We start from the raw sequence: 54,213 nt of genomic DNA on the forward strand, positions 1-54,213 counted from the left end.
GGGATACAAGTTCGAGCCGTAGGCCATGAGCCGTAGACCTGTACGACCAAGGGCGGCACCCCCTGCGAGGGGTGCCGCCCTTGGCGTGTCGCGTGGGTGGGGCCGGTCAGTGGCCGGCCGCCGACTGCGACGCGGAGTCGCTCGGGGTCGCGCCGGCGCCCGGGCCCGTGGCGGTCTCGGAGGCGGTCGCCGACGGGCTGGCCTTGCCGCCCTTGCCCGGCTTGCCGTTGCCGGCGCCGGGGGCGCCGGTGGACGGCGACGCGGAGGCGGACGGGACGTCGCTCGGGCCCCAGCCGCTGAAGTAGCTGGTCGCCGGGACGACGAAGGCGCGCAGGCTCACCGGGCCGGCGTCGCTGAAGGTGAAGGTGACCTGCTGGGCGTTGCCGTCCTTGATGGCCTCACGGCTGCTGGGCAGCACGGCGGCGGCGTTGTTCTTGCCGCCGATAATCAGCGAGCCGTGGGCCGGGACGGTCAGGCTCTGCCCCTTGGCGGGGTGCAGCTGGGCGGTCTTGCCGGCGCCCGGGACGGTCACGGACTGCAGGGTCTGCGGCGTGTTGCCCCCGTTGAACAGGGTCGCGGTGACAACGGCCGGACCGGTCGACTTCAGGTCGGGCTGGGTGATGATCAGCGCGTTCTGGATCTTGATGTTCCCGACGCTGGTCGCCGCGTTGTCCGGCTTGACCTGGAGGGTCTGCGCGTCGTTTCCGGCGCCGCAGGCGGCGAGCGAGGCGATCGAGAAGGCGATGGCGGAGGCGGCGAGGGCGCCGCGTCGAAGGCTGCTGCTCACGGCGGCGGCAACTCCTTGAACGCAAGGGGCGGCTCCCTTATAAAGCCACCCTAAGTGTCTGTCAGCGGCCTTAGGCTACCGAGCCGTTCCCGGGCGTCCGCACCCGACCCTCCCCCCAGCCTCCGGCTTCCGTCCGGCTGGGGGTACCCCGGAGGCCACAAGTGACCCCCCGGTCACATTGACGGGCCGCTCGTCCGCCATTCACATAACGCGACGGCGAACCCCTCCCCGCGCCGTGCGTGGCATTTCGGTGAAGGAATACGCGGTCCTCCGGATATTGATCACCAGGCGCCCCGCCCGACCCCGTTGATCAATTCCGGAATCACGCCGGACCGGGCCCCGGCCACCGAACGGAGTAGCGGAAGTCGCACGTCTGGAACCAGACAAATCGGGACGTTCATCCGCTTGGCAGTGCCTTCCGGGCCCTGTGGCGTACGTGTTTCCCTCCGCCCGGAGAGCCCCTCCCACCTGCGAATACCTGGTTCCGCAGGCCTCTCGAAGCACGTTCGTGTCGCTGTTGTCAAGCCCCGAGATATGCCCTGACCTGCGAAAACGCCATTCAGAACACGCCGTATCCGTGTTACCCTGGATAGCCACGGAAGGGGTACCTGTCACATGACGTTCAAGGTTGGCGACACCGTGGTCTATCCCCATCACGGGGCCGCGCTGATCGAGGCTATCGAAACTCGCCAGATCAAAGGCGTGGACAAGACCTACTTGGTGCTGAAGGTCGCCCAGGGTGACCTCACGGTGCGTGTGCCAGCGGACAATGCGGAGTTCGTCGGCGTGCGGGATGTGGTCGGTCAGGACGGGCTCGACCGGGTCTTCGAGGTGCTGCGCGCTCCCTATGCCGAGGAGCCCACGAACTGGTCCCGTCGTTACAAGGCAAACCTGGAGAAGCTCGCCTCCGGCGATGTCATCAAGGTCGCGGAAGTGGTGCGTGACCTGTGGCGTCGCGAGCGCGAGCGTGGACTGTCCGCCGGTGAGAAGCGCATGCTCGCCAAGGCCCGCCAGATCCTGGTGAGCGAGCTCGCCCTCGCGGAGAACACGAACGAGGACAAGGCCGAGGCCCTGCTCGACGAGGTGCTCGCGTCCTGACACGCGGCCGGCGGCACCCGCCGCCCTCAGCGTACTGATCGATGCCGCGGTGCCCGATGACACTGATCCTGTCGCCGGGCGCTGCGGCATGTTCGTCCCCGTGGCGCCCGCCGCGCTCCGGCGCCTGCCGTTCACCTCGGGAGAAACCCCCCGATACTTGGTGTGCCGGGCCCGGGCGGATGGCTCGACCAGGGTCACGGAAAGGGTCCGGTCAAGGCGTCGCGCCCGGCACTCCTCCAGGCCATACCCACGTAGGTCGAGCACACAAACCTGACAGGAACCGATGTCTGACGATTCGCGCCCCACGCCTGCGCAGATCCCCGTCGCCGCCGTGATTCCCGCCGCCGGCCGGGGCGTGCGCCTCGGTCCGGGCGCCCCCAAGGCGCTCCGCGCGCTCAGCGGTACCCCGATGCTGATCCACGCGGTCCATGCCCTCGCCGCCTCCCGCCACGTCTCCCTGGTCGTCGTCGTGGCCCCGCCCGAGGGCGCCGCCGAGGCCAAGACCCTGCTCGACGCGCACGCCCTGCCCGAGCGCACCGACTTCCTCGTCGTACCAGGCGGGGACACCCGCCAGGAGTCCGTCCGGCTCGGCCTCGACGCCCTGCCGCCCGAGTACGAGATCGTCCTCGTCCACGACGCCGCCCGCCCCCTCGTCCCCGTCGACACCGTCGACGCGGTCATCGAGGCCGTGCGCGACGGCGCACCGGCCGTCGTCCCCGCCCTGCCGCTCGCCGACACGGTCAAGGAGGTCGAGCCCGCCGCCACCCCCGGCGACCCCGAGCCCGTCCTCTCCACCCCCGACCGGTCCCGGCTGCGCGCCGTGCAGACCCCCCAGGGCTTCGACCGGGCGACCCTGGTCCGCGCCCACGAGACCGTGACCGGCGACGTCACCGACGACGCGAGCATGATCGAGCGGCTCGGCCTCACCGTCGTCGCCGTACCCGGCCACGAGGAGGCCTTCAAGGTCACCCGCCCCCTCGACCTGGTCCTCGCCGAGGCGGTCCTCGCCCGCAGGAGGCTCAACGATGGCTTCTGAGCCGCCCGTGCTGCCCCAGGTCGGCATCGGCACCGACATCCACGCCTTCGAGGACGGCCGCGACCTCTGGTGCGCCGGCCTGAAGTGGGAGGGCGAGGGACCTGGCCTGGCCGGGCACTCCGACGCCGACGTCGTCGCCCACGCCGCCTGCAACGCCCTGTTCTCCGCCGCCGGCCTCGGCGACCTCGGGCAGCACTTCGGCACCGGACGCCCCGAGTGGTCCGGCGCCTCCGGGGTGACCCTGCTCACCGAGGCCGCCCGGATCGTCCGCGAGGCCGGCTTCACCATCGGCAACGTCGCCGTCCAGGTCGTCGGCCCCCGCCCGAAGATCGGCAAGCGCCGCGACGAGGCGCAGAAGATCCTCTCCGAGGCGGCCGGCGCCCCCGTCTCCGTCTCCGGCGCGACGACCGACGGGCTCGGCTTCCCCGGCCGGGACGAGGGACTCATGGCCGTGGCCACGGCGCTCGTGGTGCGGGTGAGCTGAGGGCGTGCGAGGGTACCCGCATCCAGTCGACGCCGACCGAGGAGGTACCCCCATGCCCGCCACCCTGTCCGACCGGCTCAAGTCCCTCATCGACGGCAAGGTGTTCATCGTCCTCGGCACCCTCCAGCCCGACGGCGGCGCACAGCTGTCCCCGGTCTGGGTGAAACGCGACGGCGACGACGTCCTCGTCTCCACCACCGTCGACCGCCGCAAGACGAAGAACCTGCGGCGCGACCCCCGCGTCACCGTCGTCGTCCAGGACCCTGACTCGCCCTACGAGTACGCCGAGATCCGCGGCACCGCCGAGCTGACCACCGAGGGCGGCGCCGCGCTCATCGACGAACTGAGCGTGAAGTACACCGGCAAGAAGTACGCGGAGTTCAACCCCGCCTCCGCGCAGGACGCCGAGCGGGTCGTCGTACGGATCACCCCGCGGAAGGTCGTCGGCAACCTCTGAGCCCCGCTCCCGCGCCCACCCGCGGCCTCCCGGCCCGCTTCCGCGCGGGAAGGGCCCCGGGCACTGCCCCGCGCCCACTACTCTGGACACGTGACTATTCGCCTGTACGACACCAGCGCCCGGCAGATCCGTGACTTCACCCCGCTCACGCCGGGCTGCGTCTCGATCTACCTGTGTGGCGCCACCGTGCAGGCGGCCCCGCACATCGGGCACATCCGCTCGGGCCTGAACTTCGACATCATGCGCCGCTGGTTCGCCCACCGCGGCTACGAGGTCACGTTCGTCCGTAACGTCACCGACATCGACGACAAGATCATCGGCAAGGCCCGCGAGCAGGGCCGGCCCTGGTGGTCGATCGGCTACGACAACGAGCGGGCCTTCGACGACGGTTACACGGCGCTCGGCTGCCTGCCGCCGACGTACGAACCCCGGGCCACCGGCCACGTGCCCGAGATGATCGAGATGATGCGCACGCTCATCGAGCGCGGGCACGCCTACGAGGCCGAGGGCAGCGTGTACTTCGACGTCCGCTCCTGGCCCTCCTACCTGGAGCTGTCCGGGCAGGACCTCGACGAGATGCGCCAGCCCGCCGAGGAGGGCATCACGGGCAAGCGCGACCCGCGCGACTTCGCCATGTGGAAGGCGTCCAAGCCGGGCGAGCCCGACTGGGAGACCCCGTGGGGCCGCGGCCGCCCCGGCTGGCACCTGGAGTGCTCGGCCATGGCGCACAAGTACCTCGGCTCCGCCTTCGACATCCACGGCGGCGGCATCGACCTGATCTTCCCGCACCACGAGAACGAGATCGCCCAGGCCAAGGCCTTCGGCGACGACTTCGCCCGGTACTGGCTGCACAACGCCTGGGTCACCATCGCCGGCGACAAGATGTCCAAGTCCCTCGGCAACTCCGTCCTGGTCTCCGAGATGGTCAAGCACTGGCGGCCCATCGTCCTGCGCTACTACCTCGGCACCCCGCACTACCGGTCGATGATCGAGTACAGCGAGGAGGCCCTGCGCGAGGCCGAGTCCGCGTTCGCGCGGATCGAGGGCTTCGTGCAGCGCGTGGTGGAGAAGGCGGGCGTCGTCGAGCCGGCCGACCAGGTGCCGCCCGCGTTCGCCGAGGCCATGGACGACGACTTCGGCGTCCCGCAGGCCCTCGCCGTCGTGCACACCACCGTCCGGCAGGGCAACAGCGCGCTGGCCGCCGACGACAAGGAAGCCGCCGTCGCCCGCCTCGCCGAGGTCCGGGCCATGCTCGGCGTCCTCGGGCTCGACCCGCTCGACCCGCACTGGGCCGGCGAGAACGACCGCGGCGAGGACCTGCACGGCGTGGTCGACAGCCTGGTCCGCCTGGTCCTGGACCAGCGCGAGTCCGCCCGGGCCCGCAAGGACTGGGCCACCGCCGACGCCATCCGCGACCAGCTCGGCCAGGCCGGCCTCGTCATCGAGGACAGCCCCCAGGGCCCCCGCTGGACGCTCGGGCCGCGGTAGCCACCGGTCCTTGATCGATTGTGCCGCCCGGGCCTCCGGGCGGCACACTGCATAGACGTACGCACACTTTTTCGCACAAGACGCAGAGAACAGGTAGGTCATGGCCGCGAACAACCGCCGCATGTCCGGCAAGAAGGGCGCGCAGGTCGGCAGCGGCGGCAAGCGGCGCCGGGGCCTGGAGGGCAAGGGTCCCACCCCGCCCGCCGAGATGCGCAAGGGTCACGCCAAGCAGCGCGCCGCCGCGGCCAAGACGCGCCGCGCGCAGGGCCGCACGCCGCAGCGCCGGGGCGCCGGCAAGTCGCCCTCGGAGATGGTCGTCGGCCGCAACCCGGTCGTCGAGGCGCTGCGCGGGGGGGTGCCCGCCTCCACGCTCTACGTCCAGCAGTTCATCGACAACGACGAGCGCGTCCGCGAGGCCCTCCAGCTCGCCGCCGAACGCGGCGGCATCAACCTCATGGAGGCCCCGCGCCCCGAGCTGGACCGCATGACCAACGGGCTGAACCACCAGGGCCTGGTCCTGCAGGTGCCGCCGTACGAGTACGCGCACCCCGAGGACCTCACCGCGGCCGCCCACGACGAGGGCGAGGACCCGCTGATCGTCGCCCTCGACGGTGTCACCGACCCGCGCAACCTCGGCGCCGTCGTCCGCTCCGTCTCCGCCTTCGGCGGCCACGGCGTCGTCGTCCCCGAGCGCCGCTCGGCCGGCATGACCGCCGGCGCCTGGAAGACCTCCGCCGGCACCGCCGCCCGCACCCCGGTCGCCCGCGCCACCAACCTCACCCGCGTCCTCGAGGCGTACAAGAAGGCCGGCATCACGGTCGTCGGCCTCGCGGCGGACGGCGAGGCCGAAGTCGGTGACCTCGAGGCCCTCGGCGGCCCCCTCGTCATCGTCGTCGGCAGCGAGGGCAAGGGCCTGTCCCGCCTGGTCGGCGAGACCTGCGACGTGCGCGTCCGGATCCCGATGCCGGGCGGCGCCGAGTCCCTCAACGCCGGTGTGGCGGCCGGCATCGTGCTGTACGAGGCGGCGCGCAGGCGGAGCTGAACACCCGTCCGCAACTTCACCCGTGCGGGGTAATTCCGTCGCCCATGTGCCGTTCGGGGCCGCTTTGACGGGGTCCGGACACATCCGCCCCGTCAAGGCAGTGTCCTAACACCACGTCACTCGGTTACATGGGCGTGGACACCAGAACACCCCGCACACCCACGGGGGACCGCTCGTCGGGATACGACGACGCTCCCGCGCTGAGCATGGTGAAGGTGCCGAGCGATCCGGCGCAGGTCATCGTCAATCACGCCAGCTTCCGCGTGCAGCTGGGCGCGTCGGCGAAACGCACCCGGTCACCGCGGATCGCCCGGCACCTGAGCGCCACCCAGGACACCGCCCGCGTCTCCGCCACGGCCACGGCGGCCCGGGCCGGCGCCACCGGCCGCCGCCGTCCCGTCGTGTGGAGCGGCAGGTCCGCCCCCGACGACACCGGCGCCCACCGCCTCCTCCAGGCCGTGCGGGGCAACAGCGTCCGCCACGCCGAGGAACCCGCACCCGAGGCCGGCGCCACCCAGGTCATCCCGCGCGTCGGCACCGGATACGCCGACGGCTACGACTCTCTCGACCAGACCGTCGAGACCCCCCTGGTCGGCCACCAGCGCACGTCCCCCGACGACGGCACCCGACTCCTGCCGCCCGTCGGCGCCTACGGCGAACCACCCCGCACCGGCGAGGAGTTCACCGGCCACGACGGCTACGACGACGGATACGGCGACGACTACCGGGACGCCTACGGGGACGACTACGAAGGCGACTACGAGGACGGCTACGAGGAGGCCGACCCGGCGGGCGAGCGGACCGGCCGGCGCCACGGCGACGACCCCGCCCGGCACGCCTACTACCCCGGCCGGCGCATGAACCTCGGCGTCGTCCTGCTGCCCCTGCGCATCTTCCTCGGCTTCATCTCCATCTACGCCGGCATGGGCAAGCTCTGCGACCCCGTCTACTTCGACGGCGGCAAGCGCGGCTCCATGGTCAAGTGGCTCAACTCCCTGCACCCCTGGGACGTCGCCGAGCCCCTGCGCCAGTTCGCGCTGCACCACCCCGTCGGGTCCGGCCTGGTCATCGCCTTCCTCCAGGTCGTCGTCGGCGTCCTGACCATCCTCGGCTGCTGGCAGCGCGTCGCCGCCGTCATCGGCGCCCTGCTCTCCGCCGCGCTCATCGTCACGGTCAGCTGGAAGACCGTCCCCGCCTACGACGCGCCCGACATCATCTACCTCGCCGCCTGGTCCCCGCTGATCATCGCCGGCGCCCCCGTCTACTCCATCGACGGCCGCCTCGCCGGCAGCGCCTGGCGCCGCCTCGGCCCCCGCTCCGACATCTGGGAACTGCGCCGCTACGTCCTGCGCCGCGGAGCCCTCGTCACGGCCGTCACCGTCGGCCTCACCCTGCTGGCCGGCTCCCTCCTCGGCGGCGCCGTGCGCGACTCCAGCCGCGTGGTCGTCCCCGGCCCCGGTGAGGCACCCCGCAACAACCTCCCCGGCTCCCCGCTCCCCGAGGAGCCCGGCACGCGGCAGCACCGGACGCCGTCGGCCTCCACCTCGCCCAGCGGCGGTGCCACGACCGGCCCGTCCGGCGCGGCGACCCCGAGCGCGAGCCACAGCACCGGCTCCACCACCACGACCCCGACCCAGACCCAGGGCACCACGGGCCAGGTCCCGCCCCGCCGCTCCTCCCCGACCGGCGGTGCCCCCAGCACCAGCGCCGGCCCGACCAGCGCGGGCGGCACTTCCACCGGCGGCACGTCGACGGGCGGCAGCGGCAGTGGCGGCAGCGGCGGCACCGGCGGCGGCACCTCGTCCACGGGCCAGCCGGGCCTGGTGGGCGGCCTGCTGGGCTGACCCCGCCACCCCCATGGGGAAGGGCCCCGTACCGCGGAGGTACGGGGCCCTTCCCCTGCCGTGAGTCGCGGGGCTACCGCCCCAGACCCGCCAGTTCCTTGGCGGCCTCGGTCAGGTCCTTCGCCGTGTCGATGGCCCGCCAGTAGGAGCCCTGCGGGATCGTGAAGCCGGCCAGCTTCCGCTCCCGGGCCAGCCGGGGGAAGGTGGTCCGCTCGTGGTCGCCCCGCTCGGGCAGCATCCCGGCGAACTCCGGGGAGAACACGTACACACCGGCGTTGATCTCGAACGTCGACGGCGGAGCCTCGATGAAGTCGGTGATGTGACCGAACCCGTCGGTCCGCACCGCACCCCAGGGAATCCGGGGCCGGGCCAGCGCCAGCGTGGCGACGGCGTCCCGCTCGGTGTGGAAGTCGGCCATGTCCCGCAGGGAGAAGCGGGTCCAGATGTCGCCGTTCGTGGCGTACCAGGGCCGGTCGGGGTGGGGGAGGTGTGCGGCGGCGTACTTCAGGCCGCCGCCGCGGCCGAGGGGCTCCGTCTCGACGACGGTACGGACGGACAGGGGCAGATCGGCCGAGTCCAGCCACTTCTGCAGGACCTCGGCGAGGTGGCCGCAGGAGACCACCACGTCCGTCACGCCCTCCTCGGCGAGCCAGGCAAGCTGATGGCCGATGATCGGAGTCCCCGTGCCGGGGATCTCGACCATCGGCTTGGGCCGGTCGTCGGTGTAGGGACGCAGCCGTGAGCCCTGGCCACCGGCCAGGACGACGGCTTGAGTGGGGCGCGACGCCGCGTTCGGATGGGTCATGCCCCGAACTGTACGTGGCGCCCCGGCCGGGATTCCGGCTGCGACCTGCTCCTTGAAGAGCCGTTACCCGCTTCCGAACCCGCTCTCAGCTGTGCGCGGCCAGCACGCCGGAGGCGAAGGCCGTGTCGCAGACCGGGCGGGCGTACGACTGCGCGCGCGGCGCGCCGTAGATGCGCACCGCGGCGCGGCCCAGGGCGCGGGCGATGGAGGTGCAGTGCCGGGCCAGCGAGGGGTGCCCGTCGACCGCCTGCTGGAGGTGGGTGAGGACCACCCCCGGGTTCTTCTCCTGCAGCTCGGTCAGCAGCTGGTCGCGCAGCACGTCCTGCGGGGCGAGGGAGACGGCCTTGGAGGAGACGGCGGCGGAGGTGACGTCCGAGGCCGTGAGCACCGAGGAGGGGCTCCCCGTCCAGTTGACCCGGGTGACCGCGAGGGTGCCGGAGAGCACCAGGACGACGGGCAGGACGAGGGCGAGTGTGCGGCCGATCCGGCGGGCAGGGCCGCCCCGGTGGCCGCGTCGCGTCTGAGGGGTGGTGGAGTGCTTCACGCGTGTGAGGGTAGCGCCCGGTAGTGATTTGGCGACATTCGGTCACCCTTATGGGGGATGAGAGGGCGCAGATTCCTGGGTAGGGGGTTGACGGACGGTGCCCGAATTGATCGCTGTGCCGGGGTATATCGCGGTATCCGGGCACGCGAAAGGGGCCCCGCGGCGGTCCGCGGAGCCCCTTTTCGTCAACCTGGGTGGAAACCCGCAGGTCAGTCGGAGAGACGCTCACCCGTGGAGGTCGAGAACACGTGGGTCTCGCCCGGCCGCGGCACCACGTGCAGCGTGGAGCCCTTCTCCGGCACCTGGCGGCCGTTCACCCGGACGACCAGGTCCTTGACCTCGCCGCCGACCTCGGCCGTGCCGTAGACGTAACCGTCGGCGCCCAGCTCCTCGACGACGTTCACCGAGACGGCGAGACCGGCCGGGGCGTCCGCGGCGTCCTTGGACAGCGAGGCGGCGACGGAGCCGCCCAGCTCCACCACGTCGAAGTGCTCGGGGCGGACGCCGACGGTGACCGTGCGGTCGCCCCTGTCGGCGGCGGCCTTCAGCGCGTCGCGGTTCACCGGCACCACGCTGTTGCCGAACTTCACGCCGCCGTCGGCGATCGGGACCTCGACCAGGTTCATGGCCGGGGAGCCGATGAAGCCGGCGACGAAGAGGTTGGCCGGGCGGTCGTACATGTTGCGCGGCGAGTCGACCTGCTGGAGCAGACCGTCCTTCAGCACGGCCACCCGGTCGCCCATCGTCATGGCCTCGACCTGGTCGTGGGTGACGTAGACGGTGGTGATGCCGAGGCGGCGCTGCAGCGAGGCGATCTGCGTACGGGTGGACACGCGGAGCTTGGCGTCCAGGTTGGACAGCGGCTCGTCCATGAGGAACACCTGCGGCTCGCGCACGATGGCGCGGCCCATGGCCACACGCTGGCGCTGACCACCGGAGAGGGCCTTCGGCTTGCGGTCCAGGTAGTCGGTGAGGTCGAGGATCTTGGCGGCCTCCTCGACCTTCTGCCGGATCTCCGCCTTGTTGACGCCGGCGATCTTGAGCGCGAAGCCCATGTTGTCGGCGACCGTCATGTGCGGGTAGAGCGCGTAGTTCTGGAACACCATGGCGATGTCCCGGTCCTTCGGCGGCAGGTGGGTGACGTCGCGGTCACCGATGCGGATGGCTCCGCCGTTGACGTCCTCCAGGCCGGCGAGCATGCGCAGGGAGGTGGACTTCCCGCAACCCGACGGGCCGACCAGGACGAGGAACTCGCCGTCCTCGATCGCGATGTCGAGACCGTCGACGGCGGGCTTGGTGGAACCCGGGTAGATCCGGGTCGCCTTGTCGAACGTCACAGTGGCCATGGTGAATGGGCCCCCTTCTACCGGCAGGAACGTGCCGGACGATCCGTTGTAGGAAGGTGGTTGGCGTAGTCCACGAGGGTGAACTGGCACAGGACGGTACCTGGCGTTCACCTGGTCTGTCAGTAGCTGGAGGCCTGTGAACTTCGCGGAAATTCTCGACGGGCCCGCACCGGGACCTGGGTACACTGCTCAGACACGTGCGCGACGCGCGCGTGCGGGCCTCCTTAGCTCAGCTGGTCAGAGCGCCGCTCTTGTAAAGCGAAGGTCGTCGGTTCGAATCCGACAGGGGGCTTTCGAAGGGGACAGGCCACCCGCGCCCACAGCGCAGGTGGCCTTCCTGTTTGCGCAGGTCAGGATGTCTGCAGCAGCGTGCGCAGGATCTCCCGCAGGACTCCCTCCGGGTCCGGTACCGCAGCCGTCGCGCGCCAGGCCACGAAGCCGTCCGGGCGGATCAGGACCGTGCCGTCGGCCGTGACGCCGTGGGCGCGGGCCCAGTCGGTGGCGTCGTCCTCGTAGGTCAGGTCGGCGTCGGCGCCGGGGCCGACGCGGTAGGCGTCGAGGGGAATGCCGTCGGTCTCGGCCAGGCGGCGGGCGGCCGCGTGCCAGCCCGCGTCGTCGGGGGAGTCGGCCAGCAGGACGAGCGAGCGCTCGTACAGGTCGAGGGTCGAGACGCGCTCGCCCGCGCGGCGCAGCCACAGGTGGGGCGCCCGGGTGCCCGGCCGGCCGGAGAGGGCGAGGGCGTCGGGGACGACCGGCTGCTCGGGGTCGGTGCCGAGGACGGCGCCGTGGGGGTAGTGGTAGCCGAGGACCACGTTGAGGATGCCGCCGCGTTTGCCGCCGCCGACGCCCGGGGCCGGTGCGAAGCCGGGGTGGCTGTGCTCGACGGAGCGGGCGGAGGCGCGGGCGCTGGTGGCGAGGGCGACCGGGCGGCGTTCGGTGTCGTAGCTGGCGAGGAGGGCGGGGCCGGCCCAGCCCTGGAGGACGGCGGCGAGTTTCCAGGCGAGGTTGTGGGCGTCCTGGATGCCGGTGTTGGAGCCGAAGGCGCCGGTGGGGGACATCTCGTGGGCGGAGTCGCCGGCGAGGAAGACGCGGCCGTGGGAGTAGCGGTCGGCGACCCGTTCGGCGGCGCGCCAGGACGCCTTTCCGGTGATTTCGACGTCGAGGTCGGGGACGCCGACGGCCTGGCGGATGTGGCGCCGCAGGCGTTCGTGGGTGAAGGAGTCGAGGGTTTCGCCGCGCTCGGGGTGCCAGGGGGCGTGGAAGACCCAGTGCTCCTTGTTGTCGACGGGCAGGAGGGCGCCGTCGGCGTCCGGATGGGTGAGGTAGCAGCAGATGAAGCGGCGGTCGCCGACGACCTCGGCGAGGGCGGTGGAGCGGAAGGTGGCGCTGACGTTGGCGAAGAGGTCGCCGGGGCCGGTCTGGCCGATGCCGAGGGCGCCGCGGACGGGGCTGCGGGGGCCGTCGGCGGCGACGAGGTAGTCCGCCCGGACGGTGTAGGTCCGCTCGGTGTCGCGGTCGAGGACGACGGCCGTCACTCCGTCGGCGTCCTGTTCGAAGGCCTCCATCCGGTGGAAGTAGCGCAGGTCTCCGCCGAGTTCGCGGGCGCTGTCGAGGAGGACGGGTTCGAGGTCGTTCTGGCTGCACAGGCACCAGCCGGTGGGGCTGAAGCGGGCGAGTCCGCCGCCGGGGTCGATCTCCTTGAACAGCCATTCGCCGGCGTCCCCGACGAGGGTGGGGGTCTGCAGGATGCCGTGGTTGTCGGCGAGGAGTGAGGCCGCGGCCTTGATGTCCGGCTCGATGCCGGCCACCCGGAAGAGTTCCATCGTGCGGACGTTGTTGCCCCGTCCGCGGGGGTGGATGGAGGTCCCGGAGTGCCGTTCGACGAGCAGGTGCCGGACACCGAGGCGGCCCAGGAACACGGACATGGACAGGCCCACCAGGGAGCCGCCCACGATGAGGACGGGGACCCGGTGGTCGGCTTTTTGATGCATCGAAGCCTCCAGAGGCAGGGGTGGGCGTGAGGGGGCGCCTGTGAGTTCTCTGCCCGGTGGCGCGGGCTCCGCGTGGGCAATCACCCGCGTGGTTCATACGAGTCGCGAGCGTGGTGGGACCGGCACAGGATCAAGGAACGCTGCCGTCGCGTCAGTCGCGGCCGGCTCGGCCTCTGCCCCCGCGAAGGAGATGTGTGCAGGTGACCACGACGTCTGATCGTCCCTCAGAAGCGCTGGCCCAGGTGTCCAAGCGTGTGTCCCAGTCCGTGTTCGACGGTTCCCGGCTCCGGGTCGTCCTGCTGGTCGACGTCTACGACGGCGCGCAGCAGCAGTTCCTGGAGGCGTACGAGCAGCTGTGCAACCAGGTGGCGTCGGTGCCCGGTCACGTGAGCGACCAGCTGTGCCAGTCGATCGAAAATCCCTCGCAGTGGCTGATCACGAGCGAGTGGGAGAGCGCCCCGCCGTTCCTCACCTGGGTGAACAGCGAGGAGCACGTGCGGATGGTGGAGCCCCTGCACTCCTGTGTCCGGGACACCCGGTCGCTGCGGTTCCACATCGTCCGGGAGACGGGTGGCGCGGCGGGCCGGCAGGAGCCGGGGCAGCGCCGGCTGCAGGCCCACCCGCGCATCGGTGACGGGGTGATCCGGCACGCGCTGACCTTCACGGTGCGGCCGGGCACGGAGGAGAAGGTCGCGAAGATCCTTGCGGAGTACGCCTCGCCCGAGGCCCGGGTGGACGACACGACGCGGCTGTGCCGTACGTCGCTGTTCATGCACGGCAACCGGGTGGTGCGGGCGATCGAGGTGCGCGGGGACCTGCTGGCCGCGCTGCGCCACGTGTCGCGGCAGCCGGAGGTGCGGGCGGTGGAGGCGGCGATCAACCCGTATCTGGAGCAGCACCGGGACCTGGACGACCAGGAGTCGGCGCGGATGTTCTTCACCCGGGCGGCGCTGCCGGCGGTGCACCACGTGAGTGCGGAGGGGTCGCCGGAGGGGAAGCGGCTGGCGCTGTTCTACCCGGCGCGGCCGGACCGCGGGATGCGGCTGGCGGAGCTGCTGGCGCAGGCGGACTCGGCGGCGGCCGAGGACCCGGCGAGCCCGGTGCTGCGCAGCACGGTGTTCCAACGGGACGACGTGGTGGTGCGGCTGGTGGACGTGCGCGACGAGCAGGGTGCCGCGCCGGAGGTGCCGGCCGGGCTGCGGGAGCTGCTCGACGGTGAGGCCGCCCGTATGGATCTGATCACCGACCGCCGTTCGCCGGAAGTGTGAGCCGGCCGGTCCCCCCACTCGTCGCCGACGGCGCAATCACATCGGAGGAAAACGTGTCCATCAAACCCCGTCCGAAAATCGTGGACCTCAGCGAGGTCGAGCCCAACGTCAAGCGAGGTGGCGATCTGCGCGCCATGCTCACCCCCGCCACGGTCGGTTCGACCAGCGGCTTCATGGGGGTGGCGATCGTGCAGCCCGGTGACCGGATCGGTGAGCACTACCACCCGTACTCCGAGGAGTTCGTGTACGTCGTGTGCGGTCAGCTGGAGGTGGACCTGGACGGTGAGCCGCACGCGCTGCGCCCGGAGCAGGGTCTGATGATCCCGGCCCACATGAAGCACCGGTTCCGCAACGTCGGGAACGTGGAGGCGCGGATCGTCTTCCACCTGGGGCCGCTGGCTCCGCGGCCGCAGCTCGGGCATGTGGACACCGAGGAGACGGAGGTCATCGGGGCCGCCGCGGTGGTCACGGAGCCGGCGTCCGCGGGGGCCGCGCACGACCGGGGTCAGGTTCTGTCATGACCCGGCGCGTGGCGGTCACAGGCATAGGCATCGTTGCTCCGGGCGGCATCGGCGTTCCGGCATTCTGGGATCTGCTGGCCAACGGCCGGACCGCGACGCGGGGCATCACCTTCTTCGATCCGTCCGGGCTGCGGTCGCGGATCGCGGCCGAGTGCGACTTCGATCCGGTGGCGCACGGTCTGGACGCGGAGCAGGTCGAGCGGGCGGACCGGTACATCCAGTTCGCGCTGGTGGCGGGCGAGGAGGCGGTGCGCGACTCGGGTCTGGAGCTGGCCCGGGAGGATCCCTGGCGGATAGGCGTCTCGGTGGGCACCGCGGTGGGCGGCACCACGCGGCTGGAGCACGACTACGTGCTGGTCAGCCATCGCGGGCAGCGCTGGGACGTGGATCACCGGGAGGCGGAGCCGCAGCTGCACCGGGCGTTCTCGCCGAGCACGGTGGCGTCCGCGGTGGCGGAGCGGTTCGGCGCGCAGGGTCCGGTGCAGACCGTCTCCACGGGCTGCACCTCGGGCCTGGACGCCGTCGGGTACGCCTTCCACACGGTCCAGGAGGGGCGGGCCGACATCTGCATAGCCGGCGCGTCGGACTCGCCGATCTCCCCGATCACCATGGCCTGTTTCGACGCGATCAAGGCCACCTCACCGAACAACGACGACCCCGCGCACGCCTCCCGGCCCTTCGACAACAACCGTGACGGGTTCGTCATGGGCGAGGGCGGTGCGGTGCTCGTCCTGGAGGAGCTGGAACACGCCCGGGCCCGCGGCGCGCACGTCTACTGCGAGCTGGGCGGTTACGGCACCTTCGGCAACGCCTACCACATGACCGGACTGACCAGTGAGGGCCTGGAGATGGCCCGGGCGATCGACCTGGCACTGGAACACGCCCGGCTGGACCCGACGGCGATCGGCTACGTGAACGCCCACGGCTCCGGCACCCGGCAGAACGACCGCCACGAGACGGCGGCCGTGAAGCGGGCGCTCGGCGGCCACGCCTACGACACGCCCATGAGCTCCATCAAGTCGATGGTGGGGCACTCCCTGGGGGCGATCGGGGCGATCGAGGTGGTCGCCTGCGTGCTGGCCCTCGCCAAGCAGGTCGTCCCGCCGACCGCCAACTACGAGACCCCCGACCCCGAGTGCGACCTGGACTACGTCCCGCGCGTGGCCCGCGAACGGAAGCTGAGCAGCGTCCTGTCCGTGGGCAGCGGGTTCGGGGGTTTCCAGTCCGCGGTGGTCCTGACCCGGACGAGGGAGAGGACACGATGAGCGAACCGCATGACCGGCGCGCGGCCGTCACCGGCATCGGGGTGGTCGCGCCCAACGGAACCAGCACCGACACCTTCTGGAAGGCCACCCAGGAAGGCGTGAGCGTCCTCGACCGGGTCACCCGCGAGGGCTGCGAGCACCTTCCGCTGAAGGTGGCCGGCGAGATCCGCGCCTTCGACCCGGCGGCGACGATCGAGGAGCGCTTCCTCGTGCAGACCGACCGGTTCACCCACTTCGCGATGGCCGCGGCGGACCTGGCGCTGGAGGACGCCCGGCTGGGGCCGGCCGACACCTCCGAGGACCCGTACGCGATCGGCGTGGTCACCGCTGCCGGCTCCGGCGGCGGCGAGTTCGGCCAGCGCGAGCTGCAGCGCCTGTGGGGCAAGGGCAGCCGCTTCGTCGGGCCGTACCAGTCCATCGCCTGGTTCTACGCGGCGAGCACCGGCCAGATCTCCATCCGCCGGAAGTTCAAGGGACCGTGCTCGGTGGTCGCCTCGGACGAGGCGGGCGGTCTGGACGCCCTGGCGCACGCGGCGCGGGCGGTGCGGCGCGGCACCGACGTGATCGTGGCCGGGTCCACCGAGGCCCCGCTCGCGCCGTACTCGGTGGTGTGCCAGCTCGGGTACGAGGAGCTGAGCCAGGTCGCCGATCCGGCCTGCGCGTACCGCCCGTTCACCGGGGCCGCCTGCGGCTTCGTACCGGCGGAGGGCGGCGCGATGCTCGTGGTGGAGGCGGAGTCGGCGGCCCGTGAGCGCGGCGCGGAGGTCCGGGCGTACGTCGCCGGGCACGCGGCGACCTTCACGGGCGCCTCGCGCTGGGCCGAGTCCCGGCACGGTCTGGCCCATGCCATCGGGCAGGCGCTGGCCGAGGCCGGCTGCGCCCCGGAGGAGGTCGACGTGGTCTTCGCCGACGCCCTCGGGGTGCCGGAGGCGGACCGGGCCGAGGCCCTGGCGATCGCGGACGCGCTCGGTGCGCACGGCACCCGGGTGCCGGTCACCGCGCCGAAGACGGGCATCGGCCGGGGCTACTGCGCCGCGCCGGTGCTGGACACGGCGGCGGCGGTGCTCGCGATGGAGCACGGTCTGGTCCCGCCGACCCCGAACGTCGTCGACGTCTGCCACGACCTCGACCTCGTGACCGGCCGCGCCCGGGTCGCCGAGCTGCGTACGGCACTGGTGCTCAGCCGCGGGCTCATGGGGTCGAACTCGGCGCTCGTGCTGCGGCACGGGGCCGCGGGTTGAGCACGGCACGGACGCGGTGGGCGGCCGGCCCGCCGCGCCCACAGCAGAGCGCAGTGAGCACAGCAAAGGAGGAAAGAACATGCCGCAGATCACCGTGGAAGAACTCGCCGCGCTGATGAAGAAGGCTGCCGGGGTCACCGTCAGCCCGCAGCAGCTCCAGGAGAAGCCGGACACGGGCTTCGACGTCCTCGGGGTCGACTCGCTGGGCCTGCTCGGCATCGTCGGCGAGCTGGAGAACACGCACGGCACCCCGATGCCGGTCGACGCGGAGCGCTGCAGGACGCCTCAGCAGTTCCTCAACCTCGTCAACACCACCTTGATGGCAGGAGCCTGAGATGGCAGGACACACGCAGAACGAGATCACGATCGCCGCTCCGCTGGAGCTGGTCTGGGACATGACCAACGACCTGGAGCGGTGGCCGCAGCTGTTCAGCGAGTACGCGTCCGTGGAGATCCTCTCCCGGGAGGGCCGGAAGACCACGTTCCGGCTGACCATGCACCCGGACGAGAACGGCACGGTGTGGAGCTGGGTCTCCGAGCGCGAGCCCGACCGGGACACCCTGACGGTGAAGGCCCGCCGGGTGGAGACGGGCCCGTTCGCGCACATGGACATCGTCTGGCGGTACGAGGAGGTGCCCGCCGGGACCCGCATGGTCTGGACGCAGGACTTCGCGATGAAGCCGGACGCCCCGGTCGACGACGACTGGATGACCGGCAACATCAACAAGAACTCCAAGGTCCAGATGGCCCTCATCCGGGACAAGATCGAGAAGGCCGCCGCCGGGAAGCGCCCCGCGTCGGCGCTGGCCGACTGAACGGGACGACGGGAGCACAGCCCATGCACCAGGCCCTGATCGTCGCCCGGATGGCCCCGGGCTCCGCCCCGGACATCGCCGAGGTGTTCGCGGAGTCCGACCGGGGCGAGCTGCCCCACCTGGTCGGTGTGACCCGGCGCAGCCTGTTCCAGTTCGGCGACGTGTACCTGCACCTCGTGGAGTCCGAGCGGGAGCCGGGACCGGCCATCGCCAAGGTGACGGACCACCCGGAGTTCCGGGGCATCAGCGAGCGCCTGTCGGCGTACGTCAGCGCGTACGACCCGCAGACCTGGCGGTCCCCCAAGGACGCGATGGCGCAGCGCTTCTACCTCTGGGAGCGCGACTAGAGCCGTACGCCACCGCCGAAGCAGAACACCGGCCGCCGGGCCCGCAGCGTCGCGGGCCCGGCGGCCGGTGTTCGCGGGGGTGCGGGTCAGCCCGGGACGTGGCAGTCGAACGCGTGCAGGTACGGGTTGACCGGCCGGGTGTCGTCCACGTGCAGCCCCGCCGCGGTCAGCCTGCCGACCATGGAGTCGGTGGTGTGCTTGGCGCCGCCGACGTTGAGGAGGAGCAGCAGGTCCATGGCGGTGCTGAAGCGCATGGAGGGGGTGTCGTCCACGAGGTTCTCGATGACGACGACCCGGGTGCCGGGGCCGCCCGCCTCGACGACGTTGCGCAGGGTGCGGGCGGTGGACTCGTCGTCCCACTCGAGGATGTTCTTGATGATGTAGACGTCGGCCGTGACCGGTACGGCCTCGCGGACGTCGCCGGGCACGATCTTGGCGCGGTCGGCGAGGTCGCCGCCGTCGCGCAGCCGGGGCAGGGCGTTGTCCACCACCCGCGGCAGGTCCAGCAGGCTGCCGTGCATCCGCGGGTACTTGTCCAGCAGGCAGGCCACCACGTGCCCCTGGCCGCCGCCGATGTCCGCGACCGACTTGGCGCCGGACAGGTCCAGCAGGGCCGCGACCTCCCGCGCCGACTGCTCGCTGGAGCGGGTCATGGCGCGGTTGAAGACGTCCGCGGAGTCGGGGGCGTCCTCGTTGAGGTAGGTGAAGAACTCCTTGCCGTAGAGGTCCTCCACGACGTTCTTCCCGGTGCGCACGGCCTCGTCCAGCCGGGGCCAGGCGTCCCAGGTCCACGGTTCGGTGCACCACAGGGCGATGGCGCGCAGGCTGTTCGGGTCGTCCTCCCGCAGCAGCCGGGACATGTCGGTGTGCGCGAAGGTGCCGTCCGGGCGCTCGGCGAAGACGCCGTAGCAGGACAGCGCCCGCAGCAGCCGGCGCAGCGGCTTGGGCTCGGTCCTCACCGCGGCGGCGAGGTCGTCCGCGGTCATGGGCTCGTCCCCGAGGGCGTCGGGGACGCCCAGCCGGGCGGCGGCCCGGACGGCGGCGGCGCAGGCCGCCCCGAAGACGAGCTCCCGCAGCCGCATGGGCGGGGGTGGGGCTGTTTCAGCGGACGTCATGGGCCGCCCTTTCTCTCTCTTCGGCTTGCGTCGGTCCAGCAGCGGCAGGGGGCGGGCGGTCAGCACAGGCCCGCGGGCCTGGAGGCCCGGCAGGTGTTGCGGTCGAAGGCGTTGCCCTTGCCCGGGTCGGTGTTCACCAGGTCGGCCGGGGTGTTGTCGCGCAGCACGTTCCAGTCGACGCGGTTGTCGTCGCTGGTCACGCCGACGAAGCTCTTGAACAGCACGATGCCGCCGGACAGCGGGGAGGCGCCGGTGTTGCCCGTGACCAGGTTCCCGGTGACCCGGGTCTGCTCGGCGCCGGTCAGCACGATGCCGGAGCCCTGCAGGGCGGGCAGCCGGTCGGTGGCCGGGCAGGACTTGTTGTTGCGGACGATGCGGTTGGCGGCCACGGCCAGGTCGCCGGCCTTGGGCTTGTTCTCGTCGCCGACGACGAACACGCCGGCGCAGTTGCCGGAGATGTAGTTGCCCGCGACGGTCAGGTCGCGCAGCCGGCGGACGGTGACGCCGATGCGGTTGCCCTCGATGCGGTTGTGCACGACCAGCGTCTGGCCGGCGTCGTAGGCGCCGGCCTCTTCCTTGATGGTGTTGGCCAGGAACACGCCCGCGTCGCCGTTGCCGGTGGCGTGGTTGTTGCGGATGACGCCGCGCACGGACCGCTCCTGGGCGATGCCCCACACGCCGTTCTTCACGGCGTACACCCCGCGCACGGTCATGGTGTCCGTGGCCATGCCGAACACGCCGGTGCGGCTGAAGCCGGTGACGGTCAGGTTGGCGACGGTGACGCCTTGCACGTTCGCGGTCTTGGTCCCCAGGACGCAGATGCCGTTGCCGCCCTCGGCGCAGCTGTCGGCGGCCTTGGCGGCGGTCGTGGTGGCGGTCTTCTTGGCACCCGGCTTGATCACCGTCTCGGGTCCCACGCCGCGCAGGGTGAGGCCGGGAGTGCCGATCTTGACGCTCTCGTGGTAGGTGCCGGCGAGTACGAGGACGGTGTCCCCGGCCCGTGCCGCGTCCACCGCCTTCTGGATCGACTGCCCCGGGCCGACCACGTGGGTGGTGTGCAGAAGGGGGCTCGTCTGGTCGGCCGCCGCGGGGGCCGCGCCCAGTACCGCGCCGACGAGGGCGGCGGTGCACGCGAGGTAAGCGATGTGACATTTATGCATATCACGGACGATATGACCTGCTTATACCCATTCAGTCTGAATACTCCGTCCGGCGGCGTGTCAGCGCTGCCGTGCCCCGGACCTGCCCGGCGGCCCGCGCGGCCCGCTCCTCAGGGTGCACGGACCCGCCTCCGCCGGGGGCCGTCCGCCCCGCCGGGAGGCTCCGCGGGGCCGGGCGTGCGGGGGAGGGGCCGGCAGATGTCCGCGCGAGTCGCCGGCTCATGCCCGCAGCGCCCGCCCGACCGCCAGCCGTACCGGTTCCGGTGGCCTTCCCTCGGCGATGTCCCACAGGCTGTTCTGCAGCACCCGGCCCAGCGTCCACGCCCGGGCCCGCTCACGGTCCAGGCCCAGCGCGGCCGTCAGGGCGTCGAAGCGCCAGGCGGTGTCGGCGGGGTCGTGGCGGTCGGCGAGGGCGGGGAGCAGGTCGAAGCCGGGGTCGCCGGCCAGCGGCTTGGGGTCGATGGCCAGCCATGCGGCCCGCTCGGCGGCCAGGACGTTGCCGTAGTGCAGGTCCCAGTGCAGCAGCCGGTCGCCGGGCTCGGCGGCCACCTCGCGCACGGCGGCCGCGCAGTCCGCGACCAGGCGCCGGTCCGCCACGTCCGGTATCCGGCCGAGCGCCCAGGGCGCCCGCTGAAGCATCCGCTGCGCGATGTCGCCCAGGCGGCGCAGGCCCGCCGGGGCCGGCACGGACGTCAGCCGGGCCAGCAGCACGGCCAGCACCTCCACCGCCGCCCGGGCGTCCGGCACCCCGGTCAGCGCACGGCGCTCGTCCAGCCGTTCGAGCAGCAGGGTGCGGGTCGGCCCGTCGTGCTCCAGCAGCCGTACGGCACCGTCCCCGGCCCAGGCGCCGAGCGCCGCAGCCTCGCCCGCGTTCTCCTCGTCGGGCAGCTGCAGCTTGAGCACCGCCCGGCCGCCGCCGGCCCGCCGGACCGGCAGGACGAGCGCGCACAGCCCGTGCATCGCGGGCCCGTCGCGCCGCAGCTCCCAGCGGCGCAGGAACTCCTCGGCCCGCCGGGGCAGGCCGGCGACGAACGCCCGTCCCGCGGCCCCGTTGAATTTTTCCTGAGAAGCGGCCAGCTCACCGGGCACCTCGATCACCGGGCCGACGATACTGGCGGTCATGAACCGGGTCGGCGGATTTCGGCGTGGACTCCGGGCGGCCGCGGCCTACGTGCGCAGCGCGCCCGGTACCTGCGTCTGGCTGACCGTCCTGTTCTTCACCACCGTCGCCCTGCACCACATGTCGCCGGACTTCGAGGAGGACTTCCTGCGGCAGCGCTCCACCAACATCCACGAGCTGTCGCGCAACCCGGTGCGGGTGCTGATCACCAGCGCGATGTGGATCGACAGCGGCCACTGGCTGCCGTACGCCGTCCTCTACACCGTCTTCCACGCCCAGGCCGAGCGCTGGCTCGGCACCCTGCGCTGGCTGGCGGTGTGCGTGGCCGCGCACGTGCTCGCGACGCTGATCAGCGAGCTGGCCCTGCTCGTGGCCATCAGGGACGGCCACGCCCCGCACTACGCTGTCAACACCCTGGACATCGGGGTCAGTTACGCGCTCGCGGGCGTGATGGCCGTGCTCACCTACCGGATCGCCCCGCCCTGGCGCTACCCGTACCTGGCGGCCGTGCTGGCGTTCTACGTGGTGCCGCTCGCCACCAGCCGCACCTTCACCGACTTCGGGCACTTCCTGTCCGTACTGATCGGGCTGGGCTGCTATCCGCTGGTCAGGAGCCGCGGAAAAGCATGGAATCCGAAGGAGACACTGGCCGCCCTCAGGGGCTAACGTCCGGCGCATGAGCAGCTCGGCAACCGGTGTCGTCAACGGCGGCATCTCGTTCTGGTACGCGGACGACGGCCTTCCCGCGGTGCGCGAGCCCCTGCCCGGGGACGCGACCGCCGACGTCGTCGTCGTGGGCGGCGGCTACACGGGCCTGTGGACCGCGTACTACCTGAAGAAGGCCGCCCCCTTCCTGCGCATCACCGTGCTGGAGCAGAAGTTCTGCGGCTACGGCGCCTCCGGCCGCAACGGCGGCTGGCTGTACAACGGCGTCGCGGGCCGCGACCGGTACGCGAAGCTGCACGGCCACGAGGCCGCCGTACGCCTGCAGCGGGCGATGAACGACACGGTCGCCGAGGTGATCCGGGTCGCCGAGGCCGAGGGCATCGACGCCGACGTGCACCGGGGCGGAGTGCTGGAGGTGGCCACGACGCCCGCCCAGCTGGCCCGGCTGAAGGCCTTCCACGCGCACGAGCTGGCGTACGGCGAGAAGGACCGCGAACTGTACGGCGCCCGGCAGACCGCCGAGCGGATCCGGGTCGCGGACGCGGTCGGCTCCACCTGGACCCCGCACGGCGCCCGCCTGCACCCGGTGAAGCTGGTCAAGGGCCTCGCGGCGGCCGTCGAGGCGCTCGGCGTGACGATCCACGAGTCGACCCCGGTGACGGAGATCCGCCCCAAGCACGCCGTGACCCCCTACGGCACGGTCCGCGCCCCCTACGTCCTGCGCTGCACCGAGGGCTTCACCGCCTCCCTGAAGGGCCAGCGGCGCACCTGGCTGCCGATGAACTCCTCCATGATCGCCACCGAGCCGCTCAGCGAGGAGCAGTGGTCGGCGATCGGCTGGGCGGGCCGCGAGACCCTGGGCGACATGGCGCACGCCTACATGTACGCGCAGCGCACCGCCGACGGGCGGATCGCGCTCGGCGGGCGCGGGGTGCCGTACCGCTTCGGCTCGCGCACCGACAACGACGGCCGCACCCAGCCGGAGACGGTCGAGGCGCTGCGGGAGATCCTGACCCGCTTCTTCCCCGCCCTCGCCGGGGTGCGGATCGAGCACGCATGGTCCGGCGTCCTCGGCGTCCCCCGCGACTGGTGTGCCACCGTCACCCTCGACCGGGCCACCGGCCTCGGCTGGGCGGGCGGCTACGTCGGCTCGGGCGTCGCCACCACCAACCTGGCCGCCCGCACCCTGCGCGACCTGGTCCAGCAGGACTCCGGCCAGGCCGGCCCCACCGAGCTGACCGGGCTGCCCTGGGTCAACCACGAGGTCCGCAAGTGGGAACCGGAGCCCCTGCGCTGGCTGGGCGTCCAGGGCATGTACGCCACCTACCGCGCCGCCGACCGGCGCGAACGCCTCCACCCGAGCACGGAGTCGTCCCGCCTGGCACGGGTGGCGGACCGGGTGGCGGGGCGGGGCTGACGGGGATCGGCCCGCGCGGCGGCGTTCAGCGCGGGGCCGCCCAGGCCGGTGTCCAGGTCCCGGCGGCGTCGTGGCCCGCCGTCGTGGCGGCGAGGTGGGCGCGGAGGGTGGCCAGCGCCGGGTGCGGGTTGTCGCGGTGCCACAGGAGCGCGTGCGGGTAGACCGGGGTCGGGTCGGTCACCGGGATGCGGCGCAGGCCGTGGCCGGCCGGCCAGACCAGGCGCGTGTGCCCGCCCATGAAGGTGGCCAGGGCCGGGGTGTCGGCGACGGTGTCGAGGAGCGCGTCGGAGCCGAAGTTGGGTCCGGTCGCCTCGATGGTCAGGCCGAACTCGGCGACGAGGTCGTCGTAGTAGGCGGTCCACTCGGTGCCGGGGGTGAGGCCGGGCATCCAGATCCGGTGCCCGGCGAGCCGCGCCAGGGGCACCGACCGGGCGCCCGCCAGCGTGTGGGCGGGGCCGGTCAGCAGTTCGAGCGGCTCGTCGAGCACCCGGACGTACGCGATGTCCTCGGGCAGGGGCCGGCCGGGCGCGCCGACGGCGCGGAAGGACGCGTCGAGCGTGCCGGAGCGGAGGGCGGCGACGGCCGTGTCCATGTCGAGCAGCATCACCACGTCGAGGTCGATCTCCGGGTGCGCGCGGTGGAAGCCGCGCATCAGCCCCGACGCCGCGCCGCGCGAGGCGAGGATGTCGACGCGCAGCGGACGGTGGCCGGTGCGCACGGAGGCGGCGGCGCGCTCGGCGACGCGCAGCAGTTCGTGTGCGTGGGGCAGGAACGCCTGCCCGTCGATGGTGAGCTCGGCGCCGCGCGCGGTGCGGGTGAACAGCCGCACACCGAGGCCGCGTTCCAGCGCGGCGATGCGCTTGGAGACGGCCTGCTGGCTGATCGCCAGCTCGGCGGCGGCCTCCTGGAAGCGCCCCGCGTCGGCGGCGGCGACGAAGGTCCGCACGGTGTCGAGGTCCATGCCGACACCCTAGGGGTACAACCGGTGGTTGTGGCTGGGCGGCCTCGTGGTTGTTTGATCTGCCGACGGGCAGCCCGCTTTGATGCTTCCGATCGCGGATCGGTTGTGCGGGTGAGCGGCGAGGGGCGTCGGGGATGGGGAACGGGCGGCGGCTGGGGCGGCGGTTCGGGTGGCTCTGGGGAGCGTACGGGACCAGCGCGCTCGGTACGTGGCTCGCCTTCGGCGCGTTCCCGCTGATCGCCGTCCGGGTGCTGCACGCCGGGCCGGCCGAGGTCGCCGCGCTCTCCGCCGTGGGGACCGCGGTGGGCGCGGCCGTGGCGGTGCCGCTCGGCCCGTGGGTGGAGTTCCGCCGCAAGCGGCCGGTGCTGATCGCGATGGACCTGGCGCGGTGCGCGGCGCTGCTGACGATCCCCGCCGCGTTCGCCTTCGGCGCGCTCACCTTCCTTCAGCTGCTGCTGGTCTCGGTCGTCGTCGCGGCGGCCGACATCACCTTCCGCGCCGCGTCCGGCGCGTATCTGAAGACGCTGCTGCCGTCCGGGGACCTGCTCGTCGCCAACGCCCGGTTCGAGTCGACCGCCTGGACGACCACCATCGTCGGACCGCCGCTGGGCGGCGCGGCGATCGGGCTCCTCGGCCCGGTGGCGACGGTGGTGGCCGACGCGGTCAGTTATCTGCTCTCGGCCCTGGGCCTCGGCGCGATGGGCGGCCGGGAGCCGCGACCCGAGCGCCGGGACGCCGCGCGCCTGCGGGCCGGTGACCTGCTCGACGGCTGGCGGTACATCCTCGCCGACCCGGCGCTGCGTGCGCTGTTCCTCAACACCGCCCTGTTCAACGGCCTGGTGATGGCCGTCGAGCCGCTGCTGGCCGTCCTGCTGCTCGGCCGGCTCGGGTTCACGCCGTGGCAGTACGGCCTCGCCTTCGCCGCGCCCTCGATCGGCGGGCTGATCGGTTCGCGGCTGGCCCGGCCGCTCGTCACCCGGTTCGGGCAGCACCGGGTCCTGGCCGTGGCCGGCACGCTGCGCGCGCTCTGGTCCGTCGGCCTGGCCTTCCCGTGGCCGGGCGGCGGAGGGCTGCTGCTGGTGATGGGCGTCGAGCTGGGGCTGATCTTCTGCTGCGGGGTCTTCAACCCCGTCTCGGCCACCTACCGCCTGGAACGCACCGCGCCCGGCCGGGTCGCGCGCACTCTGTCCGCCTGGTCGGTGACGACCAAGGCCTCGACCGCGCTCCTGACGGCCCTGTGGGGCGTGCTGGGCGGCCTGCTCGGCGTGCGGACCGCGATCGGCCTGGCCGGCGCCCTGCTGCTGGCGACCCCGCTGCTGCTGCCCCGCCGCGCGGCCGCGCTTCCCGTGAAACCGGATGCGGAGCCGGAGCCGGAGCTGGCCTCGGCCCGCGCCTGACGCACTGCCACGCCCCTGTTCAGTGCGTGACCGCCGACGTAACCGGTGCGTTCGCCGATGCCCCGTGCTTGGGAGCCCTGGCCGTCACCATCAGGCCCGCGACCAGCCCGGCCAGGAGCATCACCGCGGCCGCCCACCAGATGGCGACCGTGTAGCCGTGGACGACGCCCGCCGGGACGACCGTCGCCTTGTCGGCGGGGCTGCGCAGATGGGCGGCGATGTAGGCGGTGCCGCTGGTGGTGGCGACGGTGTTGAGCAGGGCCGTGCCGATCGAGCCGCCCACCTGCTGGGAGGTGTTGACGGTCGCCGAGGTGACCCCGGAGTCGCGCGGGGCGACGCCCGCGGTGGCGGTGGCGAACACCGGCATGAAGGTCAGGCCCATCCCGAGGCCCATCAGGAGCAGGGCGGGCAGGATCTCACCGGTGTACGACGAGCCGACGGTCATCCGGGTGAGCAGCAGCAGGCCGGACGCGGCGAGCAGCATGCCCGGCACCATCAGCAGGCGCGGCGGCACGTGGTGCAGCAGCCGGGCCGAGATCTGGGTGGACCCGGTGATGATCGCGGCCGTCAGCGGCAGGAACGACAGGCCCGCGCGGACCGGCGAGTAACCGAGGATGACCTGCAGGTAGTACGTCATGAACAGGAACAGCCCGAACATGCCGATGGTCGCGAGCATCATCGTCAGGAAGCAGCCCGCGCGGTCGCGGTCCCGGACGATGTGCAGCGGCAGCAGCGGGCTCGGGGCGCGGTTCTGCCACCACACGAAGCCGGCGAGCAGCGCCGCACCGGTCGCGAACAGCGCGAGCACCAGCGGGTCGGTCCAGCCGCGCGGCTGGGCCTCGCTGAAGCCGTAGACGACCGCCACCAGCCCGCCGCAGCCCAGCAGCACCCCGGGCACGTCGAGCCGGGCCTCGCGATGCCCGGGCCGGTCGCGCAGCAGGGCGAAGGCGCCGAGGACGGCGACGACGGCGATCGGCACGTTGACGTACAGGCACCAGCGCCAGTTCAGGTACTCGGTGAGCAGGCCGCCCACGATGAACCCGATCGCCGAGCCGCTGCCGGCGAGCGCCCCGTAGATGCCGAAGGCCTTGCCGCGCTCGCGGGGGTCGGTGAACGTCGTGGTCAGCAGGCTCAGCGCGGAGGGCGCCAGGAGGGCGGCGAACGCGCCCTGCAGCGCGCGGGCGCCGAAGAGCATCCCGGAACCGGTGGCCGCGCCGCCGAGCGCGGAGGCGACGGCGAAGCCGGCGAGCCCGATGACGAAGGTGCGCTTGCGGCCGACCAGGTCGGCGATCCGGCCGCCCAGCAGCAGCAGTCCGCCGAAGGCCAGGGTGTAGGCGGTGATCACCCACTGCCGGTTGCCGTCGGACATGTGCAGGGCGCGCTGGGCGGAGGGGAGGGCGATGTTCACGATCGTCGCGTCCAGCACCACCATGAGCTGGGCTAGGGCGATGACGACCAGGCCCCACCACCGGTGCGGATCGGCTCCTTCGGCTGCGGCCGGGCCCGCGGCTTCCGTGGGCGGAGGATCACCCTTTCGGCCGATACTCATCTGGCCAGAAGACCACGAATCTGCACGTATCGCACCTGCGCCTCGGCGCAAGGAGTCGCTCTTCACGTTCAGCTCCTTCAGGATCGCTCGCGGCCGGGCATCACGCCGGCTGCCCGCTGGACGCGCGAGGGCGCGGGAATGTGACATCCGCGCGTGGTGGCCCGCGCCGGCCGGACTGTCAGTGGCGGGGTGCAGCATGGGGCCATGGCGAGAAGAGCGGCGGGTGCGGCCGGTGCGGCGGGTACGGGCGGTGCGGCGGGTACGGGCGACGGGGCACGGGTGAAGGGTGCGCGGCGGCCGGAGCTGCGGCTGCCGCCCCTGGAGCCGTGGACGGGCGGCGAGCTCGAGCCCGACGGCGACTACGACGGGGTGGAGTTCCGCGAGGCGGACCTGGCCGGGCAGGACGGCGCGGGCGCGCGGTTCATGGACTGCGTGCTGACGGGCTGTGCCGTGGACGAGGCGACGCTGAGCCGCGCCCGCGTGCTGGACTCGGTCCTCACCGGCCTGCGGGGCATCGGCACCGACCTGGCCGAGGCCACCCTCCGCGACGTCGAACTCCTCGACCCCCGCCTGGGCGGCACCCAGCTGCACGGCGCCGTGCTGGAGCGGGTCGTGATCCGCGGCGGCAAGATCGACTACCTCAACCTGCGCGAGGCCCGGCTCAAGGACGTCGTCTTCGAGGGCTGCGTCCTGGCCGAGCCGGACTTCGCGGGCGCCCGCCTGGAGCGCGTGGAGTTCGTCGACTGCGCCCTGAAGGAGGCCGACTTCCGCAGCGCGACCCTGAAGGACGTCGACCTGCGCGGGGCCGCTCCGCTGGAGATCACCCGCGGCCTGGACCGCCTCTCCGGGGCACTGATCACCCCGGGGCAGCTACTGGACCTGGCTCCGGCGCTGGCGGCGGAGATGGGGATCAGGGTGGGGCCCTGATCCCCGCTTGCTTCTTCGTCCGGATCAGTCTCCGGCGAACAGTTCTTCGGCGTCCTTGGCGTGCACCGCCCGCTGGGCCCAGACTTCGAGCCGGCCGAGGTCGGTGCAGTCGTTCACCCGCTCACGGACGGCGTCGGACACCGGTACGGACCGCCACTCCAGGATGCGGAGAACCATTTCACGGCACTCGTGGAGGCGTCCTTCCTCGCGTCCTTCCTCGCGGCCTTCTTCACGTACCTGCTCGGCCAGCGGGTGTCGCCAGAAGTACTGGATCGCCGTCATCAGGTCCCTCCACATCTGCTTCGCCTGGGGGTCGGCCAGGCAGGAGTCGACGAACTGTACGAATACCGCGGCGCTGTCGGGGTCGATGGTCCGCAGGGCGGCTGCCGGTGCATCGCCTCGTGCGACGAGCTGACCATCAGCTCTCCTTTCGGTCGGTCGACGTGATCAACGAGTTAGGCCGCCGCGAGTTCGCACCACACGTACTTGCCCCGGTTGCCGAACCGGGCCGAGGGCTGCCAGCCCCAGTAGTCGGCGCAGGCCCGAACGAGCCCGAGTCCCCGGCCGTCCTCCAAGTCGGTCACCTGCTCCAAGGGGCGTGGGGGTTGCGGTGGTGCGGGGTCGGTGTCCCAGGCCCCGATCCACACCACGCCCTCCGGGGTCCGGCGGACTCTGAGGGCGGCCGGCCCCTTGGTGTGGCGTACGGCGTTGGAGACCAGCTCCGTGGCGAGGAGTTCGGCCGTGTCGAGCAGCCCGATCAGGCCGTGCATCGTGAGGATCAGGCGCAGGGTGCGGCGCGAGATCGTGACGGCTCTGAGGTCGTTGGGGATGTAAAGGGTGTAGTCCCAGGTTTCGGGCATGCGGCAGCAACTCCGTTCAGTGAAAGGGGAATTAGACGCGCTTCCACTGCGTGCGCGTCGCGTGACTGAACGTAGGGCTTACATGTAAGTCGGAGCAAGTGGATCGCGTAATCTACCCCCGAACGAGCTGATCCAAGGAGCACTGATGGTCCTGAGGCGCGAAGCAACAGCACGTCAGTTGCGTCTGGGGATCGAGTTGCGCCGCATGCGCGAGGCGGCGGGGCTCACCGCTGTCGAGGCGGCAGCGCTGCTCGGCGCGAACAGGGTTCAGATGAGCCAGATCGAAGCCGGGCTCGCCGGGGTGAGTGAGCAGCGACTGCGCCGCCTCGCCTGTCACTACGCCTGCACGGACGAGGAGTTCGTCGACGCCCTGGTCGCTATGGCCACGGACCGGACGCGTGGCTGGTGGGAGGAGTACCGCCAGCTACTGCCCACGTCCTTCCTGGACCTCGCCGAACTCGAGCATCACGCCACATTCCTGCGGGAGGTCTCGATTGTCTACGTGCCCGGCTTGCTCCAGACGGAGGAGTACGCCCGTGCGGTCTTCTCCGCACGCATTCCGGAACTCACGTCCGAGGAGCTTGAGCTGCGTGTCCGGCATCGTATGAGGCGCCAGTAGATCACGGTCCCGTACGAGCTGGTTGTTCACGAGTCGGCCCTGCGCATCAGGGTCGGTGACCGGGCCGCTTCCCGAGCTCAACTCGTAGCACTCCTGGAGCGCTCGGAGGCGGACCACATCACCCTACGGGTCATTCCCTTCGACCTCGATGGCTTTGCCGGAGCCGCCAGCGTCATGACGTACGCGGGAGGCCTCGTCCCCAAGCTGGACACCGTTGTCCGCGACGTACCCCATGGTTCGGCCTTCATCGACTCCGAAGCACAGCTCGGCGTCTTTCGAACGCGCTTCCGTAAGGTAGAGGCCGTAGCACTCGACCAAGGACAGTCGCGTGACCTCATTAACCGGCTGGCGAAGGAGCTGTGAGGCGCCTCATGGACAACTGGCGGAAGTCCTCCTACTCGGGCCCTGACGACGGCAACAACTGTGTAGAGATAGCGGACTCTCCGTCCCACATAGCCATTCGCGACTCGAAAGACCCGGCGCGAGCCACCCTCACCTTCCCCGCCGAAGTCTTCGCCCCCTTCGTCGAGGCGCTGAAGAAGTGATCCTCACCCCCCTCCGCCCGGACCACGACATCCCGGCTGCCCTCCTCGCCGAGCTCACGGCCCTCTACGCCTCCAACCGGGAGTTCCTCGCGCTCAGCGGGGACTTCCCGGACCCGGACGACGTGCGGGCGGAGCAGGTCGCGGCCGAGGTGGCCGGGGAACTGGCGCAGCCGAGTGGTGAGGTGCTGCTGGCGCGGGTGGAGGGGCGGCTGGTCGGGCTCGTGATGACGTTGGGCCGGCATCCCGATCCGGCCGATCCGGACCCCTGGATCGGGCTGCTGATGGTGGACGCGGCCGCGCACGGCAAGGGGTACGGGCGGCGGATCGCCACGCTGGTCGAGGACCGTTTCCGGGCGGCCGGACGCGGCGCCGTGCGGCTCGCGGTACTCGGCAACAACCCCAAGGGCATGGCCTTTTGGACCGCCCTCGGGTACGAGGTGATCGACCACCGGCCCGACCACGCCCTCGGCCGTCCCTGCGCGGTCCTGCGCAAGGTGCTGCGCACGCCCCGGCGGGCGGCCCGGGTCGCCGTCGTGGACGCCGGGGGCGCCGTGCTCCTGTTCCGGTACGACAACGCCGAGGTCGGCGTCCACTGGGCGCTGCCCGGTGGCGGGCTGGAGGAGGGGGAGACCCCGCGCGAGGGCGCCCTGCGGGAGCTGGCCGAGGAGACGGGCTGGACCGACCTGGAGCCCGGCCCGCTGCTGTGCACCTGGGAACACGACTTCACGCGGATGGACGTCCCCGTGCGCCAGCACGAGCACGTCTACGTCGCCCACGGCCCGCGCCGCGAGCCCACCGGGCACGGGCTGGCCGCCGCCCACGCCGCCGACGGCATCCTCACCTGGCGCTGGTGGAGCCGGCAGGAACTGGCCGAGGAGGCCGAGCCGGTGTGGCCGCCGGGGCTGGCGCGGATGCTGGACGCCCAGGAGGGTTGAGACCGGCCCCGGCGGACGCCCTTGCCGGATCGTCGCCGCCGGCCGGGCCCCGAACTCCGCTATGCCGCGCTCGGCGGCGACACCCGCCCGCGGTGCCGGCGTGCCCGCACGAGGGTGAACGCGCCGCTGAGCAGCACCACGAGCACGGCGCCCACGCCCGCGGGGGACAGCGGGTTCAGCACCCACACCGTCTTCTGCAGTGCGACGGGAAGCAGGGCCACCGCCAGAGCCGCGGCAGGCAACCGGTCCCGTCCGCTGAGGATCAGAGCGATCGCGAAGACGGCGACCCAGAGCGTGGGGGCGATGCCGGGGCCGCCCGCCAACGGGTAGTGGATGTCCGCGAGTTGCACGGTCCACAGCGCGGCGGCCAGGGCGGTGGTGCCCGCGATCGCGGCGCGCTGCGGCCGGGAGGAGCCGAGCAGGTCCCTGGGCGCGGCGAGGACGAGGGCGCAGGTGAGCAGCGGCACGATCACGTTCACCGCAGCGACCGCGTAGGCGGCGTGGAAGAAGCGGGCGAGCAGGAGCAGGGGCAGGTCGGCCAGCCGCAGCACCGTCGCCGGCAGGACCAGGGCCCGGGCCGCGCTCCAGCGTCCCGCCCAGACGGCCGTGAGCGCCGCCAGCCAGAACAGCGGCACGAGGCCCTGGTCGGCGAGCAGGAGCACGTCCGGGAGCGAGGACGACCAGTGCGGGTCGCGGACCGCGGGGTCGAGGAGCCACAACACGTTCGCCACGCTGCTCGCCGTCGCGACGGCGACGGTCAGCGGGGCCGCCTGCGCCAGGACCCGGCCGGCGGTCCGGTCGGAGCTGAGGCCCGTGCGCTGCCGCAGGCCGTGCGCGGCGACGTCGAGCGCCTCGCGCAGCCGGCCGAGCGGGCCGGCGTCCCGCGTGGCCTCGGCGTAGATCGCGGTCAACTCGGCCCCGTGCTCGGTGCGGTAGGCGGCGGGGTGGAGGCGCAGCGCCCAGCGGAGGGCGCGAGGCGGGGGCTGCTGCGTCATGCCAGGGCTCCCTTCGTCCGGGCGGCGGGGGTGTGACGTGCGGCCAGCCGGCGCTCCGCCTCGGCGACGACGGCGCGCAGCCGCTCCGCCTCGGCGGCCAGCGCGGTGCGGCCCGCTTCGGCGAGGGCGTAGACCTTGCGGGCCCGGCCGTCGACGACCTCCTCGCGCTCGACCCGGATCAGGCCCTGGCCGAGCAGCCGGTCCAGCGCGCCGTACAGGGTGCCGGTGCGCATCCGCACGCGGCCCCGGGAGATCGCGTCGATCTCCTGGATCAGTCCGTAACCGTGCCTGGGCTCGTCGGCCAGGGCGGTGAGCAGGAGCAGCGTCGGCTCCTGAAGCGGTCGGTCACTCATGCCGCTATATATATCGACGACCGGCATATGTTGTCGAGTGGCTTATCGGGGTTGGTCTGGCGGGTGTGACGTCGAACCGCTCAAGTGCGCTGAAAAGAGCGGGAGTTGTCGATCATCGAGGCGTTCGGATAGCGGATTTCCGGCCACGGGTTTCGGACACGAACAGGTAAAGAGTTGACCGACCTCTGTCAAACGGCCGGTTACTGGTGTCACTCTCTCCCCACCCGCCGCAACGCTGTGCATCCGCTGTGACACGCCCGCGTCTCCGCCCCCACGGAGGCCGGCCCCAGAAGGAGATCGAGTGAGCCAGCAGCCCCACGCCTCCCGCACCTCCCGCAAGACCGCCGTGCGCGCCACCGCCCTGGTCGGCTCGGCCGCGATGGTCGTCCTCGCCTTGCAGAGCGGTGCGGCCACCGCCGCCCCCGCGCACACCCCCGGCGCCACGGCGCTCCCCCTCAGCGCCTCGGCCCGGGCGGCCGCCATCGCGTCGGCCCAGAAGGCCGCCGGCACGACCGCGCACGAGCTCGGACTCGGCGCCCGGGAGAAGCTCGTCGTGCGGGACGTCGTCAAGGACGCGAACGGCACGGTCCACACCCGCTACGAGCGGACGTACGCCGGCCTGCCGGTCCTCGGCGGCGACCTGGTCACCCACGTGGCCAAGAACGGCTCCCTCAAGAGCGTCACGAAGGCGGCCAAGGCCCGGATATCCGTGCCGACCACCACGGCGGCCGTCAGCCCGGCGGGCGCCAAGAAGGCCGCCCTCAAGGCCGCCGGCACCGCCGAGGCCACCGCGTCGAACTCCCGCAAGGTCGTCTGGGCGGCCGGTGCCAAGCCGGTCCTCGCCTACGAGTCGGTCGTCAAGGGCGTCCAGCGCGACGGCACCCCGAGCGAGCTGCACGTCGTCACCAACGCCACCACCGGCAAGAAGATCTACTCCTACCAGGCCATCGACACCGGCACGGGCACCAGCCAGTACAGCGGCACCGTCACGATCGGCACCACCGCCTCCGCCTCCGGCGGCTACGACCTGATCGACGGCGGCCGCGGCGGCCACAAGACGTACGACCTCAACGGCGGCACGAGCGGCACCGGCACCCTGTTCCACGACGCCGACGACGCCTGGGGCAACGGCACCGTCTCCAACCGCCAGACCGCAGCCGTCGACGCCGCCTACGGCGCGCAGGAGACCTGGGACTTCTACAAGACGGCGTTCAACCGCAACGGCATCGCCGGCGACGGCAAGGCCGCCTACTCCCGTGTCCACTACGGCAACGCCTACGTCAACGCCTTCTGGGACGACACCTGCTTCTGCATGACGTACGGCGACGGCGCCAACAACGCCGACCCGCTGACCTCGCTCGACGTGGCCGGCCACGAGATGAGCCACGGCCTGACCGCGTCCACGGCGGGGCTCAACTACCGCAGCGAGTCCGGCGGCCTGAACGAGGCCACCTCCGACATCTTCGGCACCTCGGTGGAGTTCTTCGCGAACAACGCCTCCGACGTCGGTGACTACCTCATCGGCGAGAAGATCGACATCAACGGCAACGGCACCCCGCTGCGCTACATGGACAAGCCCAGCAAGGACGGCAGCTCCGCCGACTACTGGTCGAAGTCGGTCGGCCGGCTCGACGTGCACTACTCGTCGGGCGTCGCCAACCACTTCTTCTACCTGCTGAGCGAGGGCAGCGGCGCCAAGACGATCAACGGCGTCTCCTACAACTCCCCGACCTACACCGGAGCCGCGGTCACCGGCATCGGCCGGGACAAGGCCATCCAGATCTGGTACAAGGCCCTGACCACGTACTTCACCTCCACGACCAACTACGCGAGCGCCCGCACCGGCACCCTGCAGGCCGCGGCCGACCTGTACGGGTCGGGCAGCGCGGAGTACAACGCGGTGGCGGCGGCCTGGAAGGCCGTGAACGTCAACTAGCCGCTCACGTACGGCAGCACGGTGGCCGGACCGCCCGCTACGGGTGGTCCGGCTTTCCGTCTCCGTACAGCCAGTCCCGCCAGATCTCCCGGAAGTCCTTGCCCGGGGCCTTCCGCTCCACGTACGCCGTGAAGTCCGCGGTGCTCGCGGTGGCGTACCGGTGGCTCGCGGCCCAGCCCTGGATGATGTCGTAGAAGGCGTCGTCGCCGACCTTCTGGCGGATCTTCTGCAGGACCATCGCCCCGCGCTCGTACACGGGGCTGTCGGAGATGTGGTCGGCGCCCGAGGGCTTCGCGGGCGGGAACGCCCAGATGGCCTCGTGGTCGCCGTGGTAGAGGTCGGTGAACGTCTGCTGGGCGGACTTGCCGCCGTGGTCCTCGTCGTACAGCCACTCGGCGTAGGTGGCGAAGCCCTCGTTGAGCCACATGTCCCGCCAGCTCTTCGGGGTGACCGAGTCGCCGTACCACTCGTGGGCGAGTTCGTGGACGAGGGTGGAGGTGTCCGGGGCGCCGGGGAAGACGGGACGGTTCTGCGTCTCCAGGGCGTACCCGATGTCGTTCGGGCGGTCGATGATCGCGCCGGCGGAGGAGAACGGGTACGGCCCGAAGTTGTACTCCTCCCAGGCGAGGATCGCGGGGAGCTTGGCGAGCACCTTCCTGCTCGCCGCGGCCTGCGTGGGGTCGACGGCGGTGAGCACCGGCAGGCCGTGCGGGCCCTCGGTGTGGGTGAGGGTGAAGTGGCCGACGGCGACGATGGCGAGGTAGCTCGCCATCGGCCGGCCGGTGTGCCAGGAGTACGTCGTCCGGCCGTTCCGGCTGCTCTGGCCGGTCAACTCCCCGTTGGAGACGGCCTGCAGGCCGTCCGGGACGGTGACCGTGATGTCGTAGGCCGCCTTGTCCGAGGGGTGGTGGTTGCCCGGGAACCAGGCCATGGAGCCGACCGGCTCGCCGAGGCCGAGGGCGCCGTCGGCGGTGGGCAGCCAGCCCTCCTTGGAGCCGTCGGGGTCGGTGAGGGTGCGCGGGGTGCCGGAGTAGCGGACGGTGGTGGTGAAGGTCTCGCCCTTGGTCAGGTCGTCGTGGGGGCGGACGGTGAGCTCCTGGCCGGCGCGGCTGACCCGGGCGTCCTTGCCCTCGACGGTGACCGCGTCGACGTGCAGCCCGCTGAGGTCGAGGTCGAAGGCGGAGAGGTCCTTGGCGGCGCGCGCGGTGATGACCGCCTTGCCGACGAGGTGGCGGGTGCGCGGGGTGTAGTCCAGGGTGAGGGCGTAGTGGCTCACGTCGTAGCCGCCGTTGCCCGCCTTCGGGAAGTAGGGGTCGCGCAGCCCGGTGCCGCCGGGCGTGCCGTGGACGCCTCCGCCGCACGCGGTGCCGGTCAGGGCGAGAGCGAGGAGCGCGGCGACGGCCGGGACGCAGCGCGCGGATCTGGACATGTCAGTGATCTTATGACCGGACCGGCCGTTCCCGTCCGACCCGGGGGCCGTGACACCATCGGTGGGTGCTCGACATCGGCTACGCCCTCTCCAACCGCTTCCCGGACCCGCCGCAGACCGACTACCGGCGTGCGGACGTGCGCGCGCTGCGGCACGACCTGTTCTGCGGGGACGTCTACCTGGCGGACACCAAGGCGGACCGGGAGCTGTCCACAGCCTGGGGATGGGTGCCGGTGCTGGACTTCGCGTGGGCGCTGTGCGACATCGTGGAGCGGCTGGACCGGGACCCGCTGGGCTCCCGTGCCGCCCGGGCGCAGCGGGCGGAGCTGGACTTCACCGAGTCCACCGACCGGATGCTGTTCGAGCGCCGCTTCGGCTGGGTGGACATCGAGGCCGACTGGATGCCGGCCGAGGAGCCGCCGCTCACCTTCTCCCACGCCGAACTGCGCCGCGAGTCCCGCGACTTCCTGCACGACCTGGTCGCCGACCTGGCCGACCTGCACGAGGACCTCGCGGAGAACCCGGCGATCTGGACGCTGCAGGCCCGCTTCCCCCGGGTGGCGTGAGGGGGAGGACCCCCGGGCCGGGCGGGTGCGCGGCCCGGGGGGTCTTCGCCGGGGCGGTGCCGATCAGACGTTGACGCCGAAGTCCTGGGCGATGCCGACCAGGCCCGAGGCGTAACCCTGGCCCACCGCGCGGAACTTCCACTCCGCGCCGTTGCGGTACAGCTCGCCGAAGACCATCGCCGTCTCGGTGGCGGCGTCCTCCGACAGGTCGTAGCGGGCGATCTCGGCGCCGCCGGCCTGGTTGACGATGCGGATGTAGGCGTTGCGGACCTGGCCGAAGTTCTGGCCGCGGTTCTCCGCGTCGTAGATGGAGACCGGGAAGACGATCTTGTCGACGTCGGCCGGGAGCGCGGCCAGGTTGACGTTGATCGCCTCGTCGTCGCCCGCGCCCTCGCCGGTGCGGTTGTCACCGGTGTGGACGATGGAGTTGTCCGGCGTCTGCTTGTTGTTGAAGAAGACGAAGTGGGCGTCCGAGTAGACCTTGCCCTGCGTGTTGACCGCGATGGCGGAGGCGTCCAGGTCGAAGTCCGTGCCGGTGGTGGTGCGGACGTCCCAGCCGAGGCCCACGGTGACGGCGGTCAGGCCCGGAGCCTCCTTGGTGAGCGAGACGTTGCCACCCTTGGACAGGCTTACAGCCATTTGGGAGTCCCTTCCCTAGATATCCGTGCACTCTGTGCGGACGAAGCTACCGTCACCCGGGAGAACGTCGAGGGGTGTCCCGGTGGTTCCGGATCCCTTTACCTTTTTTACCCGTGTGGGTGTGCCTGAGGGGGCGTGACCGGTCTGGGCGTGCCGGCGAAATCCGCGTGACGTGGACCGGGCGGGGCCGGGAACATGGGAGGCATGTCCGGTCCCTACCTCATCCGTGGCTCCGTCTCGCTCCCCGAGGCCGAGCTGATGTGGCGTTTCTCGAGGTCGTCCGGGCCCGGGGGACAGCACGTCAACACCACCGACTCCCAGGTGGAACTGCGCTTCGACCTGGCCGGCACCCAGGCGCTGCCTCCCGTGTGGAAGGAGCGGGCGCTGCTGCGGCTGGCCGGGCGGCTGGTCGACGGCACCGTCGTCGTACGGGCCTCCGAGCACCGCTCCCAGTGGCGCAACCGCGAGGCCGCCGCAGTCCGCCTGGCCGCGCTCCTCGCCGAGGCGACCGCGCCCCCGCCCAAGCCGCGCAGGGCCACCCGCATTCCCCGCGGCATCAACGAACGCCGGCTGCGGGAGAAGAAGCAGCGCTCGGACACCAAGCGCGGCCGCTCCGGCCGCAACTGGGGCTGAGCGGAGCCGTCCGGTTCAGCCGAGGTGCCGGTAGCGCCCCCGGAAGTACAGCAGCGGCCCGCCCTCCGCGCTCGGCACCCGCGCGGTCAGCACGCGGCCGACGACGAGGGTGTGGTCCCCGGCCGGCACCCGCTGCTCCGTGCGGCACTCCAGGGTGGCCAGCGCGCCGCCCAGCAGGGGCGCGCCGGTGACCTCCCCGCGTATGTACGGCAGGTCCTGGAAGAGCAGGCGGTCGCTGATGCGGCCCTTCATGGCGAAGCGGCCGGCGATGTGGCGCTGGCTCTCGGAGAGGACGGAGACGCCCCACCGGGGCTGCTCGGCGAGCAGGTCGTCCATGCGGGAGCCCTCGCGGAGGCTGACGAGTACCAGCGGCGGGTCCAGCGAGACGGACATGAAGGCGGTGGCGGTCATGCCGACGTCCTCGACGGCCGGCGCGGTCGGGTCGTCCGGGTCCAGCGGCGGCTCCTGCGCGGTCACCAGGACCACGCCCGCGGCCAGCCGGGACATCGCGGCCCGGAACTCGTCGTCGCTCACCCCCTCAGCATGCCCGGAAGCGGCGGTGGCGGTGGGTGGGGGAGTCTTCAGCACACCGGTCACGCTAGTCTCCGCCCCGAGCGGGCCGCATCGGGCGCCGGTCCGAGCCGGGTCCTAGGTCCACAGGACCACGCGGGGCGGGCGCTTCGTGCATCATGTGAACCTGCCGACAAAACTTACGTTCAGTAAACGCACAGGGAAAACGCAGAAACTCCACTCAATTGTTCACGTTCCCCTGTGACTTGAGTCACAAGGGGCAGGAATTGTTGACCCTGTGTACCGAGTGGGCAGCGCGCTGTGATTCAGTGGCGGAGAGGCTGTAAGAGGACGACAAGAAGCACCGCTGTGAAGGGGCGCCGAAGACAACCCTTGATTCGCTGAGATGTCTCGGGGGGAGGGCGAGCATGGAGACGGAGTCGGAGCCGTATGTCCGCCTTGCGTCCCTGCGGCAGCTGCACCAGGTCATGGCCGACATGAACACGGCCCGCAGCCTGGCCGACACGCTGCAGACCGTCGCCGACGGCGCCGTGCAGGCCCTCGGGTACGAGATGGCGGCCGTCAACCTCGTCCGCCCCGACGGCGACCTCGTCGTCGCCGCCTTCGCCGGCAACTCCGCCGCCGAGTCGCTGATCACCGGCCGCGTCGGCTCCCGCGACTCCTGGGACCGTCGGCTGGCCATGGGCGAGCAGTGGGGCGACCTGGTGTTCATACCGCACACCGAGGGCTGGGTGCTCGACGAGGACGACGTCCCCCAGTGGTACACCGACGGCCCCGCCCCCCGCTTCGAGGACGAGTGGCACCCCTCCGACCGGCTCTTCGCCCCGATGTACACGCCCGGCGTGCAGGGCGGCTCCTCCGGGGAACTGCTCGGCGTCATATCCGTCGACCGCCCGCGCAACGGCCGCCGCCCCGGCGCCTGGGGCCGCGAGGCCCTGCAGATGTACGCCTTCCAGGCCGCCATCGCGATCAGCAACGCGCGCCTGCGGGCCAACATGCAGCGCGCCCTGGTCCGCCTCGAGCGCGACCAGCAGGCCCTGCGCGCCAGCGAGGAGTCGTTCCGGCAGGCCTTCGAGTACGCCCCCTCCGGCATGGCCATCGCCGAGATGGGCGGCGACCAGCACGGGCGCATCCTGCGCACCAACGACGCCCTGTGCCGGCTGCTCGGCCGCCCCGCCTCCGCGATGCGCCGCTACTCCTTCTCCGACCTCGTCCACCCCGAGGACATCGGCACCCTGCTGCGCACCTCCGCCGAGGGCGGCCGCGCCGAACTCCGCCTCGGCCGCCGCGACGGCTCCTACGTCTGGGTGTCCCTGCGCAACAGCGTCGTCGCCGACGCCGCCGACGGCCCCCGCTTCCTGCTCACCCACGTCGAGGACATCGAGGAGCGCAAGCGCCGCGAGCTCCAGCTCGCCCACCGCGCCTCCCACGACTCCCTCACCGGCCTGCCCAACTCCGCCGAGCTGCGCTCGCGCCTCGCGGCCCGGCTGTGCCGGCGCCCGGCCCACCCCGGCGCCCTGGAGTCCCTGGACGCGGCCTACGGCCACCCCGCCTTCGACGGCCCCGGCCACGGCTTCGACTTCGCGGCGGGCGCGGAGTCGTACGACGGCTTCGACCACCACGTGCACACGGTCGCCCCCGAGGACGGCCGCGACGACGGCACCAAGGGCCTCGCGGTGCTCTTCTGCGACCTCGACGGCTTCAAGTCGATCAACGACCGGTTCGGCCACAACGCGGGCGACGCGGTCCTGATCGAGGTCGCCCGGCGGCTGTCGCGCGGGGTCCGCGACGGCGACACCGTGGCCCGCCTCGGCGGCGACGAGTTCGTGATCCTGGCCGACGGCCTGGGGAAGGCCGACGCCCAGGACCTCGCCGTACGCCTGCGCAACGAGATCATCCAGCCCATCCGCGCCGAGGGGCGGGCCGTCCGGGTGGGCGCCAGTTTCGGCATCGGCTGGGCACACTGCGGCATGACGGCGGACGAAGTGTTGAAGTCAGCCGACGAGCGGATGTACGTAGAGAAACGATCTCGTCCCAAACAACACCGTCGTGCGGGATGAGCGCAGGTCAGTGCGCTGGTGCGATCCGAGTCACCTGTTTGGCCCGGCGGGAGCGGGTAGGCTCGCCATTCCACACCAGTGACCGATCCGCCCGCACCTGCTGAGGAGTACCCAGGGATGACGCCCGGCGACAACGGCGCGAGCACGCCCGAGGACGACGACCCGTTCGGCTACCTGTACGCCGACGGCCAGGCCAGAGGGGCCCAGCCGCCGTCCGGTGGCTACGGCTATCCGAACGCGGTCAGCAGAGTGCGCACGGTCGGCGAGCGCCAGTACGGCCAGCAGCAGCCCCCCGCCCCGCCCCAGCAGGGCGCCTACGGCCAGCCGAACGCCTACTACCAGGCCCCCGAGACCCTCCCCGGCGGCACCCCCGCCGGCAGCCGCCCCGGGCCGCCCGCCCCCGCCCGCCGCGGCCCCAACACCAAGGGCCTGCTGATCGGCGCGGTCGCGGTGGTGGCCGCGGTGGTCATCGGCATCGGCGTGGCGATGCTCAACGGCAACTCGGACAACGGCAAGAACTCCGACCAGGCGGGCACCGCCCCGACCCAGTCCCAGAGCAGCAAGCCGAGCCCGTCGAGCAGCAACTCCGCGGCGGCGGGGGAGCTGCCGAAGACGGACGCCAAGGACCTCCAACTGGCCGGCGGCGCCACCGTCGCCTCGGACGTCAAGGGGGCGAAGGCGGACGGCGGACAGTATGTGAGTGGTTTCAACAGCGTCGGCGCCTCCGTGACCTGGACCGTCAAGAACATCCCGGCGGCCGGCTCGCACCGCCTGTATGTGCGCTATGACATCCCCGGCGTGGACGCCAACGCGACGCTGACGGTCAACGGCAAGCCCAACCAGCAGCCGCTGGGCATGAAGAACTTCATCGGCTCGCCCAAGGGCGACCTGGAGAAGGGCTGGCAGTCCACCTGGGCCCCCGTGACGTTGGTCAAGGGCACGAACACGTTCACGCTCTCCTGCGGTCAGGGGAACCAGTGCGATGCCCTAATCGACCAGCTCTGGGTGCAGTAGAGACCAGACGGCCGAACGGTCCGCCGATCGGCGCCGGCGGACCGTCATGAGGCCGCGGTACTACTGCGCGTAGACCTCGATCCCCGTAACGGTGGAGCCGGGGTTGTCCGAGTAGGAGTGCGGCTTCAGAGTGAGCAGCCGCGTGCCGACGGCGCAGCCGGTGCCGGGCGTGATGTGCCAGAGCACGACGCGGTAGGACGTCTGGTTCGAGACGGACCGCGCCGTCGTGAACGGGTAGCAGCCGGGCGTCACGGAGAGGACGGTCCTGGTTCCCGTCCTGTTCTTGCCGGACCAACCGCAGACCTTCCCTTGCGGGCAGGTGTTGGCGTCGGCCGCCGAAGCCGGTGTGGCGAAGGCGCCGCCCAGCAGCACGCCGGCCACAGCCGCCGTGGTCAGGCTCTTCCTGAGCACGCTCATATGAAATCCCCTCGTGTGGACGGATCCCTGGTCAGGTGGATCCGTGGTCAGCGGTGATCGTATCGAACAGATGAGCGTCTCCGCTGAAAGGGGGCGTCAGGCCACGCCGACCACCCCGGCCACCGCCACTCGGCCCAGCAGCTCCTCGTACGTCGCCCGGTCGAACTCGCCCGCCGCCGGGGCCCGTACCGTCGCCGCCGACAGGGCGACCGCGTGGGTCAGGCGGTCGGGCCACGGGCGGTGTTCGACCAGGCCCGCCAGCAGGGCCGCCACCGCCGAGTCGCCGGCGCCGGTCGGGTTGCCGTGGAGGAGGGCGGGCGGGGTGGCGCGCCAGTGGCCCTCCGGGGTCACCGCGAGCAGGCCCTGGGCGCCCAGTGAGGCGACGACCGCGTGGGCGCCGCGGCGGCGGGCGTCGCGGGTGGCGCGCAGGGGCTCGTGCGAGCCGGTGAGTTCGGCCAGTTCCCCGGCGTTCGGCTTGATGATGTCGGGGCGCGCGGCCACCCCGCGGCGCAGCGGTTCGCCGCTGGTGTCCAGCAGGACCGGGACGCCGTGCGCGCGGGCGGTGCGGACCAGGCCCGCGTAGGCGCCGACGGGCACGCCGGGCGGCAGACTGCCGCAGAGCGCCACCGCCGAGGCGGCGGGGAGCAACTGCTCGTAGCGGTCCAGGAAGGCGTTCCACTCGGGCGGCGCGATCTGCGGGCCCGGCTCGTTCAGCTGGGTGGTGTCGCCCGACAGGTCGTCGACGACGGCGATCGTGCGGCGCGTCGCCCCGGCCACCGGGACCAGCGCGTCCGTCACACCGGGGGTACCCGCCAGCCGGTCGCGGACCGCCCGGCCGGTGCCGCCGCCCGCGAAGCCCGTGACCGTCACCTCGTGCCCCAGGGCGGCCAGCACCCGGGCCACGTTCACGCCCTTGCCGCCCGGCCGCTCGGTGACGTCCGAGACGCGGTGGGAGGCGTGCGGCCGAAGCGACCGTACGCGGTAGGTGATGTCGAGAGCGGTGTTCAGTGTGACCGTGAGGATCACCCGGGCCGACCTCCCTCGATGTCCGTGCGCCATCGGTTTCCGGGGCTTCGATCATGCCAAAGAGACGGCGGCCGGCCCAGTGCGAGGACCGGCCGCCGTCCCGCGAAGAGGGGAACGGATCAGGGCAGTTGGGGCGCGACCACCCATTCCCCGCGCCGCATGACGCCCTTGAGGTCGAAGTCCGCGTCCAGCAGCACCAGGTCGGCGTCCTTGCCGGGTTCCAGGGAGCCGATGCGGTCGGAGAGGCCGAGGAGGCGGGCCGGGTTGGCCGACAGGGCCGCCACCGCGTCCGTCACGGACAGCCCGTCGACGGTCACCGCCCGCTTGAACGCGCGGTCCAGGGTGAGGGTGGAGCCCGCGATCGAGCCTCCGTGCACCAGCCGGGCCACGCCCTCGCTGACCTCCACCTCCAGCGGGCCGAGCATGTAGCGGCCGTCGCCGATGCCGGCCGCGTCCATCGCGTCGGTGATGAACGCGACCCGGGCGGCGCCCGCGTGGTGGAACGCCAGCTGCAGGGCCGCCGGGTGGAGATGGGTGCCGTCGTTGATCAGCTCGACGGTGACCCGCTCGTCCTCCAGCAGGGCCGCGATCGGGCCGGGGGAGCGGTGGTTCAGGGCGGGCATGGCGTTGAAGAGGTGCGTGGCGACCGTGGCGCCCGCGTCGACGGCGGCCAGCGTCTGCTCGTACGTCGCGTCCGTGTGCCCGACCGCCGCGATCACGCCGTGCTCCGCGAGCAGCCGCACGGAGTCGATGCCGTCCGGCAGCTCGGTGGCCAGGGTCATCATCCGCGCGTGGCCGCGCGCCGCGTCGATCAGCTTGCGCACCTCCGCCGGGTCCGGGTCGCGCAGCAGCTCCTCGGAGTGCGCGCCCTTGCGGCACGGCGAGATGAACGGCCCCTCGAAGTGGATGCCGGCGATCTCCCCCTGCTCGGCCAGCTCGCCCAGCAGCCCGGCCTGCCGCACCAGCAGGTCCATCTCGTCGGTGACGGTGGAGGCGACCAGGGTGGTCGTGCCGTGCCGGCGGTGCGTGCGGACGGCCGTCAGCACCTCGTCCGCCGTGCCGGAGAAGGAGGCTCCGCCGCCGCCGTGGTTGTGGAGGTCGACGAAGCCGGGGACCAGCCAGTGGCCCGTCACGTCCACGGCCGGGGCGTCCCCGGAAGCGGCCGCGATCTTCGTACCCTCGACGGCCACGCGCCCGTCGTCCACCACACCGGTGGGCAGCACCACCCGGGCACCTGCGAGAACCAAGCTGGGAGCCATCAGGCGGTTACCTCCGGAGTCGTAGGGGTGGGGCCGGTCGTCAACAGGTCCCGCGCGAGCAGCCCCGCGCCCAGGCAGCCGGCGCTGTCGCCGAGGGCGGCGGGGACGATGGACGGCAGTTTCTGGAAGGTCACCCGCCGCCGGACGGCGTCGCGCAGCGGCCCGAACAGCACGTCCCCCGCCTCGGCCAGACCGCCCCCGATGATCAGCGTGCGCGGGTCCAGCAGGGTGAGCGCGGTGACCAGTCCGTCGGCGAGCGCGTCCACCGCCCCCTGCCACACCCGGACGGCGTTCGGATCCCCGGACGCGACCGCCTTCGCGCAGTCGGCCGCGTCCGCCTCCGGGTCGCCGCAGGCCGCCGCCCACGCCTCGCTGACGGCGGACGCGGAGGCGTACCGCTCCAGGCAGCCGCGCTGCCCGCAGGGGCACGGGGTGCCCTGGGGCCGTACGACGATGTGGCCGATCTCGCCCGCGAAGCCGTGCGCGCCCGCCTCCACCCGGCCGTCCACGCCGATCGCGCCGGCGATGCCGGTGCCCAGCGGGACGAACAGGAACCGGTCCGCGCCCCGGCCGGCCCCGATGCGGCCCTCGGCGAGCCCGCCGGTGCGCACGTCGTGGCCGAGCGCGACCGGCACGCCGAGCCGCTCGGCGAGCAGGGCGCGCAGGGGGACGTCCCGCCAGCCGAGGTTGGCGGCGTAGACGGCGACGCCGTGCCGCTCGTCGACGATGCCGGGGACCGCGAGGCCCGCCGCCGCGGCCGGCTCGCCGTAGCGCTCCAGGCCGTACGCGCGCAGTTCGGCGGCGAAGTCGAGGATGTCCGCGACCACCGCGTCGGATCCGCGCTCGCGGCCGGTGGCGCGGCGCGCCCGGTGCAGCAGCCCTCCGCCGTCGCCGACGAGGGCGGCCTTCATCCCGGTACCGCCGACGTCCAGGGCGATGACATGTCTGACCACGCTGCCTAGTGTGACCCGCGGACCCGGGAGAGGTCTAGTCCACTCACGTGGTGTAGACCTTATGTGTCCATATATTGAACGGTCAGACAGCAGGGTTGGGGCTTTGACAGTGGGTCGGCGCAGTCGTCGTGGGGCAGGAACGATCGCGGCGGTGTCCGCGCTGGGCATGACGGCGGTCCTCGGCGGCTGCGGCAGCACGGGATCGTCCGACGTCACCCTCGAACTGGTGGCGGCGGACTACGGCGACTCGGCGGCCAGCAGCTCGAAGAAGTACTGGGACGACCTGGCCGAGGGCTACGAGTCCCGCCACCCGGGCGTCAAGGTCCACGTCGACGTCTACTCCTGGAACGACGTCGACCGCAAGGTCAAGGAGATGGTCGCCGCCGGGCACGCCCCCGACCTGGCCCAGATCGGCGCCTACGCCGACTACGCCGCCGCGGGCAAGCTCTACCCGGCCTCCGACCTGCTCTCCATCCGCACCCAGGCCGACTTCCTCTCCTCGCTCGCCGACGCCGGCCAGTGGCAGCACGTGCAGTACGGCATCCCGTTCGCCGCCTCCACCCGGGTCCTCTTCTACAACAAGACCCTCTTCGGCGAGGCCGGCATCACCCCGCCCACCAACTGGAGCGAGCTGGCGGCCGACGCCGGGGCGCTCAAGGCCAAGGGCGTGAAGTACCCCTACGCCCTCCCGCTCGGCCCCGAGGAGGCCCAGGCCGAGACCCTGCAGTGGCTGCTGAGCGGCGGCAACGGCTACACCGACGACGTGGGCACCTACACCATCGACTCCCCGCAGAACGTGAAGACGTTCACCTGGCTCAAGGACGAGCTGGTCGGCAAGGGCCTGACCGGCCCCGTCGCCCCCGGGCGGCTCAACCGCGCGGACGCCTTCGCCGCGTTCGCCGACGGCCAGGTCGGCATGCTGAACGGGCATCCCACGCTGATGCAGCAGGCCGCCCGCAAGGGCGTGAAGTTCGGCATGGTCCCGCTGCCGGGCCGCACCGGCAGGGCCCGGGCCTCGATGGGCGTCACCGACTGGATGATGGGCTTCCGGCAGAACGGGCACGCCGAGCAGATAGGCGACTTCCTCGACTACGCCTACCAGGAGAAGAACGTCCTCGCCTTCTCCCGCGAGTACGGCCTGCTGCCGGTCACCGACTCCGCGTCCAACACCATGGCCGAGTCCGGCGCGGCCCGCGACAAGGAACTGCGCCCCTTCCTCGACCAGCTGCCCACCTCGCAGCAGTACCCCGTAGGCAAGACCTCCTGGGCGGCCGTCAGCGCGGCCGTGAAGAAGGACATCGGCCAGGCCGTCGCCCCCACCGGCAGCCCCGCCGGCGTGCTGACCCGCCTGCAGTCGGCGGCGTCGGCGGCCGACAGCGCGAACAGCGGCTGAACCGGTTGTCGGTGCCCGGCGCTACGGTGGCGCCCATGGAGCAACTGGGCGCCCGCGAACAGGCCATCCTCGCCCTGGAGCGCCGCGGCTTCCCCGGCCCCGGCGCGAAGGAACGCGCGATACGCGAGGAACTGGGCCTGGCCCCGGTCCGCTACTACCAGCTCCTCAACGCCCTCCTGGACGACGAGCGCGCCCTCGCCCTGGACCCGGTGACGGTGAACCGCCTGCGCCGCATACGGGAGGCCCGGCGCGAGGAGCGCTGAGTCCGGTTGCCGGGCGGCATGCCGCCGGGGCGCGTGGCCGGGGGCGGGTGCCGGGTTCGGCGGCCCTTGTCGCACAGGTGCAGGTGCGTCGCCGGTCGGTGCGGCTCGCAGGGCGGGCCGTTGGGCGTCCGGCTCGGGTCAGAGCCGTACAGGTGCTCACGGGCCGCGTGGCCCCGCGGCGGATCGAGGGACCGGCCGTCGGTACCCGTGCCGGGCAGGCACGTCGACGGCGGGTGGTGGTTTCGGGGGAAGGTCGCCGGGGTGGGCCGCCGGACAGTGCCGGGCAGCCGGTGGCTCCCGGGGCGTGGCCCCGGGCGGGCAGCCCGCCGCGTCGGTCGGCGAGCGCCACGGTGAGGCCGCCCGGCTCCCGGGCGAGGCCGAGCGGGGGCAGCCGCCCGCCCTGCGGCCCCGGACAGCCGTCCGTCCGCTCCGTCCGGCGGCGGGGTGGCCGGTTCGGCCGCGGGTCGTCGTCCGGCAGGCGTGGCACCCGGCTGCGGCGGATACTGTCGCCGTATGGACCTTCTGCCGACCCCGGTGACCCAGGCCGGTCGCGACGGGCTGCGCGCGGTGCTCGACAAGCCGCGCACGGCGGTCGTCGGCCTCGACTTCGACGGCACCCTCGCGCCCATCGTCGAGGATCCCGAACAGGCCCGCGCCCACCCCGACGCCGTGCCGGCCCTCGCCGTCCTCGCCCCCAAGGTCGCCTCCGTCGCCGTGATCACCGGCAGACCCGCCGAGGTCGCGGTGCACCACGGCGGCTTCGCCTCCGTGCCCGGCCTGGAGCACCTCACCGTCCTCGGCCACTACGGCGCCGAACGCTGGAGCGCGGCGACCGGCGAGGTCACCGCCCCCGCCCCGCACCCCGGCGTCGCCGCCGTGCGCGCGGAGCTGCCCGCGGTGCTGACGCGCGCCGGCGCCTCGGAGGGCACCTGGATCGAGGAGAAGGGGCGGGCGGTCGCCGTCCACACGCGCCGCGCGCGGGACCCGCAGGCCACCTTCGAGGCCCTGCGCGGCCCCCTCGCCGACCTCGCCGCCCGCCATGGCCTGATCGTCGAGCCCGGCCGGCTGGTCCTGGAACTGCGCCCGCCCGGCATGGACAAGGGCGTCGCCCTCCTCGACCACGTCCGCCGCACCGCCGCCGGGTCCGTCCTCTACGCCGGTGACGACCTCGGCGACCTCCCGGCCTTCGCGGCCGTCGAGAAACTTCGCGCGGACGGCGTGCCGGGCCTGCTGGTCTGCAGCGGCAGCACCGAGGTCACGGAACTCGCCGAGCGCGCCGACCTGGTCGTCGACGGCCCCGCGGGCGTCGTGGCCCTGCTGCGCGCACTGGCGGCCAGGATCGGCTGACCCGGCGCAGCTCCGCCGGCCGGTCTCACTCCTGCAGCGCCTGAAGCTGATCCAGGAACCACCGCGCCGGCGGCAGCGCCGTGGCCGCCGCGGCCAGCCGCTTCGTCCGCTCGGCCCGCTCGCCCGGCGCCATGCTCAGCCCCTCGTGCAGCGCCCTGGCCGTGCCCCCGATGTCGTACGGGTTCACCACGATCGCGTCCTCGCCCAGCTCCTCGTACGCCCCCGCCTCCCGCGACAGCACCAGCACGCAGCCCTCGTCGGAGACGACCGGCACCTCCTTGGCGACCAGGTTCATGCCGTCCCGGATGGGATTGACCAGGGCCACGTCGGCGAGCCGGTAGGCGGCCAGGGACCGCGCGAAGTCGTCCTTCACGTGCAGCACCACCGGAGTCCAGTCCGGCGTGCCGTACGTGGAGTTGATCTCCTCCGCGGCGCGCTGCACCTCGGCGGTGTACTCACGGTAGACCTCGAGGTCCTGCCGCGAGGGGTAGGCGAAGGCGAGGTGCACCACCCGCTCGCGCCACTCGGGGTGGTCCTCCAGCAGCTGCCGGTACGCCAGCAGGCCGCGCACGATGTTCTTGGACAGCTCGGTGCGGTCCACCCGGACGACCGCCTTGCGGCCCTCGCCGATCTCCGCCCGCAGCGCGGCCATCCGCTCGTCCACGTCGTCCCGGTGCGAGCGCTCGCGCAGGAAGTCCGCGTCCGCCCCCAGCCCGTGCACCCCGATCCGGGTCCCGGACGGGATGCCGGGGCCGAGCACGGCGTGGCAGCAGTCGGTGAACGCGTCCGCCCACCGCCGGGTCAGGAAGGCCGCCCGGTCGGCGCCGAGAATGCCGGTGAGCAGCTCGGCCGCGATGTCGTCGGGCAGCATCCGGAAGTAGTCCGGCGGGGCCCAGGGGGTGTGCGAGAAGTGGCCGATGCGCAGGTCGGGGCGGAGCTGCCGGAGCATCCGGGGCGCGAGGGCCAGGTGGTAGTCCTGGATGAGCACCGAGGCGCCCTCGGCCGCCTCCTCGGCCAGCGCCTCGGCGAAGGCGTGGTTGTACGCCTGGTACGCCGCCCACTGCCGCCGGAAACCGGCGTCGAAGACCGGCTCCAGCGGGGTCTGGTACAGCATGTGGTGGACGAACCAGAGCACCGAGTTGGCGATGCCGTTGTAGGCGTCGTGGTGCACGTCCGGATCGATGCCGAGCATGCGCACGTGCTGCCCGCCGGTGTCCTCGGCCGGCAGCAGCCCGCCGCCGGCCCGCCGCACCGCCTCCCGGTCGCCGTCGCCGAGCGCGGCGCACACCCACACCGCGTTGGCGTCCGGCCCGATGGCCGACAGCCCCGACACCAGCCCGCCACCGCCCCGTCTGGCGTGCAGCGCGCCGTCAGGGCGCAACTCATACGAAACCGGGCCGCGATTGGACGCGACCAGCACCTCAGCACCGTGCGTGGAAGCCATAAGCCTCAACCTAGCCCGGCCCGGAAACGCTCAAACGTACGGTCCGCCCTGCGAGGGGACGGTATACAGCCTTTCTCGCGCACCGGCCGGATCGCTCAGGCCACCCGCCGCGCCGCGTACTCCGCGATCTCCGCCATCGGGGGGCGCTCCTCCGTGTCCACCGAGTACGTGTGCGGTTCGAAGCCCTCCGCGCCGCGTTCGAACTGGGTGAGGGACGGGCGGATCAGGTGGCCGCGGGCCAGGCGCAGCTGGGCCGTGCGGTAGATGGCCGCCGCCATGCGGCCGAGGGCCTGGCCGTCCTGATGCCGGTGCTTGCGGACCCCGACGTCGACCTGGGCCAGCGCGTCCAGGCCCACCAGGTGCAGCGCGTCCACCAGCATGCCCAGCTCCACGCCGTAGCCCACCGGGAACGGCAGCTGCTCCAGCAGGGTGCGGCGCGCGGCGTACTCGCCGCCCAGCGGCTGCACGAAGCCGGCCAGCTGGGGCCAGTGCATGTTGAGCAGCGGGCGGGCCATCAGCTCGGTGACCCGGCCGCCCTGCCCGGTCGCACCGGCGAGCGGACGGTCGTACATCGCCTTGACCAGGTCGACGTCCGGGTCGGTCAGCAGCGGCCCGACGATGCCGAGGACGAAGTCGGAGGAGAACTCCCGCAGGTCGGCGTCGACGAAGCAGACGATGTCCCCTCCGGTGACCAGCAGCGAGCGCCACAGCACCTCGCCCTTGCCGGGGACGGCCGGGACGCGCGGGAGGATCTCGTCGCGGTGGACGACGCGCGCCCCCGCGGACGCGGCGACCTGGGAGGTGCGGTCGGTGGACCCGGAGTCGACGACGACGATCTCGTCGACGAGCTGGGCCTGGTGCATGAGGTCGTGACGGACGACGCCGACGATCTCGCCGACCGTCTCCTCCTCGTTGAGCGCGGGCAGGACGACGGACACGGACTGGCCCGTGCGCTGCTTGGCAGCGAGGACCCGGTGCAGCGGACGATCGGCCACGGACCAGGAGCGGGTGGCCAGCCAGCGCTCGACTTCTTCCAGCACGGTCTGCGGCTCCTCACTGTTCGTGATCACATGCGTGCGACTGTGTGATCCATCTCGCGGTTCGGACGACTATCTCAACTGTCCTGGCCTTCGGTTACAGTCTTGAACAACGCCGGTGACCATCGCATGTCGGGGTCGGCGCGCGTTCACAACCGAATACCGCTCATCCAGAGGGGCAGAGGGACACGGCCCGATGAAGCCCCGGCAACCCTCCAGTCGGTTCCTGTCACGTGGACGTGGCGAGGCTCCCGGCTAGGGAAGGTGCCAAATCCGTCTCACGGCGAAGTGCGCCGTGAGGAAGATGAGGAGAAAGGGCCTCGCCTCACATGGCTGCGCAGACAGTTGAAAGCACCGGGAATCCCACCGTCGACCTCGGCCCCGCCGCCGCCCTGAGCTGTCGCGAGTGCGGCCACCGGGTACCCCTCGGACCGGTCTTCGCCTGCGAGGAGTGTTTCGGCCCGCTGGAGATCGCCTACGACTTCTCCGCCTACGACACGGAGGAGCTGCGCCGGCGCATCGAGGCGGGCCCCGCGAACATCTGGCGCTACGCGCCCCTGCTGCCCGTCCCCGCCGACGTGGCCGACAAGCCGAACCTCAACCCGGGCTGGACCAAGCTCGTCAAGGCCGACAACCTGGCCCGTGAGCTGGGCGTCACCGGCGGCCTGTACGTGAAGGACGACTCCGGCAATCCGACGCACTCCTTCAAGGACCGCGTCGTCGCCCAGGCCCTCGAGGCCGCCCGCGCCTTCGGCTTCACCACCCTGTCCTGCTCCTCCACCGGCAACCTGGCCGGCGCCGTGGGCGCCGCCGCCGCCCGCGCCGGCCTGCGCTCCTGCGTGTTCATCCCGCACGACCTGGAGCAGGGCAAGGTCGTCATGGCCGCGGTCTACGGCGGCGAACTCGTCGGCATCGAGGGCAACTACGACGACGTGAACCGGTTCTGCTCCGAGCTGATCGGCGACCCGGCCGGCGAGGGCTGGGGCTTCGTCAACGTCAACCTGCGGCCGTACTACGCCGAGGGCTCCAAGACGCTGGCGTACGAGATCTGCGAGCAGCTCGGCTGGCGGCTGCCCGACCAGATCGTGGTCCCGATCGCCTCCGGCTCCCAGCTCACGAAGATCGACAAGGGCCTGCAGGAACTGATCAGGCTCGGCCTGGTCGAGGACCGGCCGTACAAGATCTTCGGCGCCCAGGCCGAGGGCTGCTCCCCGGTGTCGACGGCCTTCAAGGCCGGCCACGACGTCGTCCGGCCGCAGAAGCCGGACACCATCGCCAAGTCGCTCGCCATCGGCAACCCCGCCGACGGGCCGTACGTCCTGGACATCGCGCGCCGCACCGGCGGTGCCGTGGAGGACGTGACGGACGCGGAGGTCGTCGACGCGATCAAGCTGCTGGCCCGCACCGAGGGCATCTTCGCCGAGACGGCCGGCGGCGTGACCGTCGGCGTCACCCGCAAGCTGCTCAAGGACGGCGTCCTGGACCCCGCGAAGAGCACGGTCGTCCTCAACACCGGCGACGGCCTGAAGACCCTCGACGCGGTGGCCGGCACCGGCCTCACCGCGACCATCCGCCCGAACCTGGACTCCTTCCGAGAGGCTGGCCTCGCATCATGAGCGTGACCGTTCGCATCCCCACCATCCTGCGCACCTACACCGGTGGCCAGGCCGAGGTCTCCGCCGAGGGGGCGACCCTCGCCGAGGTCATCGAGGACCTGGAGAAGAACCACACGGGAATCGCCGCCCGCGTGCTGGACGACCAGGGCAAGCTGCGCCGGTTCGTGAACGTCTACGTCAACGACGACGACGTCCGCTTCGAGCAGGGGCTCGAGACCGCCACGCCGGACGGTGCCGGTGTCTCCATCATTCCGGCCGTCGCCGGCGGCTGACAGAATGACCGATCATTACCTTCGGTAATCCCGGTAACGGATTGTTCACCGAATGGCCTCCTCCGTGCGAGAAACGGAGGAGGCCATTCTGTGTGATTGAGCGCGGTACAGTTGGGGAACGCGTTCCGCGCCCGCAGGGCGCACTCCCTGGATTCGCGCTCGAGCGCCCGCAGGAAGTAGCCAAAATGCGCGGGTCTTATGTGTCGTTTGCGCCATTTATGGAGCCCGACTTGCCCTGAAGTCGGGTGAATTCTCCCCACATTCCGGACCGTTCGCGTCCAGAATTCTCGTCCGATTGACCTGTTGCAGACGGCAGTTGGACAGATACATTCAGCGGCGGTCGACGCGTTCCGGCGCACGCCCCCGGCCAATGGGGGGTGAGGTCTGACCCGGGTCCGCGAAGTGCGGATCTGTGCAAGGGCCAGTAATAGGGGAGTTAGGCATGGCTCAGGGCACCGTCAAGTGGTTCAACGCGGAGAAGGGGTACGGCTTCATCGCGGTCGACGGTGGTGCGGACGTCTTCGTCCATTACAGCGCCATTCAGATGGACGGCTACCGCACCCTGGAAGAGGGCCAGCGGGTGGAGTTCGAGATCTCGCAGGGCCAGAAGGGCCCGCAGGCCGACATGGTTCGCCTCAGCGCCTGAACGTTTCTTGCCCGAAGGGCCCGCACCTCGCACAGGGTGCGGGCCCTTCGGCGTGCCCGGCGTGCCCCTGTTCGCCCCGGGCCGACTGCCGCCCCGACCCCCCAAGGCGCTTGCGCCCGCCCGTCGCCCGACCACCACCCCTCAACGAACCCGCTTCGCGGGTGCGCCTTGCACTCGGGCATGCCGAGTGCTAATCATTGCGTTAGCACTCTGAAGGTGAGAGTGACAGCGAAGGACCGGGTCGGTGAGGCCCGCGGGCCGGGTGGTGCAAGGAACCACAGGGCCTGCGAGCCGTCCGTCGCGGGCGCGGGCGCGGTCCGAAGGAATCACCCCCAGTCCTGGAGGGACCACTTCACATGGCCAAGATCATCGCGTTCGACGAGGAGGCGCGGCGCGGCCTCGAGCGCGGCATGAACCAGCTCGCGGACGCCGTCAAGGTGACGCTCGGCCCCAAGGGCCGCAACGTCGTCCTCGAGAAGAAGTGGGGCGCCCCCACGATCACCAACGATGGTGTCTCCATCGCCAAGGAGATCGAGCTCGAGGACCCGTACGAGAAGATCGGCGCCGAGCTGGTCAAGGAAGTCGCCAAGAAGACGGACGACGTCGCCGGCGACGGTACGACCACCGCGACCGTGCTCGCCCAGGCGCTGGTCCGCGAGGGCCTGCGCAACGTGGCCGCCGGTGCCAACCCGATGGCCCTGAAGCGCGGTATCGAGAAGGCCGTCGAGGCCGTC

General features: G+C 72.2%; 54 protein-coding genes, 1 tRNA gene, 2 pseudogenes and 1 riboswitch (1 of these 58 only partly in view). Of the genes and pseudogenes, 34 read left to right on the forward strand and 23 right to left on the reverse strand.

Going from position 1 to position 54,213, the window contains the following annotated elements; translation table 11 throughout:
* Window positions 1–106: 106 nt before the first annotated feature.
* Entirely contained in the window at window positions 107–787 is a 681-nt protein-coding gene (locus AQJ66_RS07945) for a copper chaperone PCu(A)C (protein ID WP_061918544.1), read from the reverse strand.
* A 615-nt stretch (window positions 788–1,402) separates the two neighbouring features.
* On the opposite strand from AQJ66_RS07945, the gene AQJ66_RS07950 reads away from it, so the two are divergent.
* The 7 genes from AQJ66_RS07950 to AQJ66_RS07980 all read left to right on the forward strand — a co-directional run bounded on the left by AQJ66_RS07950 (window position 1,403) and on the right by AQJ66_RS07980 (window position 8,236).
* Window positions 1,403–1,885, forward strand: coding sequence for a CarD family transcriptional regulator (locus AQJ66_RS07950; RefSeq protein WP_003953493.1), 483 nt, complete (start codon window positions 1,403–1,405; stop codon window positions 1,883–1,885).
* A 283-nt stretch (window positions 1,886–2,168) separates the two neighbouring features.
* The gene (gene ispD / locus AQJ66_RS07955; protein WP_061918546.1) at window positions 2,169–2,921 is read left to right on the forward strand and encodes a 2-C-methyl-D-erythritol 4-phosphate cytidylyltransferase; all 753 of its coding nucleotides are present in this window, start codon (window positions 2,169–2,171) and stop codon (window positions 2,919–2,921) included.
* Window positions 2,911–3,405, forward strand: a complete 495-nt coding sequence (gene ispF, locus AQJ66_RS07960) for a 2-C-methyl-D-erythritol 2,4-cyclodiphosphate synthase (RefSeq protein ID WP_061918548.1) — start codon at window positions 2,911–2,913, stop codon at window positions 3,403–3,405. The genes ispD and ispF overlap by 11 nt, the downstream gene beginning before the upstream one ends.
* A gap of 52 nt (window positions 3,406–3,457) precedes the next feature.
* Window positions 3,458–3,862: a PPOX class F420-dependent oxidoreductase gene (locus AQJ66_RS07965; RefSeq protein ID WP_061918550.1), complete on the forward strand. Its 405-nt coding sequence runs from the start codon at window positions 3,458–3,460 to the stop codon at window positions 3,860–3,862.
* Between the two features lie 90 nt (window positions 3,863–3,952).
* The gene (gene cysS, locus AQJ66_RS07970) at window positions 3,953–5,350 is read left to right on the forward strand and encodes a cysteine--tRNA ligase (RefSeq protein ID WP_061918552.1); all 1,398 of its coding nucleotides are present in this window, start codon (window positions 3,953–3,955) and stop codon (window positions 5,348–5,350) included.
* Between the two features lie 100 nt (window positions 5,351–5,450).
* The gene (gene rlmB / locus AQJ66_RS07975; protein ID WP_061918554.1) at window positions 5,451–6,392 is read left to right on the forward strand and encodes a 23S rRNA (guanosine(2251)-2'-O)-methyltransferase RlmB; all 942 of its coding nucleotides are present in this window, start codon (window positions 5,451–5,453) and stop codon (window positions 6,390–6,392) included.
* A 128-nt stretch (window positions 6,393–6,520) separates the two neighbouring features.
* A complete protein-coding gene (locus AQJ66_RS07980) occupies window positions 6,521–8,236 on the forward strand; it encodes a DoxX family protein (protein WP_208611310.1) in 1,716 nt (571 codons plus the stop codon).
* A 73-nt stretch (window positions 8,237–8,309) separates the two neighbouring features.
* On the opposite strand, the gene AQJ66_RS07985 is transcribed toward AQJ66_RS07980, so the two are convergent.
* The 3 genes from AQJ66_RS07985 to AQJ66_RS07995 form a co-directional block, all read right to left on the reverse strand.
* Entirely contained in the window at window positions 8,310–9,041 is a 732-nt protein-coding gene (locus AQJ66_RS07985) for a nucleotidyltransferase family protein (RefSeq protein WP_061918558.1), read from the reverse strand.
* 85 nt (window positions 9,042–9,126) lie between these two features.
* The gene (locus AQJ66_RS07990; RefSeq protein ID WP_061918560.1) at window positions 9,127–9,585 is read right to left on the reverse strand and encodes a hypothetical protein; all 459 of its coding nucleotides are present in this window, start codon (window positions 9,583–9,585) and stop codon (window positions 9,127–9,129) included.
* 209 nt (window positions 9,586–9,794) lie between these two features.
* Complete coding sequence (locus AQJ66_RS07995) at window positions 9,795–10,931, reverse strand: ABC transporter ATP-binding protein (protein ID WP_061918562.1); 1,137 nt, start codon at window positions 10,929–10,931, stop codon at window positions 9,795–9,797.
* Window positions 10,932–11,149: 218 nt separating this feature from the next.
* Between AQJ66_RS07995 and AQJ66_RS08000 the strand changes: the two genes are divergently transcribed.
* A tRNA-Thr gene (locus tag AQJ66_RS08000) sits at window positions 11,150–11,223 on the forward strand.
* Between the two features lie 58 nt (window positions 11,224–11,281).
* Here the strand turns inward: AQJ66_RS08000 and AQJ66_RS08005 are convergent.
* Entirely contained in the window at window positions 11,282–12,922 is a 1,641-nt protein-coding gene (locus AQJ66_RS08005) for an FAD-dependent oxidoreductase (RefSeq protein ID WP_061918564.1), read from the reverse strand.
* 200 nt (window positions 12,923–13,122) lie between these two features.
* Between AQJ66_RS08005 and AQJ66_RS08010 the strand changes: the two genes are divergently transcribed.
* The 7 genes from AQJ66_RS08010 to AQJ66_RS08040 all read left to right on the forward strand — a co-directional run bounded on the left by AQJ66_RS08010 (window position 13,123) and on the right by AQJ66_RS08040 (window position 18,379).
* The gene (locus AQJ66_RS08010; RefSeq protein WP_061919341.1) at window positions 13,123–14,190 is read left to right on the forward strand and encodes a SchA/CurD-like domain-containing protein; all 1,068 of its coding nucleotides are present in this window, start codon (window positions 13,123–13,125) and stop codon (window positions 14,188–14,190) included.
* 80 nt (window positions 14,191–14,270) lie between these two features.
* Window positions 14,271–14,711, forward strand: coding sequence for a cupin domain-containing protein (locus AQJ66_RS08015; protein ID WP_061918566.1), 441 nt, complete (start codon window positions 14,271–14,273; stop codon window positions 14,709–14,711).
* Window positions 14,708–15,976: a beta-ketoacyl-[acyl-carrier-protein] synthase family protein gene (locus tag AQJ66_RS08020; protein WP_061918568.1), complete on the forward strand. Its 1,269-nt coding sequence runs from the start codon at window positions 14,708–14,710 to the stop codon at window positions 15,974–15,976. Before AQJ66_RS08015 ends, AQJ66_RS08020 begins: the two co-directional genes overlap by 4 nt.
* Entirely contained in the window at window positions 15,973–17,217 is a 1,245-nt protein-coding gene (locus AQJ66_RS08025; protein WP_061918570.1) for a ketosynthase chain-length factor, read from the forward strand. Before AQJ66_RS08020 ends, AQJ66_RS08025 begins: the two co-directional genes overlap by 4 nt.
* A gap of 79 nt (window positions 17,218–17,296) precedes the next feature.
* The gene (locus tag AQJ66_RS08030) at window positions 17,297–17,551 is read left to right on the forward strand and encodes an acyl carrier protein (RefSeq protein ID WP_061918572.1); all 255 of its coding nucleotides are present in this window, start codon (window positions 17,297–17,299) and stop codon (window positions 17,549–17,551) included.
* 1 nt (window position 17,552) lies between these two features.
* Complete coding sequence (locus AQJ66_RS08035; protein WP_061918574.1) at window positions 17,553–18,032, forward strand: SRPBCC family protein; 480 nt, start codon at window positions 17,553–17,555, stop codon at window positions 18,030–18,032.
* 23 nt (window positions 18,033–18,055) lie between these two features.
* The gene (locus AQJ66_RS08040) at window positions 18,056–18,379 is read left to right on the forward strand and encodes a TcmI family type II polyketide cyclase (RefSeq protein WP_061918575.1); all 324 of its coding nucleotides are present in this window, start codon (window positions 18,056–18,058) and stop codon (window positions 18,377–18,379) included.
* Between the two features lie 86 nt (window positions 18,380–18,465).
* Here the strand turns inward: AQJ66_RS08040 and AQJ66_RS08045 are convergent, their stop codons facing one another.
* The 3 genes from AQJ66_RS08045 to AQJ66_RS08055 all read right to left on the reverse strand — a co-directional run bounded on the left by AQJ66_RS08045 (window position 18,466) and on the right by AQJ66_RS08055 (window position 21,776).
* Window positions 18,466–19,494, reverse strand: a complete 1,029-nt coding sequence (locus tag AQJ66_RS08045; protein WP_061918576.1) for a methyltransferase — start codon at window positions 19,492–19,494, stop codon at window positions 18,466–18,468.
* A 59-nt stretch (window positions 19,495–19,553) separates the two neighbouring features.
* Entirely contained in the window at window positions 19,554–20,654 is a 1,101-nt protein-coding gene (locus tag AQJ66_RS08050; RefSeq protein ID WP_061918578.1) for a right-handed parallel beta-helix repeat-containing protein, read from the reverse strand.
* A gap of 219 nt (window positions 20,655–20,873) precedes the next feature.
* Window positions 20,874–21,776 (reverse strand): aminoglycoside phosphotransferase family protein, encoded by a 903-nt coding sequence (locus AQJ66_RS08055; RefSeq protein WP_061918580.1) that lies wholly within the window; start codon window positions 21,774–21,776, stop codon window positions 20,874–20,876.
* On the opposite strand from AQJ66_RS08055, the gene AQJ66_RS08060 reads away from it, so the two are divergent.
* On the forward strand, window positions 21,775–22,440 hold the full coding sequence (locus AQJ66_RS08060) for a rhomboid-like protein (protein WP_208611311.1): 666 nt from the start codon (window positions 21,775–21,777) through the stop codon (window positions 22,438–22,440). The two genes, AQJ66_RS08055 and AQJ66_RS08060, sit on opposite strands and share 2 nt — an antisense overlap.
* A gap of 10 nt (window positions 22,441–22,450) precedes the next feature.
* Window positions 22,451–23,857 (forward strand): NAD(P)/FAD-dependent oxidoreductase, encoded by a 1,407-nt coding sequence (locus AQJ66_RS08065; RefSeq protein ID WP_061918581.1) that lies wholly within the window; start codon window positions 22,451–22,453, stop codon window positions 23,855–23,857.
* A 25-nt stretch (window positions 23,858–23,882) separates the two neighbouring features.
* Here the strand turns inward: AQJ66_RS08065 and AQJ66_RS08070 are convergent, their stop codons facing one another.
* On the reverse strand, window positions 23,883–24,818 hold the full coding sequence (locus tag AQJ66_RS08070) for a LysR family transcriptional regulator (RefSeq protein WP_061918583.1): 936 nt from the start codon (window positions 24,816–24,818) through the stop codon (window positions 23,883–23,885).
* 134 nt (window positions 24,819–24,952) lie between these two features.
* Here AQJ66_RS08070 and AQJ66_RS08075 point away from each other — a divergent pair, with 134 nt between their 5' ends.
* On the forward strand, window positions 24,953–26,215 hold the full coding sequence (locus AQJ66_RS08075) for an MFS transporter (protein WP_061918585.1): 1,263 nt from the start codon (window positions 24,953–24,955) through the stop codon (window positions 26,213–26,215).
* A 19-nt stretch (window positions 26,216–26,234) separates the two neighbouring features.
* Here the strand turns inward: AQJ66_RS08075 and AQJ66_RS08080 are convergent, their stop codons facing one another.
* The gene (locus tag AQJ66_RS08080) at window positions 26,235–27,764 is read right to left on the reverse strand and encodes an MFS transporter (RefSeq protein ID WP_061918588.1); all 1,530 of its coding nucleotides are present in this window, start codon (window positions 27,762–27,764) and stop codon (window positions 26,235–26,237) included.
* 204 nt (window positions 27,765–27,968) lie between these two features.
* Between AQJ66_RS08080 and AQJ66_RS08085 the strand changes: the two genes are divergently transcribed.
* Window positions 27,969–28,691, forward strand: a complete 723-nt coding sequence (locus tag AQJ66_RS08085; RefSeq protein WP_107118893.1) for a pentapeptide repeat-containing protein — start codon at window positions 27,969–27,971, stop codon at window positions 28,689–28,691.
* Window positions 28,692–28,715: 24 nt separating this feature from the next.
* On the opposite strand, the pseudogene AQJ66_RS08090 reads toward AQJ66_RS08085, so the two are convergent.
* Window positions 28,716–29,078: pseudogene (locus AQJ66_RS08090) on the reverse strand (hypothetical protein); the annotation flags it as partial.
* Window positions 29,079–29,146: 68 nt separating this feature from the next.
* On the reverse strand, window positions 29,147–29,551 hold the full coding sequence (locus AQJ66_RS08095) for an ATP-binding protein (protein ID WP_061918592.1): 405 nt from the start codon (window positions 29,549–29,551) through the stop codon (window positions 29,147–29,149).
* Window positions 29,552–29,696: 145 nt separating this feature from the next.
* Here AQJ66_RS08095 and AQJ66_RS08100 point away from each other — a divergent pair.
* The 3 genes and pseudogenes from AQJ66_RS08100 to AQJ66_RS08110 all read left to right on the forward strand — a co-directional run bounded on the left by AQJ66_RS08100 (window position 29,697) and on the right by AQJ66_RS08110 (window position 31,650).
* A pseudogene (locus AQJ66_RS08100) lies at window positions 29,697–30,533 on the forward strand (helix-turn-helix domain-containing protein).
* Between the two features lie 8 nt (window positions 30,534–30,541).
* Window positions 30,542–30,715: a DUF397 domain-containing protein gene (locus AQJ66_RS08105; RefSeq protein ID WP_061919345.1), complete on the forward strand. Its 174-nt coding sequence runs from the start codon at window positions 30,542–30,544 to the stop codon at window positions 30,713–30,715.
* A complete protein-coding gene (locus AQJ66_RS08110; RefSeq protein ID WP_061918594.1) occupies window positions 30,712–31,650 on the forward strand; it encodes a bifunctional GNAT family N-acetyltransferase/NUDIX hydrolase in 939 nt (312 codons plus the stop codon). The genes AQJ66_RS08105 and AQJ66_RS08110 overlap by 4 nt, the downstream gene beginning before the upstream one ends.
* A 59-nt stretch (window positions 31,651–31,709) precedes the next feature.
* Here AQJ66_RS08110 and AQJ66_RS08115 read toward each other — a convergent pair whose 3' ends face one another.
* On the reverse strand, window positions 31,710–32,645 hold the full coding sequence (locus tag AQJ66_RS08115) for a hypothetical protein (RefSeq protein ID WP_061918596.1): 936 nt from the start codon (window positions 32,643–32,645) through the stop codon (window positions 31,710–31,712).
* Entirely contained in the window at window positions 32,642–32,998 is a 357-nt protein-coding gene (locus AQJ66_RS08120; RefSeq protein ID WP_061918598.1) for a PadR family transcriptional regulator, read from the reverse strand. The genes AQJ66_RS08115 and AQJ66_RS08120 overlap by 4 nt, the downstream gene beginning before the upstream one ends.
* A gap of 379 nt (window positions 32,999–33,377) precedes the next feature.
* Here AQJ66_RS08120 and AQJ66_RS08125 point away from each other — a divergent pair, with 379 nt between their 5' ends.
* Window positions 33,378–34,934 (forward strand): M4 family metallopeptidase, encoded by a 1,557-nt coding sequence (locus tag AQJ66_RS08125; RefSeq protein WP_079060164.1) that lies wholly within the window; start codon window positions 33,378–33,380, stop codon window positions 34,932–34,934.
* A 37-nt stretch (window positions 34,935–34,971) separates the two neighbouring features.
* Here AQJ66_RS08125 and AQJ66_RS08130 read toward each other — a convergent pair whose 3' ends face one another.
* Window positions 34,972–36,363 carry a M1 family metallopeptidase gene (locus tag AQJ66_RS08130; RefSeq protein ID WP_167359151.1) on the reverse strand — a complete coding sequence of 464 codons (1,392 nt, stop codon included), beginning with the start codon at window positions 36,361–36,363 and terminating at the stop codon, window positions 34,972–34,974.
* Between the two features lie 65 nt (window positions 36,364–36,428).
* Between AQJ66_RS08130 and AQJ66_RS08135 the strand changes: the two genes are divergently transcribed.
* Window positions 36,429–36,929: a hypothetical protein gene (locus tag AQJ66_RS08135; protein ID WP_061918602.1), complete on the forward strand. Its 501-nt coding sequence runs from the start codon at window positions 36,429–36,431 to the stop codon at window positions 36,927–36,929.
* 63 nt (window positions 36,930–36,992) lie between these two features.
* Here the strand turns inward: AQJ66_RS08135 and AQJ66_RS08140 are convergent, their stop codons facing one another.
* Entirely contained in the window at window positions 36,993–37,568 is a 576-nt protein-coding gene (locus AQJ66_RS08140; protein ID WP_061918604.1) for a TerD family protein, read from the reverse strand.
* 195 nt (window positions 37,569–37,763) lie between these two features.
* Here AQJ66_RS08140 and arfB point away from each other — a divergent pair, with 195 nt between their 5' ends.
* Window positions 37,764–38,201 carry an alternative ribosome rescue aminoacyl-tRNA hydrolase ArfB gene (arfB, locus tag AQJ66_RS08145; RefSeq protein WP_079060131.1) on the forward strand — a complete coding sequence of 146 codons (438 nt, stop codon included), beginning with the start codon at window positions 37,764–37,766 and terminating at the stop codon, window positions 38,199–38,201.
* 15 nt (window positions 38,202–38,216) lie between these two features.
* Here arfB and AQJ66_RS08150 read toward each other — a convergent pair whose 3' ends face one another.
* Window positions 38,217–38,708, reverse strand: coding sequence for a flavin reductase family protein (locus AQJ66_RS08150; RefSeq protein ID WP_107118907.1), 492 nt, complete (start codon window positions 38,706–38,708; stop codon window positions 38,217–38,219).
* Between the two features lie 431 nt (window positions 38,709–39,139).
* Here AQJ66_RS08150 and cdgB point away from each other — a divergent pair, with 431 nt between their 5' ends.
* Window positions 39,140–40,792: a diguanylate cyclase CdgB gene (gene cdgB / locus AQJ66_RS08155; RefSeq protein WP_061918610.1), complete on the forward strand. Its 1,653-nt coding sequence runs from the start codon at window positions 39,140–39,142 to the stop codon at window positions 40,790–40,792.
* 117 nt (window positions 40,793–40,909) lie between these two features.
* Window positions 40,910–41,806, forward strand: a complete 897-nt coding sequence (locus AQJ66_RS08160; RefSeq protein ID WP_061918612.1) for a carbohydrate-binding protein — start codon at window positions 40,910–40,912, stop codon at window positions 41,804–41,806.
* Between the two features lie 60 nt (window positions 41,807–41,866).
* On the opposite strand, the gene AQJ66_RS08165 is transcribed toward AQJ66_RS08160, so the two are convergent.
* The 4 genes from AQJ66_RS08165 to AQJ66_RS08180 all read right to left on the reverse strand — a co-directional run bounded on the left by AQJ66_RS08165 (window position 41,867) and on the right by AQJ66_RS08180 (window position 45,419).
* The gene (locus AQJ66_RS08165) at window positions 41,867–42,223 is read right to left on the reverse strand and encodes a peptidase inhibitor family I36 protein (protein WP_061918614.1); all 357 of its coding nucleotides are present in this window, start codon (window positions 42,221–42,223) and stop codon (window positions 41,867–41,869) included.
* A gap of 96 nt (window positions 42,224–42,319) precedes the next feature.
* Window positions 42,320–43,249: a 1-phosphofructokinase family hexose kinase gene (locus AQJ66_RS08170; RefSeq protein WP_061918616.1), complete on the reverse strand. Its 930-nt coding sequence runs from the start codon at window positions 43,247–43,249 to the stop codon at window positions 42,320–42,322.
* A gap of 119 nt (window positions 43,250–43,368) precedes the next feature.
* Window positions 43,369–44,508, reverse strand: coding sequence for an N-acetylglucosamine-6-phosphate deacetylase (gene nagA, locus AQJ66_RS08175; protein ID WP_061918618.1), 1,140 nt, complete (start codon window positions 44,506–44,508; stop codon window positions 43,369–43,371).
* Complete coding sequence (locus AQJ66_RS08180) at window positions 44,508–45,419, reverse strand: ROK family protein (RefSeq protein ID WP_244162789.1); 912 nt, start codon at window positions 45,417–45,419, stop codon at window positions 44,508–44,510. Before AQJ66_RS08180 ends, nagA begins: the two co-directional genes overlap by 1 nt.
* 208 nt (window positions 45,420–45,627) lie before the next feature.
* Between AQJ66_RS08180 and AQJ66_RS08185 the strand changes: the two genes are divergently transcribed.
* The 3 genes from AQJ66_RS08185 to otsB all read left to right on the forward strand — a co-directional run bounded on the left by AQJ66_RS08185 (window position 45,628) and on the right by otsB (window position 48,464).
* Complete coding sequence (locus AQJ66_RS08185) at window positions 45,628–46,854, forward strand: extracellular solute-binding protein (protein WP_061919349.1); 1,227 nt, start codon at window positions 45,628–45,630, stop codon at window positions 46,852–46,854.
* A gap of 35 nt (window positions 46,855–46,889) precedes the next feature.
* On the forward strand, window positions 46,890–47,117 hold the full coding sequence (locus AQJ66_RS08190) for a DUF3263 domain-containing protein (RefSeq protein ID WP_061918622.1): 228 nt from the start codon (window positions 46,890–46,892) through the stop codon (window positions 47,115–47,117).
* Between the two features lie 513 nt (window positions 47,118–47,630).
* Window positions 47,631–48,464 carry a trehalose-phosphatase gene (gene otsB, locus AQJ66_RS08195; RefSeq protein WP_061918624.1) on the forward strand — a complete coding sequence of 278 codons (834 nt, stop codon included), beginning with the start codon at window positions 47,631–47,633 and terminating at the stop codon, window positions 48,462–48,464.
* Window positions 48,465–48,489: 25 nt separating this feature from the next.
* On the opposite strand, the gene AQJ66_RS08200 is transcribed toward otsB, so the two are convergent.
* The gene (locus tag AQJ66_RS08200; protein WP_061918625.1) at window positions 48,490–49,908 is read right to left on the reverse strand and encodes an alpha,alpha-trehalose-phosphate synthase (UDP-forming); all 1,419 of its coding nucleotides are present in this window, start codon (window positions 49,906–49,908) and stop codon (window positions 48,490–48,492) included.
* Between the two features lie 95 nt (window positions 49,909–50,003).
* Window positions 50,004–50,948, reverse strand: a complete 945-nt coding sequence (locus tag AQJ66_RS08205; RefSeq protein WP_061919351.1) for a glucosyl-3-phosphoglycerate synthase — start codon at window positions 50,946–50,948, stop codon at window positions 50,004–50,006.
* 160 nt (window positions 50,949–51,108) lie between these two features.
* Window positions 51,109–51,256, forward strand: a riboswitch (SAM riboswitch).
* Between the two features lie 18 nt (window positions 51,257–51,274).
* Between AQJ66_RS08205 and thrC the strand changes: the two genes are divergently transcribed.
* The 4 genes from thrC to groL all read left to right on the forward strand — a co-directional run.
* Window positions 51,275–52,561: a threonine synthase gene (gene thrC, locus AQJ66_RS08210; RefSeq protein WP_061918627.1), complete on the forward strand. Its 1,287-nt coding sequence runs from the start codon at window positions 51,275–51,277 to the stop codon at window positions 52,559–52,561.
* A complete protein-coding gene (locus tag AQJ66_RS08215) occupies window positions 52,558–52,833 on the forward strand; it encodes a MoaD/ThiS family protein (protein WP_061918629.1) in 276 nt (91 codons plus the stop codon). The genes thrC and AQJ66_RS08215 overlap by 4 nt, the downstream gene beginning before the upstream one ends.
* A 442-nt stretch (window positions 52,834–53,275) precedes the next feature.
* Window positions 53,276–53,479: a cold-shock protein gene (locus AQJ66_RS08220; RefSeq protein WP_004929928.1), complete on the forward strand. Its 204-nt coding sequence runs from the start codon at window positions 53,276–53,278 to the stop codon at window positions 53,477–53,479.
* 356 nt (window positions 53,480–53,835) lie between these two features.
* Window positions 53,836–54,213, forward strand: the 5' end (the start) of a protein-coding gene (gene groL / locus AQJ66_RS08225) for a chaperonin GroEL (protein ID WP_061918631.1). Its footprint extends 1,245 nt past the window's final position; only the first 378 of its 1,623 coding nucleotides appear in the window; its start codon is at window positions 53,836–53,838; the stop codon falls past the right edge of the window.

This window comes from Streptomyces bungoensis (assembly GCF_001514215.1).
Taxonomy (GTDB): Bacteria; Actinomycetota; Actinomycetes; order Streptomycetales; family Streptomycetaceae; genus Streptomyces; species Streptomyces bungoensis.

Bases quoted from the DNA above. Each gene is read 5' to 3' on its own strand.
- AQJ66_RS07950 (WP_003953493.1), top strand. From the start codon at position 1,403: ATGACGTTCAAGGTTGGCGACACCGTGGTCTATCCCCATCACGGGGCC.
- ispD (WP_061918546.1), top strand. From the start codon at position 2,169: ATGTCTGACGATTCGCGCCCCACGCCTGCGCAGATCCCCGTCGCCGCC.
- ispF (WP_061918548.1), top strand. From the start codon at position 2,911: ATGGCTTCTGAGCCGCCCGTGCTGCCCCAGGTCGGCATCGGCACCGAC.
- AQJ66_RS07965 (WP_061918550.1), top strand. From the start codon at position 3,458: ATGCCCGCCACCCTGTCCGACCGGCTCAAGTCCCTCATCGACGGCAAG.
- rlmB (WP_061918554.1), top strand. From the start codon at position 5,451: ATGGCCGCGAACAACCGCCGCATGTCCGGCAAGAAGGGCGCGCAGGTC.
- AQJ66_RS07980 (WP_208611310.1), top strand. From the start codon at position 6,521: ATGGGCGTGGACACCAGAACACCCCGCACACCCACGGGGGACCGCTCG.
- AQJ66_RS07985 (WP_061918558.1), bottom strand. From the start codon at position 9,041: ATGACCCATCCGAACGCGGCGTCGCGCCCCACTCAAGCCGTCGTCCTG.
- AQJ66_RS07995 (WP_061918562.1), bottom strand. From the start codon at position 10,931: ATGGCCACTGTGACGTTCGACAAGGCGACCCGGATCTACCCGGGTTCC.
- AQJ66_RS08005 (WP_061918564.1), bottom strand. From the start codon at position 12,922: ATGCATCAAAAAGCCGACCACCGGGTCCCCGTCCTCATCGTGGGCGGC.
- AQJ66_RS08020 (WP_061918568.1), top strand. From the start codon at position 14,708: ATGACCCGGCGCGTGGCGGTCACAGGCATAGGCATCGTTGCTCCGGGC.
- AQJ66_RS08025 (WP_061918570.1), top strand. From the start codon at position 15,973: ATGAGCGAACCGCATGACCGGCGCGCGGCCGTCACCGGCATCGGGGTG.
- AQJ66_RS08030 (WP_061918572.1), top strand. From the start codon at position 17,297: ATGCCGCAGATCACCGTGGAAGAACTCGCCGCGCTGATGAAGAAGGCT.
- AQJ66_RS08035 (WP_061918574.1), top strand. From the start codon at position 17,553: ATGGCAGGACACACGCAGAACGAGATCACGATCGCCGCTCCGCTGGAG.
- AQJ66_RS08040 (WP_061918575.1), top strand. From the start codon at position 18,056: ATGCACCAGGCCCTGATCGTCGCCCGGATGGCCCCGGGCTCCGCCCCG.
- AQJ66_RS08045 (WP_061918576.1), bottom strand. From the start codon at position 19,494: ATGACGTCCGCTGAAACAGCCCCACCCCCGCCCATGCGGCTGCGGGAG.
- AQJ66_RS08050 (WP_061918578.1), bottom strand. From the start codon at position 20,654: ATGCATAAATGTCACATCGCTTACCTCGCGTGCACCGCCGCCCTCGTC.
- AQJ66_RS08060 (WP_208611311.1), top strand. From the start codon at position 21,775: ATGAACCGGGTCGGCGGATTTCGGCGTGGACTCCGGGCGGCCGCGGCC.
- AQJ66_RS08055 (WP_061918580.1), bottom strand. From the start codon at position 21,776: ATGACCGCCAGTATCGTCGGCCCGGTGATCGAGGTGCCCGGTGAGCTG.
- AQJ66_RS08065 (WP_061918581.1), top strand. From the start codon at position 22,451: ATGAGCAGCTCGGCAACCGGTGTCGTCAACGGCGGCATCTCGTTCTGG.
- AQJ66_RS08070 (WP_061918583.1), bottom strand. From the start codon at position 24,818: ATGGACCTCGACACCGTGCGGACCTTCGTCGCCGCCGCCGACGCGGGG.
- AQJ66_RS08075 (WP_061918585.1), top strand. From the start codon at position 24,953: ATGGGGAACGGGCGGCGGCTGGGGCGGCGGTTCGGGTGGCTCTGGGGA.
- AQJ66_RS08080 (WP_061918588.1), bottom strand. From the start codon at position 27,764: ATGAGTATCGGCCGAAAGGGTGATCCTCCGCCCACGGAAGCCGCGGGC.
- AQJ66_RS08085 (WP_107118893.1), top strand. From the start codon at position 27,969: ATGGCGAGAAGAGCGGCGGGTGCGGCCGGTGCGGCGGGTACGGGCGGT.
- AQJ66_RS08095 (WP_061918592.1), bottom strand. From the start codon at position 29,551: ATGCCCGAAACCTGGGACTACACCCTTTACATCCCCAACGACCTCAGA.
- AQJ66_RS08105 (WP_061919345.1), top strand. From the start codon at position 30,542: ATGGACAACTGGCGGAAGTCCTCCTACTCGGGCCCTGACGACGGCAAC.
- AQJ66_RS08115 (WP_061918596.1), bottom strand. From the start codon at position 32,645: ATGACGCAGCAGCCCCCGCCTCGCGCCCTCCGCTGGGCGCTGCGCCTC.
- AQJ66_RS08120 (WP_061918598.1), bottom strand. From the start codon at position 32,998: ATGAGTGACCGACCGCTTCAGGAGCCGACGCTGCTCCTGCTCACCGCC.
- AQJ66_RS08125 (WP_079060164.1), top strand. From the start codon at position 33,378: ATGGTCGTCCTCGCCTTGCAGAGCGGTGCGGCCACCGCCGCCCCCGCG.
- AQJ66_RS08130 (WP_167359151.1), bottom strand. From the start codon at position 36,363: ATGTCCAGATCCGCGCGCTGCGTCCCGGCCGTCGCCGCGCTCCTCGCT.
- AQJ66_RS08140 (WP_061918604.1), bottom strand. From the start codon at position 37,568: ATGGCTGTAAGCCTGTCCAAGGGTGGCAACGTCTCGCTCACCAAGGAG.
- arfB (WP_079060131.1), top strand. From the start codon at position 37,764: ATGGGAGGCATGTCCGGTCCCTACCTCATCCGTGGCTCCGTCTCGCTC.
- AQJ66_RS08150 (WP_107118907.1), bottom strand. From the start codon at position 38,708: ATGTCCCGGCTGGCCGCGGGCGTGGTCCTGGTGACCGCGCAGGAGCCG.
- cdgB (WP_061918610.1), top strand. From the start codon at position 39,140: ATGGAGACGGAGTCGGAGCCGTATGTCCGCCTTGCGTCCCTGCGGCAG.
- AQJ66_RS08160 (WP_061918612.1), top strand. From the start codon at position 40,910: ATGACGCCCGGCGACAACGGCGCGAGCACGCCCGAGGACGACGACCCG.
- AQJ66_RS08165 (WP_061918614.1), bottom strand. From the start codon at position 42,223: ATGAGCGTGCTCAGGAAGAGCCTGACCACGGCGGCTGTGGCCGGCGTG.
- nagA (WP_061918618.1), bottom strand. From the start codon at position 44,508: ATGGCTCCCAGCTTGGTTCTCGCAGGTGCCCGGGTGGTGCTGCCCACC.
- AQJ66_RS08180 (WP_244162789.1), bottom strand. From the start codon at position 45,419: ATGAAGGCCGCCCTCGTCGGCGACGGCGGAGGGCTGCTGCACCGGGCG.
- AQJ66_RS08185 (WP_061919349.1), top strand. From the start codon at position 45,628: ATGACGGCGGTCCTCGGCGGCTGCGGCAGCACGGGATCGTCCGACGTC.
- AQJ66_RS08190 (WP_061918622.1), top strand. From the start codon at position 46,890: ATGGAGCAACTGGGCGCCCGCGAACAGGCCATCCTCGCCCTGGAGCGC.
- otsB (WP_061918624.1), top strand. From the start codon at position 47,631: ATGGACCTTCTGCCGACCCCGGTGACCCAGGCCGGTCGCGACGGGCTG.
- AQJ66_RS08200 (WP_061918625.1), bottom strand. From the start codon at position 49,908: ATGGCTTCCACGCACGGTGCTGAGGTGCTGGTCGCGTCCAATCGCGGC.
- thrC (WP_061918627.1), top strand. From the start codon at position 51,275: ATGGCTGCGCAGACAGTTGAAAGCACCGGGAATCCCACCGTCGACCTC.
- AQJ66_RS08215 (WP_061918629.1), top strand. From the start codon at position 52,558: ATGAGCGTGACCGTTCGCATCCCCACCATCCTGCGCACCTACACCGGT.
- AQJ66_RS08220 (WP_004929928.1), top strand. From the start codon at position 53,276: ATGGCTCAGGGCACCGTCAAGTGGTTCAACGCGGAGAAGGGGTACGGC.